44 protein-coding genes (1 of these 44 running past the window's edge) are annotated in these 57,671 nt (G+C 43.9%); 31 read left to right on the plus strand and 13 right to left on the minus strand.

Annotated features, from left to right (window positions below; translation table 11 throughout):
• The first annotated feature begins 76 nt into the window (after positions 1 to 76).
• The gene (locus tag AB4405_RS15705; RefSeq protein WP_372061736.1) at positions 77 to 1,111 is read left to right on the plus strand and encodes a porin; all 1,035 of its coding nucleotides are present in this window, start codon (positions 77 to 79) and stop codon (positions 1,109 to 1,111) included.
• A gap of 206 nt (positions 1,112 to 1,317) precedes the next feature.
• Here the strand turns inward: AB4405_RS15705 and AB4405_RS15710 are convergent, their stop codons facing one another.
• From AB4405_RS15710 to AB4405_RS15730, 5 genes are all read right to left on the minus strand, one after another.
• Positions 1,318 to 2,277 carry a LacI family DNA-binding transcriptional regulator gene (locus tag AB4405_RS15710; protein ID WP_372061737.1) on the minus strand — a complete coding sequence of 320 codons (960 nt, stop codon included), beginning with the start codon at positions 2,275 to 2,277 and terminating at the stop codon, positions 1,318 to 1,320.
• A gap of 300 nt (positions 2,278 to 2,577) precedes the next feature.
• Positions 2,578 to 2,916 (minus strand): PTS N,N'-diacetylchitobiose transporter subunit IIA, encoded by a 339-nt coding sequence (gene chbA, locus AB4405_RS15715; protein ID WP_347231007.1) that lies wholly within the window; start codon positions 2,914 to 2,916, stop codon positions 2,578 to 2,580.
• 65 nt (positions 2,917 to 2,981) lie between these two features.
• The gene (locus AB4405_RS15720) at positions 2,982 to 4,361 is read right to left on the minus strand and encodes a glycoside hydrolase family 1 protein (RefSeq protein ID WP_372061738.1); all 1,380 of its coding nucleotides are present in this window, start codon (positions 4,359 to 4,361) and stop codon (positions 2,982 to 2,984) included.
• Positions 4,362 to 4,432: 71 nt separating this feature from the next.
• A complete protein-coding gene (locus AB4405_RS15725) occupies positions 4,433 to 5,758 on the minus strand; it encodes a PTS sugar transporter subunit IIC (protein WP_102469345.1) in 1,326 nt (441 codons plus the stop codon).
• Positions 5,759 to 5,906: 148 nt separating this feature from the next.
• On the minus strand, positions 5,907 to 6,212 hold the full coding sequence (locus AB4405_RS15730) for a PTS sugar transporter subunit IIB (RefSeq protein WP_372061740.1): 306 nt from the start codon (positions 6,210 to 6,212) through the stop codon (positions 5,907 to 5,909).
• Positions 6,213 to 6,577: 365 nt separating this feature from the next.
• On the opposite strand from AB4405_RS15730, the gene AB4405_RS15735 reads away from it, so the two are divergent.
• The gene (locus AB4405_RS15735) at positions 6,578 to 7,906 is read left to right on the plus strand and encodes a PTS sugar transporter subunit IIC (RefSeq protein WP_372061742.1); all 1,329 of its coding nucleotides are present in this window, start codon (positions 6,578 to 6,580) and stop codon (positions 7,904 to 7,906) included.
• 215 nt (positions 7,907 to 8,121) lie between these two features.
• Here the strand turns inward: AB4405_RS15735 and manA are convergent, their stop codons facing one another.
• Together manA and AB4405_RS15745 are read right to left on the minus strand one after the other, a co-directional pair.
• A complete protein-coding gene (manA, locus tag AB4405_RS15740) occupies positions 8,122 to 9,309 on the minus strand; it encodes a mannose-6-phosphate isomerase, class I (protein WP_372061744.1) in 1,188 nt (395 codons plus the stop codon).
• 186 nt (positions 9,310 to 9,495) lie between these two features.
• On the minus strand, positions 9,496 to 10,395 hold the full coding sequence (locus tag AB4405_RS15745; RefSeq protein ID WP_372061746.1) for a GntR family transcriptional regulator: 900 nt from the start codon (positions 10,393 to 10,395) through the stop codon (positions 9,496 to 9,498).
• 235 nt (positions 10,396 to 10,630) lie between these two features.
• On the opposite strand from AB4405_RS15745, the gene AB4405_RS15750 reads away from it, so the two are divergent.
• The 11 genes from AB4405_RS15750 (at position 10,631) to AB4405_RS15800 (ending at position 26,150) form a co-directional block, all read left to right on the plus strand.
• Positions 10,631 to 11,614 carry an ROK family protein gene (locus AB4405_RS15750; protein WP_372061748.1) on the plus strand — a complete coding sequence of 328 codons (984 nt, stop codon included), beginning with the start codon at positions 10,631 to 10,633 and terminating at the stop codon, positions 11,612 to 11,614.
• A 237-nt stretch (positions 11,615 to 11,851) separates the two neighbouring features.
• A complete protein-coding gene (locus tag AB4405_RS15755; RefSeq protein WP_372061750.1) occupies positions 11,852 to 12,745 on the plus strand; it encodes an ROK family protein in 894 nt (297 codons plus the stop codon).
• Between the two features lie 4 nt (positions 12,746 to 12,749).
• Positions 12,750 to 14,147, plus strand: coding sequence for a glycoside hydrolase family 1 protein (locus AB4405_RS15760; protein ID WP_372061751.1), 1,398 nt, complete (start codon positions 12,750 to 12,752; stop codon positions 14,145 to 14,147).
• A gap of 207 nt (positions 14,148 to 14,354) precedes the next feature.
• Positions 14,355 to 15,281, plus strand: a complete 927-nt coding sequence (locus AB4405_RS15765) for a LysR family transcriptional regulator (RefSeq protein ID WP_372061752.1) — start codon at positions 14,355 to 14,357, stop codon at positions 15,279 to 15,281.
• Between the two features lie 314 nt (positions 15,282 to 15,595).
• The gene (locus AB4405_RS15770; RefSeq protein ID WP_372061754.1) at positions 15,596 to 16,765 is read left to right on the plus strand and encodes a glyceraldehyde-3-phosphate dehydrogenase; all 1,170 of its coding nucleotides are present in this window, start codon (positions 15,596 to 15,598) and stop codon (positions 16,763 to 16,765) included.
• A gap of 199 nt (positions 16,766 to 16,964) precedes the next feature.
• On the plus strand, positions 16,965 to 17,399 hold the full coding sequence (locus AB4405_RS15775; protein WP_372061755.1) for a hypothetical protein: 435 nt from the start codon (positions 16,965 to 16,967) through the stop codon (positions 17,397 to 17,399).
• A 209-nt stretch (positions 17,400 to 17,608) separates the two neighbouring features.
• Positions 17,609 to 19,153 carry an arylsulfatase gene (locus AB4405_RS15780; RefSeq protein WP_102469338.1) on the plus strand — a complete coding sequence of 515 codons (1,545 nt, stop codon included), beginning with the start codon at positions 17,609 to 17,611 and terminating at the stop codon, positions 19,151 to 19,153.
• Between the two features lie 217 nt (positions 19,154 to 19,370).
• Positions 19,371 to 21,632: a multiheme c-type cytochrome gene (locus AB4405_RS15785; protein ID WP_372061756.1), complete on the plus strand. Its 2,262-nt coding sequence runs from the start codon at positions 19,371 to 19,373 to the stop codon at positions 21,630 to 21,632.
• A gap of 426 nt (positions 21,633 to 22,058) precedes the next feature.
• The gene (locus AB4405_RS15790; protein WP_372061757.1) at positions 22,059 to 23,432 is read left to right on the plus strand and encodes a glutamate decarboxylase; all 1,374 of its coding nucleotides are present in this window, start codon (positions 22,059 to 22,061) and stop codon (positions 23,430 to 23,432) included.
• 229 nt (positions 23,433 to 23,661) lie between these two features.
• Positions 23,662 to 25,386, plus strand: coding sequence for an aspartate:alanine exchanger family transporter (locus AB4405_RS15795; RefSeq protein ID WP_347231008.1), 1,725 nt, complete (start codon positions 23,662 to 23,664; stop codon positions 25,384 to 25,386).
• A 113-nt stretch (positions 25,387 to 25,499) separates the two neighbouring features.
• Positions 25,500 to 26,150 carry a hypothetical protein gene (locus AB4405_RS15800; RefSeq protein ID WP_372061759.1) on the plus strand — a complete coding sequence of 217 codons (651 nt, stop codon included), beginning with the start codon at positions 25,500 to 25,502 and terminating at the stop codon, positions 26,148 to 26,150.
• A gap of 395 nt (positions 26,151 to 26,545) precedes the next feature.
• On the opposite strand, the gene AB4405_RS15805 is transcribed toward AB4405_RS15800, so the two are convergent.
• Complete coding sequence (locus AB4405_RS15805; RefSeq protein WP_372061760.1) at positions 26,546 to 26,716, minus strand: hypothetical protein; 171 nt, start codon at positions 26,714 to 26,716, stop codon at positions 26,546 to 26,548.
• Positions 26,717 to 27,195: 479 nt separating this feature from the next.
• Between AB4405_RS15805 and AB4405_RS15810 the strand changes: the two genes are divergently transcribed.
• From AB4405_RS15810 to AB4405_RS15825, 4 genes are all read left to right on the plus strand, one after another.
• Positions 27,196 to 27,666: a hypothetical protein gene (locus tag AB4405_RS15810; RefSeq protein ID WP_372061761.1), complete on the plus strand. Its 471-nt coding sequence runs from the start codon at positions 27,196 to 27,198 to the stop codon at positions 27,664 to 27,666.
• Between the two features lie 19 nt (positions 27,667 to 27,685).
• On the plus strand, positions 27,686 to 28,612 hold the full coding sequence (locus AB4405_RS15815; RefSeq protein WP_372061762.1) for a tripartite tricarboxylate transporter substrate binding protein: 927 nt from the start codon (positions 27,686 to 27,688) through the stop codon (positions 28,610 to 28,612).
• Positions 28,613 to 28,686: 74 nt separating this feature from the next.
• Positions 28,687 to 29,133 (plus strand): tripartite tricarboxylate transporter TctB family protein, encoded by a 447-nt coding sequence (locus AB4405_RS15820; RefSeq protein WP_372061763.1) that lies wholly within the window; start codon positions 28,687 to 28,689, stop codon positions 29,131 to 29,133.
• A gap of 9 nt (positions 29,134 to 29,142) precedes the next feature.
• Entirely contained in the window at positions 29,143 to 30,630 is a 1,488-nt protein-coding gene (locus AB4405_RS15825; protein ID WP_102469330.1) for a tripartite tricarboxylate transporter permease, read from the plus strand.
• Positions 30,631 to 31,071: 441 nt separating this feature from the next.
• On the opposite strand, the gene AB4405_RS15830 is transcribed toward AB4405_RS15825, so the two are convergent.
• The 4 genes from AB4405_RS15830 to AB4405_RS15845 all read right to left on the minus strand — a co-directional run bounded on the left by AB4405_RS15830 (position 31,072) and on the right by AB4405_RS15845 (position 35,781).
• Positions 31,072 to 32,046 carry an ABC transporter permease subunit gene (locus AB4405_RS15830; RefSeq protein WP_372061764.1) on the minus strand — a complete coding sequence of 325 codons (975 nt, stop codon included), beginning with the start codon at positions 32,044 to 32,046 and terminating at the stop codon, positions 31,072 to 31,074.
• The gene (locus tag AB4405_RS15835) at positions 32,046 to 32,897 is read right to left on the minus strand and encodes a taurine ABC transporter ATP-binding protein (protein ID WP_102469329.1); all 852 of its coding nucleotides are present in this window, start codon (positions 32,895 to 32,897) and stop codon (positions 32,046 to 32,048) included. The genes AB4405_RS15830 and AB4405_RS15835 overlap by 1 nt, the downstream gene beginning before the upstream one ends.
• 50 nt (positions 32,898 to 32,947) lie before the next feature.
• Positions 32,948 to 33,967 carry a taurine ABC transporter substrate-binding protein gene (tauA, locus tag AB4405_RS15840; RefSeq protein ID WP_372061766.1) on the minus strand — a complete coding sequence of 340 codons (1,020 nt, stop codon included), beginning with the start codon at positions 33,965 to 33,967 and terminating at the stop codon, positions 32,948 to 32,950.
• Between the two features lie 413 nt (positions 33,968 to 34,380).
• Positions 34,381 to 35,781: an aspartate aminotransferase family protein gene (locus AB4405_RS15845; RefSeq protein ID WP_372061767.1), complete on the minus strand. Its 1,401-nt coding sequence runs from the start codon at positions 35,779 to 35,781 to the stop codon at positions 34,381 to 34,383.
• Between the two features lie 302 nt (positions 35,782 to 36,083).
• On the opposite strand from AB4405_RS15845, the gene AB4405_RS15850 reads away from it, so the two are divergent.
• The 13 genes from AB4405_RS15850 to AB4405_RS15910 all read left to right on the plus strand — a co-directional run bounded on the left by AB4405_RS15850 (position 36,084) and on the right by AB4405_RS15910 (position 50,269).
• Positions 36,084 to 37,580 (plus strand): PLP-dependent aminotransferase family protein, encoded by a 1,497-nt coding sequence (locus AB4405_RS15850; protein ID WP_372061768.1) that lies wholly within the window; start codon positions 36,084 to 36,086, stop codon positions 37,578 to 37,580.
• A 305-nt stretch (positions 37,581 to 37,885) separates the two neighbouring features.
• Positions 37,886 to 38,620 (plus strand): TSUP family transporter, encoded by a 735-nt coding sequence (locus AB4405_RS15855; RefSeq protein ID WP_372061769.1) that lies wholly within the window; start codon positions 37,886 to 37,888, stop codon positions 38,618 to 38,620.
• Positions 38,621 to 38,659: 39 nt separating this feature from the next.
• On the plus strand, positions 38,660 to 39,430 hold the full coding sequence (locus AB4405_RS15860) for an SDR family NAD(P)-dependent oxidoreductase (RefSeq protein WP_241903128.1): 771 nt from the start codon (positions 38,660 to 38,662) through the stop codon (positions 39,428 to 39,430).
• 76 nt (positions 39,431 to 39,506) lie between these two features.
• Positions 39,507 to 40,628 carry an alanine dehydrogenase gene (gene ald, locus AB4405_RS15865; protein ID WP_372061772.1) on the plus strand — a complete coding sequence of 374 codons (1,122 nt, stop codon included), beginning with the start codon at positions 39,507 to 39,509 and terminating at the stop codon, positions 40,626 to 40,628.
• A 952-nt stretch (positions 40,629 to 41,580) separates the two neighbouring features.
• Positions 41,581 to 42,273 carry an ETEC_3214 domain-containing protein gene (locus AB4405_RS15870; RefSeq protein WP_372061773.1) on the plus strand — a complete coding sequence of 231 codons (693 nt, stop codon included), beginning with the start codon at positions 41,581 to 41,583 and terminating at the stop codon, positions 42,271 to 42,273.
• A gap of 11 nt (positions 42,274 to 42,284) precedes the next feature.
• The gene (locus tag AB4405_RS15875; protein WP_372061774.1) at positions 42,285 to 43,589 is read left to right on the plus strand and encodes a transglycosylase SLT domain-containing protein; all 1,305 of its coding nucleotides are present in this window, start codon (positions 42,285 to 42,287) and stop codon (positions 43,587 to 43,589) included.
• 2 nt (positions 43,590 to 43,591) lie between these two features.
• Positions 43,592 to 44,530, plus strand: coding sequence for a hypothetical protein (locus tag AB4405_RS15880; protein ID WP_372061775.1), 939 nt, complete (start codon positions 43,592 to 43,594; stop codon positions 44,528 to 44,530).
• Between the two features lie 3 nt (positions 44,531 to 44,533).
• A complete protein-coding gene (locus AB4405_RS15885) occupies positions 44,534 to 45,202 on the plus strand; it encodes a hypothetical protein (RefSeq protein ID WP_372061776.1) in 669 nt (222 codons plus the stop codon).
• Positions 45,189 to 46,343, plus strand: coding sequence for a hypothetical protein (locus tag AB4405_RS15890; RefSeq protein WP_372061777.1), 1,155 nt, complete (start codon positions 45,189 to 45,191; stop codon positions 46,341 to 46,343). Before AB4405_RS15885 ends, AB4405_RS15890 begins: the two co-directional genes overlap by 14 nt.
• The gene (locus AB4405_RS15895) at positions 46,343 to 47,653 is read left to right on the plus strand and encodes a hypothetical protein (protein WP_372061778.1); all 1,311 of its coding nucleotides are present in this window, start codon (positions 46,343 to 46,345) and stop codon (positions 47,651 to 47,653) included. The genes AB4405_RS15890 and AB4405_RS15895 overlap by 1 nt, the downstream gene beginning before the upstream one ends.
• 9 nt (positions 47,654 to 47,662) lie before the next feature.
• Positions 47,663 to 48,244: a hypothetical protein gene (locus AB4405_RS15900; protein ID WP_102469317.1), complete on the plus strand. Its 582-nt coding sequence runs from the start codon at positions 47,663 to 47,665 to the stop codon at positions 48,242 to 48,244.
• Positions 48,245 to 48,409: 165 nt separating this feature from the next.
• The gene (locus AB4405_RS15905) at positions 48,410 to 49,606 is read left to right on the plus strand and encodes a mechanosensitive ion channel family protein (RefSeq protein ID WP_372061779.1); all 1,197 of its coding nucleotides are present in this window, start codon (positions 48,410 to 48,412) and stop codon (positions 49,604 to 49,606) included.
• A 264-nt stretch (positions 49,607 to 49,870) separates the two neighbouring features.
• Positions 49,871 to 50,269 carry a thioesterase family protein gene (locus tag AB4405_RS15910; protein WP_372061780.1) on the plus strand — a complete coding sequence of 133 codons (399 nt, stop codon included), beginning with the start codon at positions 49,871 to 49,873 and terminating at the stop codon, positions 50,267 to 50,269.
• 144 nt (positions 50,270 to 50,413) lie between these two features.
• Here the strand turns inward: AB4405_RS15910 and AB4405_RS15915 are convergent, their stop codons facing one another.
• Positions 50,414 to 51,376, minus strand: a complete 963-nt coding sequence (locus tag AB4405_RS15915; RefSeq protein ID WP_372061781.1) for a 4'-phosphopantetheinyl transferase superfamily protein — start codon at positions 51,374 to 51,376, stop codon at positions 50,414 to 50,416.
• Between the two features lie 696 nt (positions 51,377 to 52,072).
• On the opposite strand from AB4405_RS15915, the gene AB4405_RS15920 reads away from it, so the two are divergent.
• A protein-coding gene (locus AB4405_RS15920; RefSeq protein WP_372061783.1) for a phosphopantetheine-binding protein crosses the window boundary here: on the plus strand, positions 52,073 to 57,671 show its 5' portion. It continues 2,189 nt past the right edge of the window; the window shows 5,599 of its 7,788 coding nt (coding positions 1-5,599); the start codon lies at positions 52,073 to 52,075; its stop codon lies off the right edge, out of view.

Consider the following 57,671-nt stretch of genomic DNA (forward strand, 5'->3'; position numbering starts at 1 on the left):
GTTAACATATTTTAATAGTGAATATATTGTTTTAGTTCCAAGGTGGTAATTTCTCATACAATAAATTGGAATTATAATGAAAAAATTAACTATATTATCGACAGCAATACTACTAGCTTCTAGCGCTAATGCAGCAGAGGTATACCAAAGCAAAGATTTAACTCTTTCTGTTGGAGGTCGAGCTGAAGCTCGTGCTGACGTTTATAACTCGGAAGCTAAAAAAGCGGGTAAAACTGATCAAACCGTTAATGACCAATCACGGGCTCGTCTTAATTTTGATGCAAAAACACAAATAAACGATAGTGTCTTCGCGCACGGTTTTACCGAGGGGGAATACACAAAAGATGGTGGTTTTGAAACTCGATATTTATATGTTGGTATCGGCAACGAAAATATTGAAGCGCAGTATGGTAAAACGGATGGCTCGCTAGGTCAGGTTACGGATATTGTCGATTTTTTTGATACTTACTCCGGACAAGCACAAGCTAAATTAAAAACGGCAGACCGTACTGAAAACCAACTATTAGTTATCGGTCATGCGGGCACATTCACGCTAAAAGCGAATGCAAATGGTGGGGGGCAAGATTATTCAAGCTCTAACGCAAGCACTGATACATTTAAGGCAGTCGTTAACTATGGTTTGGGTGCGTCAGCAGTCGGAGATTTAGGTGCTGGCTTTACTCTTGGTGGGGGGATCGCCTACGAAGACCTAAAAGACACGTCTTTGAATGGATCCTCTGCAAAAGATTCAGGTGGTGATAATGCGCTTGAAGCTGCCGCGGGTCTAGGTTACACCTACCAAGATTTGTATCTATCGGTTGGCGTGAACCAAACGAATGCGACCATTCAAGACTCAGATCTACAAACGCTAGGGTATGCAGTAGCAGGTGCATACAATATCACTGACAAACTGACATACCGTTTGGGTTATGCGTCGCAAAGCCATGATAACGATGGCGCAGTGAACCCTGATGACGACAGTTTCGTCTCAACAGAATTGTCTTATGTATTCACACCTAACTTTAAACTCTATACCGGTTTAGAGTACGGCCTTTCTGGCACAAAAGATGACAGTATTGCCGGCCGTGTTGGTGCAAATATGACGTTCTAATTCTCACGGTCGTTTCCATATTTCGACTCTGAGATAATAAGCCCCAACGCACAGGTTGGGGCTTTTCTTATTAAAGCGTTAGTCGTTTATTGGGATTATTCCGTTAGTGCTTATTTTGATCAATAAATGCCAAATGTTGGCAGGATACATTGAAAACTCGGTGTTAAATATACGGCTAAATGATGATCCGCGGGATCTAACGGGACTTATCCTCGGTTAGCAACCGACTCACGAGTGACTAAACGGCCAGTTACGAGCGGTTTAGAATTGATTATGCGGTCGTTTAAGCACGCTTCTAACCTTTCCATCGCATTATCAACAATCTGCTGGGAAGGGTAGCTAATGCACGTTAATGGTGGGTTGAGTTGGCTGGCTAATTGAGAGTCTTCGAGTGAGATTATGGAGACTTCGTTAGGTGTAGCGAGATTAAAGTTACGTAACAAGTTCATTGCCACTGCGGCTTGGCTGTCTTTCATAACAACAATCGCGGTAAACGGGTGATAACTGTTTAGCAAAGACATAATCGCTTGTTCATTGTTGCCATTGGCGCTAACGATGAGTTGACGGTTAACGGGCATCGATGAATTCTGCAAAGAAGTTTTATAGCCTTCTAAGACTTGTTTCGAAGCAGCGCCTTCGTCTTCAACAATTATGGCTATACTCGTGTGACCTTTACTCGATAAATAACGGCATGCGCTCTCTGCTGCAAAACGATAGTCGTAACCAATCGCTGACTGAGCATCAGTGATGGCACCGTCGATAGCAATAATGTTTTTATCATTTAGGGTCGTCAGGTCACCACCTAACGTGATAATCGCATCGCAATGGCGTTGGTTTAATTCTTCGACACAGCGCAGTTGCTCTTCAGGTGATTCTGAGAATTGCACCAACATATGTTTGCCTTTGGCCTTCAACGATTTGGCCAGTAAGGGTAAGTACGTTGACACTTGTCCTGCATCGCTAGAGGATAGAATCACACCAATATAGTCAGAGCGTTGATTGGCGAGTGTTTGCGCGGCAGCGTTAGGGCGGTAATTAAGTTCTTCTGCAGCGCGTAGCACAGCTTCTCTGCTTTCTGCTTTCACACCGCGAGTACCGCTCATGACACGAGACACGGTCGCTTTGGAAACATTTGCAAGGAGAGAAACATCAGTGATTGTCGCCATTCAGAAAGCCTTTTCTATCGTTTTATTTCAAAAATGGGAAATCGGTTCCCAATAATTTCTTCATTGTACTATTTATCGCCATTAAACCTCAAGTGTGGTGATGTAATTAACGAACTTAGAAAAGGACGCTTACTAATAATGAACGAATATTTTAGTTAATAGGTTATATCGCTGTAATCATTAGTAGTAAGCGTTAAGCATAAACTTAAGAAGCGTTGACGTTGCTCGAGAATGCCGTCGAGCGGCAGTTGTATTGACTACGCGGTCATACAACTACGGCTAGGGGGGGAGGCGCTTCTGCTATGACTTGGCTTCAATCTTTTTATGTAGGTCAATCATCTCGGTGACGAGCTCTTTAGCCAGCATCGATGTCATTAAATGATCTTGAGCATGAACCATGATCAGTGTCATTTTAGTCTTACCAGTACCTTCATCAGCTTCAATTAATTTGGTTTGAACCAGGTGAGCTTGATTGGCAAATTCTTGCGCTTCTTTCAATAGACCATCTGCTTCCGAAAATTCGCCTTTTTTAGCGTGGCGTAGGGCTTCATAACACAAGCTACGTGATTGACCAGCATTGATGATAATGCCCATTACTTGTTCTTCAAGATCCATATTTTCCATGTTGTTACCTTTAATTTGTAATAATCGTTGATATCGCGGCCGACTCAATCGACCGCGTTAGTGTTAGTGTGATTCAGTGTCTAGAAGCCGTTGTTCTGAGATACCTGTGCATACCACTCGCCACTCTTTTTCACTGAACGCTTTTGAGTGTTAAGGTCGAGTTGGTAGAAGCCATAACGGTTTTTGTAGGCGTTAGCCCAAGACCAGTTATCAATAAAGGTCCAAAGGTGATACCCGAAGCAGGCCGAACCTTCTTCAATACCTTTGTGTAACCACTCCAAGTGACCTTGGATAAAGTCGATGCGGTAGTCATCTTGAATTTGTCCATCGACTAAAAACTTCTCTTCACCTTCCACACCCATACCATTTTCTGAAATGTAGCAAGGTAGGTTACCGTAGTTCTCGCGAAGGTTAGTTAGGATGTCGTAGACTCCTTTTTCGTAGATCTCCCAGCCGCGATGAGGATTCATTTTACGGCCAGGCATTTCGTAATAATCGAAGAAATGTTCTGGCATGAATGGCGCTTCTGGGTGAATGGCGTTGTCGCGAGCTTTAACGCGGCGTGGCTGGTAGTAGTTCACGCCAAGTACATCGACTTTGCCTTTCGCAATCAGCTCACAATCACCCGCTTCAACAGTAGGCATTTGACCTTGCTCAGTGAGAAGCTCGACCAGTTCTTGTGGGTACTCTCCTTTAACTGATGGGTCTAAGAAGCTGCGATTAAACATCAAGTCACAGATGTTAGCGGCTTTTAGATCCGCTGGATTTTGTGAACGAGGGTAAGACGGCGTCAGGTTGAGAATGATGCCAATACGACCATCGGTGTCTAATGCACGGTATTTTTCAACCGCTTTTGCGTGCGCTAAAATGGTATGGTAAGCCACCGTTGCCGCACGTTTGAAGTCGACGACATTAGGGTAGTGGAAGTCGTAAAGGTAGCCACCTTCAACGGGAACAATCGGCTCGTTGAATGTAAACCAGCTTTTAACACGGTCGCCAAAGAGTTTGAAACAAACCTCAGCAAAGTTAGCGTATGCATCCAACACTTCGCGGTTTTCAAACCCACCAATATTTTGCATCGCTAGCGGCATATCAAAATGATACAAGCAGATGAAGGGTTCGATGTCTTGAGCCACCAGTTCGTTGATGACGTTATTGTAAAACTCAACCGCTTCTTGGTTTATTTCGCCCGTGCCATTTGGAATGAGACGTGACCAAGAAATGGAAGTACGGAAGCTGTTGTGACCGATGTCTTTCATTAATTGAATATCGGCTTTGTAGTTTTGGTAGAACGTTGACGCAGTCGTTGATGATACATTGTTATGGAAACGATTCGGCTGTTCTTTGTACCAATGGTCCCAAATGCTCTCGCCTTTACCGCCGTCAAACGCGGCACCTTCAGTTTGAGCTGATGAAGCGGCGCTGCCCCAACGAAAGTTCTCAGGAAATTGATAGTTCATGATAATGGTCCTTTAAGAGGGCAGCGCTGACTGCCCTAGAATTGAAAAGAGTTAAAAACGTGTGGGTTGAATTAAGCGGTTACAGGTTGCGCGCTTGGTTGTGCCTCTTCTTTCTCACTGGCTTCTTGGTCTAGCAATGTCTTTTCGTACGCTTTTAGGAACGGTAGGTACATAAGGGCAGACATAATCATACACATGAAGCACAAGATGACAGGACTGAAGGCCCAGTTAGCTGCCCATGAGGCGCCAATCGGTCCAGGTGTTGTCCAAGGTGTGAGTGAGACAACACGTTCAACCAAACCAAAGTCCAAAGCAAACCATGCAAGTGTTGCATTAATCATTGGCACTAAAATAAAGGGTAGGAAGAACACTGGGTTCATAATGATTGGCGCACCGAACAAAATAGGTTCGTTGATATTAAACAGTGACGGTACGCTGCCTAATTTACCAATCGTTCTTAAGTGAATAGCCTTGCTGCGCATTAGTAAGAAGGCTAAAGGAAGCGTTGAACCTACACCACCAATTAATAGATAGTGATCCCAGAAGCCTTGCACAAAGATATGTGGAATGGCTTCGCCAGCAGCCATAGCCGCTTGGTTCACAGAAAGGTTCGCCATCCAGAATGGATTCATGATGCCAGTCACGATAAGCGCGCCATGGATGCCAGCAAACCAAAGAATTTGACAGACAAGAACAGCGAGTAACAGAGCCGGTAATGAGTCAGAGGCGGCAACCAAAGGCTGAATCAGTGACATAATAGCTTCAGGGATGATCATGCCTGTTTGCGATTCAATGAAAAGGTTTAAAGGGTGCAGCGTTAAGATGATCACCAGCACTGGAATTAGGATTTCAAACGAACGCGCTACGCCCGTTGGTACTTCTGGTGGCAGTTTGATCGTGATGTTGTTACGTTTGAGGAATGCATACACTTCTGTCGCATAAAGTGCGGTAATAATTGAAGTGAAAATACCTTGGCCTGAGAAGTACTGCATGGAGATGTTGCCATCTTGAACTGGCGCTGCCACCAATAAGAACGCCATCAAAGCCAGTAGGCCAGTCGTGACAGGATCAAGGTTATGGTGCCTTGCGAGGCTCGAACCTATCCCGACGGATATGAATATGGTCATTATCCCCATACTGAGGTTAAATGGCAGTATCAGTTGTTCACGGTATGTATCTGAAAAGCTAAGCCATGACTGTGCAAACCCGAGGGTCGTGTCTGGCGAAAAAGGAGGAAAGATAAATACCAACATGAATGAACCAACAATCATGAAAGGTAGGGCGGCAATAAAGCCATCGCGTATTGACGTCACGTATTTTTGTTGGCCAATTTTTCCCGCTATTGGGGTGACCTTTTGTTCGATTACGTTGACCATTTTATCGTATAAAGCGCTCATTATAGTGTCTCTTTCTTGTTAGAACGTTAAGGATGTTTGGATTCAGATATTCACTGCTGTTCGTTTGATTTTGGTGACCGGTTTCAATTGAACGGATTGCATTTGGCGCCCGTTTAAGTGCTACGATACGGGCGCAATTCCTACTGGATTAACCGATAAGCTCTAAGGCAAAATCTAAAACTTTGTCACCTTTTTGCATGCCGTAATCCATCATGTTGATAGGCTCGACTTTAATACCGAATTGGTCGGCAACTTTTTGCAGGTCGCCCTGCATGTACTTGACTTGAGGGCCGAGAAGTACCACTTCGTATTGCCCAACATTGGCACTGAATTCACTCGCCCCAAACGCTTTAATATCCGCTTCGATCCCACGCTCTTGAGCTGAGGCTTCCATTTTTTTCACTAGCATTGAAGTAGACATACCAGCAGAGCAGCAAAGCATAATTTTTTTCATTTTTTGTTTTCCTAATTCTTGAGTTCCTTTTTACTATGCTCTTTTGGAAATCATTTGGAAACCGGTTTCCAAATGATTTCCAAGTGAGTGTGAAAACGATCACTTGAAAGTGAAGAAATGATGAAATTTTCGTGATGAGGTTAACGAAAGAAAATCGATAATAAGCATGAAAATGAGGCATTGTTTACGACTGTGTACGCATTCTGGCGATCGATGTATTTTGTGTAGACATTGAATTGACTGATGGTGGATAGGGCGAAAATCGTAGAGAAAATGTGTTCAATGCATCAAATTTGGATAAGCGGTTTCCAAGAGTCTTTAAAGTTGCGGTATTCTGCGTCCATTCCGAAAGTTGGTAGCAAACAATGAATTATTCGATCATGAGAGTCTTTGCATCTCAAGTAGAGCAAGTGATGAACCCCGTCGCTAAGCTACTAACACGTAGCCAGCATTTAATGGCGCTGCGTGATGGGTTTCAATTGGCGATGCCGTTTATTTTTGTTGGCTGTTTTTTCGTCCCTATTATTTTTCCGCCGTTCGCTAACCCCCAATCGATGTTGTCGATTTGGTGGCTCGACCTTGCGAATACACTTCGGCCAGTTTTACTCCCTACGTATCAACTTACGATCGGTGTCGTGGGGTTGATTGTTGCGTTTGGTGTATCCGCAAGCCTTGCCAAACACTATCAACTCCCGGAAAGGCTAAGTGGTTTGACGGGCTGTATGGCCTTTCTGATGCTGGTGGGTTTTTATGATTTAGGTACTGCTGATATCCGCTATTTAGGCGGAGGGGGGATTTTTACTGCTTTGATTGCCAGTGTGTATGCGGTTGAGGTGATTCGCTTTTTTATTCGGTATGGTTTGTATATTAAGATGCCTGAAGACGTCCCCATTCTTACGGTACAAAGCTTTAAATTGATGATCCCTATCTTTGTCGTGGTCACAACACTGTCGATGTTCAATGTTTGGATTGAGAGCCAATTTGGGGTGCATTTTCCTGCATTGATAGAAGCGCTGTTTCGTCCATTAGTCCTTGCTTCTGACAGCCTAGCCGCCGTGTTGATTTCTATTCTAGTATGCCAGTTACTTTGGTTTATGGGCATACATGGAGCGCTGATCATTACCGGTATAATGAATCCTTTCTGGATGTCTAATCTACTTGAAAATCAAGAGGCTATTGCCTCAGGTTTGGAGACAGTCCCGCATATTTATTTGCCAGCATTCTGGGACTTTTTTGTCCTGATTGGGGGAGTGGGCTCAACGCTTCCATTAGTTTATTTGGCGCTGAAAAGCCGCTCAAATCAATTAAAGTCGGTCGGGAAAGTGGGGGTTATTCCTTCGCTGTTTAATATCAATGAACCGATATTATTTGGCTTTCCTATCATCATGAATCCGCTGTTCTTGCTCCCTTTCGTGCTCGTTCCAATGTTCAACGCAACGATCGCGTGGTTTTTGACTTCAGCCGGTATACTGGACCGCATCGTCATTATGCTTCCTTGGTCTGTTCCTGCGCCGATTGGTGCGGCTTGGGCAGCCAATGGCAGCATCATTAATGCCTGTATGGTGGGCTTTGCGATGATCAATGCTTATTTCCTTTATCTGCCTTTCTTTAGGGCCCATGAAAAGATATTAATTGAGCAAGAAGCAGAGCGAGCGGATAAGCTTCGCCAACAGCAGCAGCCCTCGGTGGTGTAACAAAATGATAGGGAAGCGTGTGGATCTAACGCCATACGTTGGCGAAGATTAACTTGGTTGGAAAATCGGGTGGGACAGTAAATTTTGCGAATGGGTTTACGGTTTTCGACACGGACGTATGACCTTGCCGTGTGGCTTGTCAGATGACAAAACTAAGACGAAATAATTAATTAAAAAATGGGCACATCTGAGTGCCCATTTTTTATGCCTTGATGTTAATGCGCCCTTGCAACCGTTCCTAAGCTGGTCACCGTAAATGTTTGAGTCGAGATTGGAATGAACACGGATTGACCTTTCTTGATTGTGATGGTTTCGTCATTTGTGCTTTCAAATGTTGCGTCTTCGTCGATCGCAAACCAAATCTCGGCGCGTTTCATCGCCACTTCTTGGTGGTTAGATTGCGGATAGACTGAGAAAGCAAAGTCGCTGACCGGTACCACAAAATCTAATCTACCTGCCTCTTGTGTTGGTGTGGTTAAGATGCGCTCTGCTACCAAAGGCTCAAAACGACAAGAAGCAAGTAGCTCTGGTACGTCGATGTATTTCGGCGTTAAACCAGCTCGTAGCACATTATCTGAATTGGCCATGAGCTCTAACGCCGTGCCTCTGACATAAGCATGCGGCGTGCCTGCATCCAGGTACATGGCTTCACCAGGCTGCAAGACGACAACGTTCAACATCAAAGGTGACAGTAAGCCGACATCCTTAGGGTAGTACTCGTTGAGTTCGAGGATGAAGGTTGCCAACTCCCCACCATCGGCGTGAGCCCAATTTAATAAATCGTCGGTGGCGTCGACTCTTTGTGTATCGCTTAGCGTTAACACCGCTTCAAAAAGCGTGCGTAATCCCTGTGCGTTTTGTTGGCCAGCGTACTGTTCAACAATCGTTGATAAGACGCGGCTATCCACGGCTTTAAAATGCTCAAGGATTGACGAATAGCTTCGAAAGCCGTTCATCGCGTAATACGTGGTCAGCGCATACACTAATTCGGGTTTATGGTTCGGATCTTTGTAATTGCGGTTGTAGGCATCGATAACAATACCATTTGCGTTTTCTTTGGCAAATCCTATTTCTGCTTCTTGTTTGGTTGGGTGTACCTGTATGGATAATGCCTGCGCTGCTGCAAGCACTTTAAATAGGTATGGGAGCTCACCAAATTGCTGTTGTGTTTGTTCACCAAGAACATTGGCGCCGTGTTGTTTGATGTAGTCGCATAATTGGACGGGCTCACCATCAACATTAATAGTGGAGCTTGCTTTTGGATGGGCGCCCATCCAGATTTCCGCCATTGGTTTTTTGTCGGTATTTTCTACATTGAAGAGCTCTGGAATAGAGGTGGTACTCCCCCAAGGGTAGTGCTGAATAGTATTGTCTAGTAGAAAAAAAGAGGAAGCTGTAGTCATAAAATACTCTCACTAAAATCAGGAATTATAAAGGAACCGCTAATTATCTTAAGCCGTTCAAAGGAATCTATATGTCAGCCACGTATGTCGAAGCTAGATGATCTCTAGCCGTTTATGTCGACGTAATTCGTGGCTAAGGGTTCTTCTTGTATGCTTCGTCATTTCTGTTGAACATACCGTAATTCGTTACATTTTTACGAAATTAGTTGAAAACTTAAAGTTCTCGCACAGGTGCTTAACGTTGGAATACTCGAAGGTATCTCCGTTATCCAGGTAGACAACTTGTTCAACATTGACGACGGAATCACCCACCGATAGATTCATGTGTTCAGCTTCTAGTTCTGAGGCAGGAATCACGGTAATTTCTAACGTAGAGCTGTGAATTTTAAGACCAAGTTCGTTGCCGATGTAGTCGTAGATTGAATTCTCAATATGTTGTTTCGATAAACCTGTGATGACATTAATCGGCATGTAGGTGTCTTCGATGACATTTGGATTGTTATCCAAGATTCGAACGCGAGTGATGTGATAAAGCATATCGCCTTCTTGGCAGTTGAGGCGTTGCGCTAAAAATTCACTGGCAGGTTCGACAGAATAATTGAGCACCTGGGTCTTTACGGTTTGACCAATGGCCTCGGCGTTGGCTTTTGTGCCGTATAAGTGTTTAGGCGTTTGCGTATTGAGCGGCGGCTGTTTGACATAAGAGCCAGAGCCTCGCTTACGAACCACTAAGCCATCATTGACTAAAATATCCAACGCTTTTTTGATGGTGAGTTCACTGCAACTGAACTCGTTTGCCAATGAGGTGCCATCAGGAAGCTTTGCGTTTGATTTGTAGTGGCCCGCAAAGATACGTTCCTTCACTGTTGCGTAGATATCTAGATATTTGACCATTACGTTTTCCATTGTTGGATGTGCGATAACAACACGCATTCTGTCGTTCGCTGTTGGTTCCATGTACTTTACGAAGTTTGGTAGCGCTCGCCTTACATTAGGCTCCCCATATAGACCTTGTATAGTTGCCACACCTTTAAGTGACTCGCCATACCCGAATAATAAATCGAGGACATGCGGTACGCGCGACATAATAAAGGTACTCGGTAGATAATAAGGTACTCGGTACATAATAAAGTATTGTACCAAGCTAAAGCTATATGTTTTGCATATCAATAACCATATGGTTATTTTTTTAAAAGAGTATTCCTTTGTGTGACGTGGCTAGTGTTTTTAAATGCGTGCGCTGTCCTAACGGGGTGATATCTGGTCTATTAGTTTCACAAGTTCATCAAACGTCAGGGTTATGCACTGAATATGGCGTTAGATGAGTCATCTAACTATTTGGACGATATGGCAACACATTGAGGCAGTATCGTTCACCGTGAAGTTGAGAAAAACTATGATTGTAGGTTTAGATATTGGCGGAACTAAAATTGAAGGGGTTGGGTTAATCCAACAAGCCAACAGTCCCACATACCAAACGTTAGTGACGTATCGAGAGCCGACCAACACATCGAGCTATGCCGCATTCTTACAATCCGTATTGAGCGTGATCGAACACGTGGCAACTCATGGTGACGTAGAGTCAATTGGTATTGGGTGCTGTGGTTCGATTGGCAATGACGGGCTAATGCAAGGCGCTAATGTCACTGTACTTAATGGTGCCGACTTTATTGGTGATTTACGTCGTCACATTGATGTCCCTGTTGCGATTGCGAACGATGCCGATTGCTTAGCGTTGTCAGAGTTTAAAGATGGGGCGGCTATTGATGCCCTTCATTCGTGTGTTGCCGTAATTATCGGTACGGGTTGTGGCTCCGGCGTCATCATTAATAACGGCTTAGTGACAGGCTTGAACAAGCTTGGCGGTGAGTTGGGGCATAACCCACTGCCTAACTTTAATCAGTCTGTCGATGGTCAGCCTGCTGAATGTTACTGCGGTTCAATGAATTGTACTGAGAGCTTTGTATCGGGTTCAGGGTTTGGCCGTACTTTTAGCGAGAAATATTTCTCAGCGGATTCTAAACAGATTATGGCACTTGTCGAGCAAGGGAATGCGGATGCTATTGCACATCTTGACCTCTATTGTGATCAATTAGCTCGCACCTTAGCAACGGTTATTAACTTTATCGACCCAGAGGTGATTGTTCTCGGTGGGGGCATGTCAAATGTTGACGCGATTTATCCTAGGGTTCAGAAAAAAATCAATAATTACACATTTAACAAAGCCGCGACAACCAAAGTAGTGAAGAATCACCATGGTGACTCCTCGGGTGTGCGTGGCGCGGCCTTTTTACCTTTATTGTAATGTTTAGAATTACAATGTTTAGAATGGTGATGTTCAGATCGTTGTAGTGATTCTCAGAGCCAAACCTTATACCTAAATCGGGACTTTATATTTGGTGTTAGGTTGGAACGTACCACTTTGATTGTGGCGGCTTGGTGTACGAGCCCTGCTTGCGTTGTCGTAGGCAGGAAAAAATTTTGGCTAGATTGCATAAATACATAATGTTTTATAACTATAACTATATGGTTTAAGGGTTGTATGAATTATTTAGTACTAGATTTTGGTGGTAGTGCGGTCAAAGGCGCTGTGATGACAAAACATGCGGAAATTGTCGAGCGATTCACGCTGGCAAGCCATGCAAAGACTTACGAGGCGTGGCTTGATGAATTCACGCCGGTATTTGAACAATATCGAGTCAAATATAACATTTTGGGTATAGCCGTGAGCACGTGTGGTGCGGTGGATGTCGACACCGGGATTATCCATGGTGGTAGCGCTTTGCCTTATATCCATGGCTTTGATGTTAAATCGCTGTATGAAGACCGTTTTGGTTTGCCGACAGAACTGGAGAATGATGCCTGTTGTGCCGCCTTGGCTGAGTCTTGGCTGGGAGCGGGTAGCGATTCCAATCATTTTGCATTGGTCGTTATTGGTACAGGGGTCGGTGGCGCGATTGTCACTCATCAGCAGATCATGAAAGGGCACCACTTACACGGTGGCGAATTCGGATTTAGCATCATGGAGTACCGAGATGGGAAGCCTATTACGTTAGGGTATCTGGCATCGACGTTAGCGCTTGTTGAACTTGCTGCAAGTGCATTGAGCGTATCGGTTGAAACACTGAATGGCCTCAAAGTATTCGAGATGTATGAGCAACAACATCCTGAGATCGTTCAGGTTGTGGATCAGTGGATCGGGTATTTAGCGACTGGGCTCTATAACATTCAATACAGTATCGACCCAGAAGTCATCATCATTGGCGGCGCAATCAGTCGCCGGCAAGATCTCTTAACACTCATCAATCACAAGTTAGATTGTATTTTGGCCGACATACCGATTGCTAGGGTTCGACCTGCTCTCAAGGTCACGAAATTTGGTAACGACGCTAATTTGATTGGCGCGTTGAAACATTATATGAATAAGCGAGGTTAATAAGATGACGAAATTAACGTTTCCACATGATTTTAAATGGGGCGCTGCCGCGTCTGGAATCCAAACCGAAGGGGTAGCGAATAAAGCCAATGATTCGATATGGGATGTATGGCACCAGCAATCACCCGAACGGTTTTTCCGCGGTATCGGTTCACAACTTGTGACGGACACTTACCACCGCTATGAAGAAGATGTTCAGCTAATGAAAAATATTGGCTTCAACTCTTTTCGGACATCAATTCAATGGTCTCGCCTAATTAAAAACTACGAAACAGGCGAGGTTTGTCCTGATGCTGTGCGTTTCTATCATCGGTACCTAGACGAGATGATCGCTAATGGTATTGAACCAATGATGAATCTTTATCATTTTGATATGCCAGCGGAACTTCAAGAAAAGTTTGGTGGTTTTGAATCAAAAAAAGTAGTCGATTTATATGTCGATTATGCAAAAACAGCATTCCAGTTATTTGGGAATAAGGTCAAATATTGGATTACATTCAATGAACCGATCGTCCCTGTGGAAGGGGGGTATCTATACGATTTTCATTATCCATGCAAAAAAGACGGCAAACTAGCGGTTCAAGTGGGTTACAACATTATCCTTGCCCATGCGAGAGCCGTACATGAATTTCATCGCCTTGGACTGGAAGACACAAAAATCGGGGTGGTCTTAAATCTTACCCCTTCTTATACTCGCGATGATCGCGAAGACGACCAGAAAGCGGCTTGGTATGCTGATCTGCTGTTTAATCGCAGTTTTCTTGATCCAATGGTGAAAAACGAAATACCAAAAGAACTGTGTGATATTTTTTCTGAGCACGGTGTCATGCCAGAAACATCTAAAGATGAACTTGCAACCATCACGTCGGCAAACATCGAATTTCTAGGGGTGAATTATTATGTCCCGCGTCGTGTTCAAGCCCGTGAAAGCGAGTACGAGTTAGATTATTTCACACCGGAGGTCTATTTCGAAAACTACGTGAATCCTGAGGGGCGCTTTAATCCATACCGTGATAACAACGAGATCCTACCGACGGCGATTTATGATATTGCCATGAATATCAAACAAAATTACGACAATATACCTTGGTTCCTTGCAGAAATTGGTATCGCAATGGATGAGGCATCGGAAGGTAAACCTGATGACAATGGCATTATTGATGACAGTTTCCGAACCAATCTCATGAAAGAACATCTTGTTCAGCTTCATCGTTCGCTTGAAGATGGAGCAAGTTGTTTCGGTGTACATCAGTGGACGTTTATTGACAATTGGTCTTGGACAAATTCCTTTAAGCGCCGCTATGGGTTTTATCGCTTGGATCTTGAAACGGGCAACAGAATCTTGAAGCAGCATGGATTGTGGTTTAAAGAGCTTGCGACCACAGGGATATTGCGCGATTAACGAATCATAAGAAGTCTACCCCGTAGTATGCAATTTACGGGGTATTAGTGGTGGTTAGGGTTTATTTTAGGTTTCCTATTGGCTTAACGTCAACGTTCTCAAAAAGTGATGCACACATAAAAAGCCCATCAGAATCAATCTATGATAACGACCGATTTAATCTAGTATTAACTCTGTGCCTATTACAAATCATTAATGAGAGCGGTTATGGACTTAAATCTTTTAAAAGCATTTGATGCAGTGATGAAAACGCAAAGTGTAAATGCGGCTGCGGACGTACTGAACATAACGGCGCCAGCGATCAGTCATTCACTTAATCGACTTCGTGACCAATACCAGGACCCGCTTTTTGTGAGGCAAGGAAGAGGAATAGTACCCACTAATTTTGCCATAGAGCTGCATGCCGAAATACAAGAACCGTTGTCTTTTCTTCTTAATGGGGCTAAATCAAGGAAGGCATTCGACCCAAATGTCAGCCAGCGAACCTTTAGAATCTCGAGCCATAAAGACATTGATCTGTTGATTGTGCCACCACTTACGAATTACAAGAAACAACATGCACCGAACATTAACATCAAAGCAGATGTTGAACATCTTGATGAACAAGACCGACAAAATGACTTAATTCGCCGTAAAGTGGATGTGATTTTGGCAACCGTTCCATTGCAAGACCACGGCTATCATAATCAGCTTTTGTTTGAGCAGGAGTTATTAGTTGCCGTTAGGAAACAGCATCCACGAGTGCAAACAGAGCTAACATTAGATAGTTTTGTTAATGAAGCTCATATAATTTGGCGAACGGAAAGGTTGAATACGCTCTTGCTTGAGTCCTTAGCGACAATGACGCTACCAGAAAGAAAAATTGCGTATGCAACTGGATCGAATATTACGGCGCTAGCGCTCACCGCGGAAACCGATTGGCTATGCGTTACCAGTCAATGGCATGGAAAAAAATACGCCGATGCGCTGGGTCTCAATACTTTCCCTGTCCCTTTTGAAACAAAGAAAGTGCCGGTCTATATGACATGGCATCACTCTCAAAATAAAGATACGGGTCATGAGTGGTTCCGACAGGCAATTGTTGCGGCTGTTGAGGAAATCTCATTGTTGCTAGAGCCTGAAAAGGACTTATGATGTAGGTGGTGTTTTCTTCCATTCTGGCCGTCTAGTGTCACGATATAGATAAGGCGAAGTCTATGTATTAAGCGACATGGGTCTGCAATTTGGGTCATGCGCTTATTTATTTTTGATTCGCTAACTTTAACGGAATATGGGACTTTGATTTTTACTATAAAAATATAACGTAAAAGATAAGTTTCATTTCAATAAGCATTTAAACCTTTGAAACCAATACATCGATAAACAGCACTTAATTGGCTTTTTAGCCTCATTCTATCGCTCAATATTCCCCCTAAATGTAGCATGTAGCCATCTATTCTTTGAGAACCATGCAAATGCGCTACACACGATTCATCACATTGGCTCTTTTCAGCTTGTTTAGCTTCCATTGTCTTGCGGTTAGTTTTACCGATCCCGTTGATAATAAATTAGACATGGGAGAATACCTTGCGGAAAACGCTTACGGTTTTTTGCCGGTACCGATCGTTATAACAGAACCCGCTTTAGGATATGGCGGCGGAATGATGGGCGTATTTTTGCATGAATCAGATAGCCAAAAAGCCAAGCGCAAAAAAGAAGCACAAAAATCACTTAATGGTGGTGCAAAATTAATGACCCCGGGAATTAGCGTTGTAGGTGCATTCGGAACACAGAATGGCACATGGGGCGGTTTTGTCGGTCACCGTCAAACCTGGAAAAAAGACAATATTCGTTATATGGGCGGCGCATTTTACGGCGATATTCATATGAATTTTTACACGCCTTTGGCAGGAGCCGATGCTGATGGGTTTGAGATGAGCATGAATGGTGGTGGTGTCATGCAAAAACTACAATTTAGGATTGCCGATACGCCACTTTTTCTGGGATTCACCCAGCAATTTGTGAAGCCAAAATTGAGTATTGTCGATGCAGACAAGATTAATCACATCGCCACAACTTGGTTAAATACTGACCCGAATGTTTCTGGGTTGGGCCTGATTGCGGAATACGATACGAGAAATAGCTTCTTATATCCAACCGCTGGTGGAGATTATATCGCGAAATACCAAGTCTACGACGACAGTATCGGTAGTGACTATGACTATCAAACCTTCAAAGTACAAGGTGTTCAATACTTTCCATTAGCAAAGCAGTGGGATGGGGCGATAAAGGCTCAATACAATACATTATCTACTGATGAACGGCTATTACCTCCCGCAGCTTATCCCGATATTGAACTTCGAGGTATTGGTCGAAATCGCTATCAAGGTACATCAACTGCGTCAGTGGAAACTCAAGTGACTTACAAGATAACGAACCGTTGGTCGACATCACTATTTGGTGGCGTTGGATCGGCAACGGATGCGACGGACGAGCTTTTTAAGGATGACCGTCATTACAGCTACGGGACGGGGGTGAGGTACCTTATTGCCCGTCGATATGGCTTGCGAGTGGGCATCGATATTGCAAAAAGCGAAGAAGATCGAGCTGTGTATTTTCAGGTAGGAACAGGGATTTAAATGGCAATGCTGAGCTTTAGGTAGCGCGGCTGAGAATATGTATTGTTGTACGTAGTTAAATTTATGAATATTGGTTAAAAGGTGAGATATGAGAGTCGATGAAGTATACCTATATGACACGCTAGAATGTCGTGTTTGTAAACAAAGGGCCACAATAACTAATCGAAGTGTGGGTACCATGAGTTGTTGTGGAGAAGCGATGGCAAATGTGACGTATGAACGTGTCAGAGGTTTTGCGAATAAAACGCTATGTGACAAATTGAAGTTGATCGCTACGCTTCGATTTCTAGATAGTCAATTAACGCATCATCGCCGTTGGGTCCATTACCATTCTGCAATCGACTCGATTATTGAAAGAGAAATAGGAATAACGAACCAGCTGCTCATAGAGGGCATCGAGAGTAGTCAGTCAGAATCTAATGTAACGAAACAAATGATGGAAATAATTGATGACCTCTATTTGTCCTCGTTGAACTTATACCCTTGGTATGCAAGTGTGGCGAGTGAAGAGTCAAATAACTTAGCCCAAAAATTGTTTTTAGCAGCGGGAGATTCTGATAAAGAAAATATTAAGGTGTTAGAGTCCATTCTGTATAGCGTCGAAGATATTGAAGTAGAAGAGCAAAGTGATTAATTATCATGCTTGTAAGGCAGCATCATTAAGTTTTCAATGAGTTTTATCGTTAGTTCTTTAAATTAAAGATATTTAAAGTGCCATTCATGCCCTCTATGTGGCACCGTTCTGATAATAAACTTAATAGGTTGGAACGTTCGCGATTGTATGAAATGTAAGCTATACGTTGTTATGCAGGATGCAAATAACGATAACGTGTAGAGGTCTCTATGACAGCGAAGTATGGTGTTAAACGCCAATTAGCAGTACTAACCGTCGCCATTATGGGTGCGACAAGCAGCATGGCAGCAGAAAAGCCAAATATTCTTGTAATCTGGGGTGATGATATCGGTCAAACGAACGTCAGTGCCTACTCATTCGGCTTAATGGGGTATAAAACACCGAACATCGATAGTATTGCAAAAGAAGGCATGATGTTTACCGATTATTACGCCGAGCAGTCTTGTACCGCAGGTCGTTCTACTTTTATTACCGGCCAAAGTGTATTGAGAACCGGTTTAAGTAAAGTGGGTTTACCCGGGGCTGATATTGGCCTCCAGGCAGAAGATGCGACCATTGCTGAATTACTGAAGCCTATGGGGTACATGACAGGCCAGTTTGGTAAAAACCATTTAGGTGACAAGGATGAATTCCTACCGACAGCACATGGGTTTGATGAGTTTTTTGGCAATCTTTATCACTTAAATGCAGAAGAAGAGCCTGAGAATATTGATTATCCTAAAGATCCCGAGTTTCGGAAGAAGTTTGGTCCGCGTGGTGTAATTAAGTCGTATGCGGATGGCAAGATTGAGGATACGGGACCACTCACGCGTAAGCGTATGGAAACCGTCGATGAAGAAACGTTGGAGGTCGCTCTGGATTTCATGGAACGAGCGGTTAAAGCAGAGAAGCCATTTTTTGTTTGGTGGAATGCGACTCGGATGCATTTTCGAACCCACGTTAAAGATGAGAATCTAGGTAAAACGGGTATCAGTTACTACGCAGATGCGATGGTTGAGCACGATAGCCACGTCGGTGAGTTATTAAAACAAGTGGATGACTTGGGCATCAAAGACAACACCATTGTGTTCTACTCTACTGATAATGGCCCGCATATGAATTCATGGCCAGATGCGGGGACAACGCCATTCCGAGGTGAGAAAAATACCAACTGGGAAGGCGCATATCGAGTACCAGCAATGGTTCGCTGGCCGGGTAAGATTGAAGCCGGCACCGTCTCTAACGAGATTATGCATCATATGGACTGGATGCCTACGTTTGTCGCCGCAGCAGGCGATGATCAGATAAAAGAAAAATTGCTGAAAGGCCATCAAGCGGGTAATAAGACCTTCAAGGTACACCTTGATGGTTATAACTTCTTACCTTATTTAACCGGTGAAGAAGAGAAGGGACGTCGCTCGGAAATTTTCTATTTCACAGATGATGGTGACCTGGCTGCGTTGCGTTACAATCAATGGAAAGCGGTATTTATGGAGCAAAGAGCAACAGGGACGATGCAAATTTGGTCGGAACCATTTGTGACATTACGTCTTCCTAAATTGTTTAACTTACGTATGGACCCGTACGAAAACGCAGACATTACCTCGAACACTTATTACGATTGGCTTCTTGATCATGCTTATATGTTTGTTCCGGCGCAAGCGTATGTGGGAGAATTCTTGCAAACATTTAAAGAGTTTCCACCACGCCAAAAAGCGGCGAGCTTTAGTTTAGACCAGGTAATGGAGAAGCTTCAGGAATCGCCTAATAAATAGCAAGACAATGTAAATTCAACGTATAAAAAGAGCTCGTGAGAGCTCTTTTTTGATTCCCATAACAATTTATATCGACCAAGCCGCTAATTATTTGTCTAACAAAGAAAAATTACTCTATCTTTCATTATGTGAACAATATAATCACGCAGCAACCGGTGCTTAAAAACGCGCATGAACAAGGATAGTTATGAATTCGTTTAGTTGTAGAATATGGTTAATGTTAGGGTTTTTTAGCGCTTTAGCGTTACCGCTCCCAAGTGTCGCCTTATCTGTGCCGCAAGCCGAGTTTGTTGGTAGTGACATGTGTATTGATTGCCATCAAGAGGAGTCACAGGCTTGGCAGGGGTCTGACCATGATATGGCGATGAAACATGCGTCAGATGACAGCGTGCTAGGTGACTTCAATGACCAAACTATTCTACATAACGGTAAGCCTAATCGGTTCTTTCGAAAGGGCGATGAGTTTTGGGTCAATATTGAAGGACCTGACGGCTTGTTTCATGATTATCAAATTACCTATACCTTCGCTTTTGATCCTCTGCAGCAGTATATGGTCGAATTTGATGATGGCAGAGTACAGCTGATTCCTTTTGCTTGGGATTCGAGAGATAAAAACGAAGGTGGTCAGCGCTGGTTTAATCTCTACCCAGATACGACGGTTAACGACGAATTTTATTGGACGAACACCGGGCAAAACTGGAACTTTATGTGCGCCGATTGTCATTCAACCAATCTCGAAAAAAACTACGACAGTGCAGCCAATACCTATAATACCACCTGGTCTGAAATCAACGTTGGATGTGAAGCTTGTCACGGGCCCGCAAGTGAACATATTAAGCTTGCGAAAGAAATCGACGCTCAGCCCAACTCACCAATCCCTGCGCATTTTGGGTTTAATCGAGACCTATCGCAGTCGGTGAAAGAATGGGTATACCAAGAAGGCAATACAACGTTACAACCGAAGGAAATTTTCGATACTCACCAAGTGAAAACGTGCGCTCAGTGCCATAGTCGTCGCACTCAGCTAAATGAAACCGGTGATCATGTTCAAGATTCTTTTTTTGATCGATACCGCTTGAGTCTTATTGCACCAGAGCTTTATCACAATGATGGGCAGATTTACGACGAAGATTATGTCTATGGATCATTCCTGCAATCGAAGATGGCTGAGAGCGGGGTGACATGTTCCAATTGTCACGATCCACACAGTACTAAGCTAAAGATACCGGAAGAAGCGGTGTGCAGTCAGTGCCACATTGCCTCTGAATATACACCAGAAAAACATACCTTCCATTTACCTAACACCGAAGCCTCTAAATGCACAACCTGCCACATGCCGGAAACGACTTATATGCAAGTTGATCCACGACGCGATCATAGCTGGCACGTGCCACGAGCGGATCTGAGCCAACATATTAATACCCCAAACGTATGCACGAGTTGTCATGAAGGTGAAACTAACCAATGGGCGGATAAACACATTGGTGAATGGTTCCCCAACTCTAGTTATAGGAATCAACAGCACTTCTCTGTTGCATTCTACGCTGACGCCATTGGGCATCAATCAGCACCTGACGCGTTGGCCTATTCCTCACAAGATTCGAGTTTGGCGAATATCATTCGCGCCTCAGCGCTTGAGCGGATGGCAGGTAATACCGGACAGAACACACTCATATCATTGGGGCGAGCGGTCAAACATGAGAATGAAATGATTCGTCTAGGCGCCGTTGCGGGGTCGTCAGGATATTCGTTTGCTGATCGTTGGCAAATACTTGAACCATTGCTTAATGACTCTGTATTGTCGGTACGAGCAGAAGCTGCTGGTGCATTGGTTCCAGGTTGGAGCGAAATGAACCCAGCACAAAAGGATGCGTTAAAAGCCCCACTTGACGATTACATCGCCATTCAAACATTTAATTCCGATAGGGGATTTGGACGAACCAATTTGGGTAACGTTTACCGCAGTCTAGGTGACGTTCAACAGGCGATCGACTTCTATTTAGGCGCAATCGCAATAGAACCTTATTTTGAGAACAGCTATGTCAACTTAGCGGATTTGTATCGTTCGCAGCGAAACGAAAAAGCGGCAATCGATATTTTAAGGCAAGGTATGGCTGCGCAGCCTGAATCAAGTGTTCTACCTTATAGTGCTGGCTTAGCCTCACTACGAGCGAAAGATTACACACAAGCGAACCAGTATTTGAAGCTGGCCGCACAAAATGCTCAGAACAATCCACAATATTGGTATGTTTACGGACTGTCGTTGGAACGCAGTGATGTACTCGCAGCGGCCAAGGCCTTGGAAACCGCCTATAAATTGAGTAAAAACCCGCAGCATGTGTATGCGCAATGCGAAGTATTGGCGAGGAACTACACGGCAGGTTCGGTCGCTGAGTCTTTCGAGCGCTGTATTAAAGTATTAAGTACGATTGCGCCTCCCAACGTTGTAGAGCAATTAAAATCGCGTGTTAAGTACTAGGACAGTAGATATCATAAATAACCTTGTGATTTTATTATAAACGGAGACTACTCTGTTTATAATAAAATAGTGCTCATCGTTTACTTGGCCTAAACGATGAGCACTATTTGCTACGGCGGAATATGGTCGTATTGCAATATTTACTATGATGATAACTTTTTTTGTATATGTTGCAATAATCTTAACCTGTTGATTTTGTAAGTTTTTTAATATTTCGATTTGCTATTTTAGTGTGTATTTGCATTTTTGATGGATCGAGTCATTCAAAATGTAGTTAACGATTTATTCTTATTTTATTACTATCGTTCGCAGTTGGTTTAGGTACTTAGAATAATTTTATTCACAGAGTAAATTAACAAAGAATGTATAAGAAATATTGTTATTTAAATAACGTTAATAATTTATGTAATCGAATAGGTAAATACAATGTCACAAGAAAAACACTCTAATTTGAATTCATTTGAACAATTTAATATCGAACTACCTGAAACATTTCCTCAAGAAGGCATGGCAGCAAGAGCAGCTGCGGCGTTAGTAAGAAGTGAGTGTTGGACCGATGCCAACCCGAATTTAAATCTTTCGTCGTTTGTGACAACCTTTATGGAACCAGAAGCGGCTGAGATCTTCAAGGATGGTTCATTTAGAAACTTTGCTGACCCAGATATGTACCCACACACCAAAGCAACTGAAGCAAAATGTGTGAAGTGGCTTCATGAGCTTTGGAATGGTCCAAGCGATGTTGAAGCTTACGGTGCTGCGACGATTGGTTCTTCGGAAGCTTGTATGCTGGCTGGTCTTGCGCACAAATGGAACTGGCGTCAAGCGCGTGAAAAAGCGGGTAAAGATACAACAAGACCCAATATGGTAACAGGTGGTAATGTTCAAATCGTTTGGAAAAAATTCCTTAAATATTTTGATGTTGAGCCACGAATTGTACCATTGAAGCCAGGCCAATACAGACTAACCGCGGAACAACTTGATGAATACGTTGATGAGAATACGATCTGTGTTGTTGGTATTGCTGGTCAAACATTTACGGGTGAAGACGATGACTTCCAAGCGATCCATGACTGGCTAGATGACTATGAAGCGAAAACAGGTGTTTCGATCCCAATGCACATTGATGCGGCGTCAGGTGGCTTTGTAAACCCGTTCTTATATCCTGATTATGAGTGGGATTTTCGTCTCCCGCGTGTTCAATCGATCAACGCTTCTGGACACAAATTTGGTTTAGTTCCTCCTGGTCTTGGGTGGATTATCTTCCGTGAACGAGCGGTTTTCAATGAAGACCTTGTATTTTACGTTAACTACCTCGGTGGTGAAGCGGCGACGGCAACCCTGAACTTCAGTAAGAGCTCAGCAACGGTACTTGCCCAGTATTACAACTTCGTACGACTTGGTAGAGAAGGTTACACAAGTATTATGAAGAAGACGTTAGAAAACTCTGAATATATTCGTGACCGTTTATTAGCAACAGGTAAGTTTACTGTAATGAATACGACTCAACGTATTCCGGTGGTTGCATTGACGCTTGATAAGTCTGTCACAAACTACAACGAATTTGATATTTCAAATAAGGTTCGTGAGCGCGGTTGGATCCTGTCAGCTTATTCAATGCCGGCAAATGCAGAGGAAGTTAATAGCCTGAGAATCGTGGTAAGGCCACACCTAAATAAAGATGCTGCAGACATCCTTATCAAAGACATTGAAATGGCTTGTGATTACCTTGAAGAGCACGGCGGTAATGCGACGCCTCCGAAACTGCATGACCTTCACAAGGTTTCATCAGGTAAGTGTTAATTCATAACGGCTAACACATTAATGGTTAAGAAGGAGTAATTCGTTTACTTCTTCTTTTAATTATCTCTACAGGCAGCATGGTACTATGACCACACCTACAAAAATTGCAGGGTACTTGTCTCACCCTCCAAAACATATCATCAGTTTAATATTAGGACTCTTCACCCTTGCGTCACTATTTTTTGGAAGTGCATATGCGTCTTCCGTTGAACCTGAGTCATATAGTGGAATCGCATGGGCGTTAAATTATTTAGCACAAAATCCGTTTGCATATCTATTTCTTACCCTTGCGATTGGCTACCCTCTAGGGCGTATTACCGTCGGTGGTATTTGCCTGGGCGCTACAGCAGGCACCCTAGTTACTGGGATATTGATTGCTCTAGCGTCTAGTGCACTTTACGGAATTGTTTACGACATTCCAGGGTTGGTAGAAGACATTTTTCTAATGCTCTTTATGTATGCGCTGGGTATGCGAGTTGGTCCACAATTCTTCTCTGGCCTTGCTAGAGGTGGCGTTGATTTCCTAGTCATTGGTTTAATTGTTGTTTTCTCCAATTTTCTTATCGTCTTTTTGGGCGCAAAAGTGTTGGATCTTGGGCCGGGATATGCCGCTGGTATCATTTCTGGTAGTTACACTGTAACTGCGGTAATGGGTGTGGCACAGTCAGCCATCACTAGCGGTGCGTTCAAATTGCCAGAAGGCGTTACCGCCGATATGGTGGGTGCAAATATGGCAGCGGGCTACGCAATTAGTTACGTTCTGTCTTCGGTCTTTATTATTCTACTGATCAAGTATTTACCGAAAATGTTTGGCCATGATCCTGTTGTTGAAGCAGCAAAAGCAGAAAAAGAGTTTGCTGGTGGTGAAGACGGTGGAGCTCTACCGGGTACGGAGGGAGCGTCAATACTTGGTTTCACCGATAAACAAATCCGCTCGTACGTAGTAGAACACGAAGAGTTAGTGGGTAAATCCATCAGCCAATTGTTTGCCATGAACCCACACGCCACCATCTTAAAAGTGGTTCGCGGTGATGCCGTGATTGATGCACATGATAATCCTCAGCTACAAATGGGCGATATTGTCGGCGTAATGGGTGACTATAGTCTGTTGTTGAAAGGAACAGGTACAGTTGGCCGAGAAATATCAGAGCCAAAAGCAAGAATGGTTGATATCGAAGTTGCTGATGTGCACGTAGGTAAAAGTGAATACGCAGGAAAAACACTCGAAGAATTAGGTTTAGAGATCGGTTTTGGTATCCACTTGAAATCGATGTTCAGAGCTGGTGTTGCGATCCCTCACTTACCGAAAACCATCGTCGAAAAGGGTGATGTGCTGCGTCTAGCGGGTCCCAAGTGGTGCGTTGATCAAGCCGCTAAGTCACTAAAGGCTGTGCCAATTGTAGAAAGTACTTACACAGAAGTTTCTTTCATGTCTATTGCGCTATTTTTTGGCTTTGTGATTGGTCATGCGAGTGTAGAGATAAGTGGTATACCTTTTGCGCTGGGCACTTCAGCAGGTTGTATGCTAATGGGTATTTTGATTTCTTGGTTGCGAACACGAAACCCTGATTTCGGCGGCCCAACCAGTGAAGGTGCAAGAGCATTCTTGAATGATATTGGCCTGAGTTTATTTGTTGCGGTACTTGCAGCTGGCGTGGGTCCTAAAATCATGTCTTCGTTCCAAGGTAGTATCGTGATTTGGATTGTAGTGCTTGGATTGCTTGGTGCGCTCGTTCCTCCTTTCTTAGCGTGGATATACGGTTACTACTTCAGAAAAATGAACCCAGTGGTTCTGGCTGGTGCTTGTGCCGGAGGAAGAAACAGTACACCAGCATTGAATGGTATTCAGGAACTATCACAAAGCGGTATTGCGGCTGTGGCTTATCCTGTGCCTTACGCGCTCACCTCCGCGATAGTTCTAATCCTTGGGTATATTGCGATGGTGTTCTCATAATTAGGCGCTTAATGGCGTAAGCCAAACCTTGTCTATATTCATCATTTATCTACCGTAGCAGCGCACAATATTGTGCTGCTACGCTTCTTTGTTTACGGATTTGGATACAAACTATGACTGACACGTTGCGTATCGGCATTGCTATCAACGTAATGAGAGCTCGTTTAACGGTTGTTGGCTTTAATATCGCGATCGTATCTTTTCAAATCTCAGAATTACTCAACATGAAAGGCGGTATTTCTGTACCAGGTTTAACTCATACGGTGCACTTTAGAGCCGACATGGCGCTGTTTTTATCGCTAGCTTGCTCCTTACTGGCCATTGTGGCATTTTTAAATTCTTGCGCGATCGACGACACGGGAACGTGTGATCACTGGTCTTTTATTGTCGGCGATTTATTGATGTATTTTGGTTTGGCGAATGCGGTAACCGGCTTTTTTGCACCACTGAACGAACAATTCCTGCTGGCTATTCAGCTCGCGCCTTCCCAAGAAATCCAAATAACAATATTCAGAAAAGCCATTTATTACCTAGGCGCAACCGCATGGTTTGTTACCCTTTATATTGGACCATTGGTTACTCTCATCCGTTCGCCATTCCCTAAAACAATTAACCGTTACTTAGGCTTAAGCTACATTCTAATGCTTGCTGCAATAACTTGGCTCAACTATCAAGCTTTTGTCTTTGAGGCCTTTAATACTCAAACGAAAGGCTTGGCAATTCCGCATTATTTGAACGAATTGTTTCAACCCATTGTGTGGTGAGAATTGACATAACATGTAATGTATCCTTGCCAATCGCCTTTTCATTATAGGTAAGGCAACGATGTAATGATCGGTAACGCTGAAACTAGCGTATGACCAAGCCAGTTGCAATTGGCGAAAGGATTTGCGGTCAAGGTACTTTTACTCACCCCTTAACTATGCATATCGTCAGCCCGAAAAATGACTAGTGGCACGAGTCCACTAGCACCCTAATTAGGGCTCGGGATGTAAATACTGGAGCGTAGAGCTATGGTTCGGGGCCGAGGTCATTCTCGACTTCATACACGTTACGCAAACATGTTGATTGAGTAAGAGCTAAGCAAGGTACAAAGCGTTAATAAATGAAATCAAGGCACTTGTTCACAGGGCTATTATCCACCTAGTTTGAAGCCAATCTAGCGTGATTCATGTTCATCTACTTTCATTGCATGTTGCGATGAGGAAGCATTTCTAAACTTACGAAACTCAAACCAGAGTGCCATAAATACGCAGCCGGTAATAAAAGCCAATATGAAATTTCGGTCATCCATGACGCACATCTGTAACAGATCAATTGCGTCGTTCATGTGTTGCCTTGTTGATTTAATAATTGAGAAAACGAACTTTAGCTTAGGCGGGAGTGAGAAACGAATTACGTACTATCAAATATGTAGATAGATGGCTGAGTACAAACTTGTTTGCAGCTTGATATTGGACGTAGACCTTTACCTTTTATGAGTTTACCCAATAGTTACAATGGCAAGAGAGCATATCTCGTTCGTCAGTTGTTTATCAAAAACAATAAGTTATTGAACAAATACTCTGAATTGATAGTTTAGTTAGCATCAATATCCGTCATATGTACTATTAGAATATAAAATTCTGCGTGGTGATTATTTGTTATAAATCAGTTATAGGTCACCTTTCTTATCCATAGCATCCTTTAATTCATGATCGAAAACGCAATTCTCCTCAGTCGTATGTGACCAAATTATCATTTAGTCGAACCCCGAGTAATAATTTAATTTGTCTTACAATATAGTAAATGCAGATAAGGAGATTATGTATGAGAAACGCGAAAGCAATAGCTTTAGATGCAATCGAACTCACCAAACCGTCGATTGAGCGACTCTTTGAACGAACGAATCGCAAAGAGCTCCACATTGTTGTTATGGATCCAACTATCAAACCGTGGGAAGCCTCATTCGAGGAAGCCATTTTAGTGGAAGTATCATTAGGTAACCCTACCGGATGGACAATTCCATTCGATGAACTTGCAAAGAAAAAAGCCCACCAAGCGTGGCGAAATTCATGCCCTAACATGCAACTTCAAACCCAACACCCTTCATCACTTAGAGAGGGCGATGTGCTGTTCTACGGCTCATTCGTCTATGGCGATATAGTGGTGGCATGCAGTGGAGTAGAGCAATGGTACGACATGCTAGTGAGCAGTTGGATTGCTTTAGCCATTGAACAGATAACAATCAGTGAATACCAAACAATAAAAACCAATACCCCTACACAACAAACACGATAATAGGTCAAAAGGTCATATTATGAATAACTTACTAAAAAAACTCTTTATCACTGCCGGTATTATTCTTTCTACATCTGCTATTGCAGCGGATTACCCAAGTAAAAACATACGCCTTGTTGTCCCGTTTGGCGCAGGCGGTGGTACAGATGCGGTTGGCCGTACTCTGGCAAACTCAGCGAAAGATGTTCTGGGCCAAAACATCGCGGTCATGAATCGCACAGGTGGTGCCGGAGCGGTGGGAATGAGCTTCGGTGCACAGCAACGACCTGATGGTTATACGCTGACTGTAGTGACTCGTGAAATTGCATCGCTACCACAAATGGGCTTAATGCAGCATGACGCTGATGACTTCCGTTTGATTCGTATGGTTAACCTAGACCCAGCGGTCGTATTAGTCTCCGCTGATAGCCCTTATAACACGATTAATGATCTGATTGCTGAAGCGAAAAAAGGAGAAGGGAAAGTTAAGTTTGCTTCAACAGCTGCGCCTAATTTCTACTTAATGGCTCTGGAAAAAGACCAAAATATCAAGCTTAATGCGATCCCTTACAACGGTGCGTCAGAGGCGATCCCGGCAGTACTGGGTAAACACACCGATGTAACAATGGTGACACCTGGGGAAGCCATTGCTCAACTGCGTTCAGGTCAACTTAAAGCACTCGGCGTAATGTCAGAAGAACGTATTGCTTTCATCCCAGAAGTTCCAACTCTTAAAGAGCAAGGCGTTGATGTAATCACAGGTACATGGCGTGGTATTGGCGCTCCTAAAGGCACGCCAGATGAGGTGATTGAAACGTTAGGCAAAGCGTTTGACCAAGCGATGGCTTCTCCAGAGTTCATTGATTTCATGGAGAAAGGTGCAATGACAATTCATAATATGGACGCACAAGCGTTCACAGAATTTGTCGACCAAGATTCAAAGTCGCTGGGTAAACTAATCCAATAACATGTCATCAAGCAGGAACGGTTATTGTTCCTGCTTTTCGTTTCTCATTCTTACGTATTTATTGAGGCGGATATATGAAAGATCGTAATATCGTATTCCCTTCTCTTATGATCATATTCAGTGTATTAGCGCTTGTTGTCATAAGTCAGTTTAATGAACCACGCTTTCAAGACGCGAGTGTTGACGCCAAGTTCTTTCCTATGGTGGTGAGCATCGCCATCATCATTATTTCCATTGCTTTGGTGATTCAAAGTAAATTAAAAAATAGCGTTCCACAAAATCTATCCCCCGTTTTCACTAAGTTATCTATTTTTGGGTTTTGTTTCCTTATCGGTTATGCCGTATTGATTAGTTTCATCGGTTACCTATACGCAACGCTTTTCGCGTTCACGTTTTATCTCGTTGCATTTAAGATCACTAAGCCACTTTATTATTTAATCGCTTGGGCATTTGTCTTTGGCATTTATTATTTATTTGGTGAAGTGTTTGTAATTTCTTTACCCGAAGGTTCGTTGTTTTAGGTGACCGCTATGTTAGAGCATTTAATCGGTGGCCTGTCGGCCACATTTAGCCTTGCTGTTTTCCCCGTCCTAGTCTTCGGTGTACTTGGCGGTATTATCTTGGGTGCGTTGCCTGGACTCACGGCCACGATGGGGGTGGCTATTTTACTGCCATTCACGTTTGGTATGGAGCCGACCGCTGCACTTGTCATGCTTATTGGTGTTTACATCGGCGGTATTTATGGCGGATCGATTGCCGCAATCCTATTAAAAACACCCGGAACCCCTGCATCGGCAGCGACGGTGCTGGATGGACATACACTAGCAGCTAAAGGGCAAGCGGCGAGGGCACTCAGTATTTCCGCCGTTGCTTCCTTTGTTGGTGGCTTGATCAGTACGATAATTTTAATCGCTATCGCCCCATTACTTGCTGATTTTGCATTACGATTTAACGCACCTGAGTATTTTGCTTTGGCGGTGTTCGGTCTGACCATTATTGCTAGTGTCTCCGGTAAAAATATCCTTAAAGGATTGTTAGCCGGTGCCATTGGTTTACTTATTTCAACGGTCGGTTTGGACCCAATAAGCAGTGTTCCTCGGTTTACATTTGGTGTTATGGATTTGTATAGCGGGATTAATGTTATTCCTGTGCTAATTGGTTTATTTGCACTATCAGAAGCGCTAAACCAGCTTGAAAAAATACTGTCTGAGAAAAAGGTTGAGCGACCTAAGTTTGACCGTAGCTTGATGAGTAAGAAAGACCTCAAAGATATGATGCCAACCGCAATAAAAAGTGGTTTATTGGGTACATCGATTGGGTCTGTACCAGGCGCAGGTGCGGATATTTCAGCGTTTGTTTGCTACAACGAAGCGAAACGTTCTTCTAAAAATCCAGAAGAGTTTGGTAAAGGTTCAGTGCGTGGCTTAGCGGCGGCTGAAGCCGGAAATAATGGCGTAACAGGTGGTTCATTAGTGCCTTTACTTACGCTTGGTGTCCCTGGTGATGCGGTTGCCGCTGTGCTGTTAGGTGCATTGATTGTTCAGGGTTTAACGCCAGGCCCATTATTGTTTGCTCAAAACCCCGAAGTGGTTTACGGCGTCTTCAGCTCTATGCTGGTAGCGAATGTCGTTATGCTATTGATCGGGTTGCTCGGTATACGCTTCTTCTGCCGTATTATTGAAGTGCCAAAAATGCTGATGATTCCAGTGATTATCTTCCTTTCAATTGTCGGTGCCTACGCAATAAATAACGCAATGTTTGATATTGGTATTGCGATTGCGTTTGGGTTCTTAGGGTTTGTGTTGGGTAAGTTGGAAATCCCGTCTTCACCAATACTCTTGGCTATTATCCTTGGACCTATGGCGGAAACTAACTTGCGGAAATCTCTACTAATGTACGACAATAGTTGGTCGTTCCTCTACGAGCGGCCAATTGCACTTGCCTTCATTGTTTTGGCTGTGTTCTCTGTGTACTCAACCTTAAAAATGAAAAAAAAGCAGGAACTTCACTCCACGTGATATAGGTATAGTCGGATGAATGGGGGAGGTTAATTAAAAAGTTCGGTTGCTTTTTGTTACCCATGCTTGCGGTGATGGTACCAACAGGTTGTAAAGGAGAAACCGAGTATATTTTGATAACCTAACATCGCCAATGTACTTACCAGACATTTTTAACGATTGGTTACTAGATGACTCTTATCAATTGGAATATGTGGGAGCCGATAGTGCTTGAAGGGGGGGAATGGTCAAAAATGTTCAACACGAAGGACTATCGACAGGGTATGAACTTTTGCCGATGAAAGCACCTGTTTTGATACGTCAGTAATAGCACTATTTCATTAAAATGTTAACGCCAAGGGGTTCCCCTTGGCGTTTAGGCACATATTGATCGCGTCAAAATGGAAAAAGCAATATCTCTATTTGGAGATGAACGTCGTCATATTTATTGTGTAGGAGGGTTTAATAGCCCTTCCATGGTACTAGACGTTTTTCTAAGTAACGCATGAACAAGTCAAAGCTGTAGGCGATGATACCTATCATGACAATCCCAGCTATTACCACGTCTGTAACCAGAAATTCCGCCGCGTTAAGTACCATAAACCCGATCCCAGCCTCTGCTGCGACCATTTCACTCGCGACCAACGTCGTCCATCCAAAGCCAATCCCAATACGCAGGCCAGTTAAGATCTCGGGCATCGCGCTTTTAATAATAACGTGATACAAGACTTGTGTTTTAGACGCCCCCATAGAGTAGGCGGCTTGAATTTGTTCGCTGCGAGCAGAGTTGACGCCAGCGCGAGCACTAAGAGCGATCGGTGCGAACATAGCAAGATAGATGAGAGTGATCTTACTTGTTTCATCGATACCCAGCCAGATAATAACCAATGGCAAATATGCCAATGGTGGTAATGGTCGGTAAAATTCGATAAGTGGATCAAAAATACCGCGAACCCAAACGTTTGAACCGATCAAAATTCCGACAGGTACTGCAGTTATAACCGCGAGAATAAAAGCGCCAAACACGCGGCTGAGACTTGCCGTGAGGTGCTCACCGAGAGATACACCAGAGAAGCCGTGGATGGTTAAATCAATAAATCGATCGAATACTGCAAAAGGAGAGGGCAAAAACAGTGGCTTGACCATCCCAAATTCAGTCACGAAAGCCCAAAGACCAATAAAGAACAAGCTTGAAGCTACTGAAATAAGCTTGGAGTTACCTTGTCCTGGTTCGCCGTAATAATTACCTGGTGTCAACGTACGTGTTTTGATCCACTGAATCAATAGATAAAATGGAGGAGTATTGTGAATCTTACTTGCCTCTTGCTTAGGACCCGTCGTCTTTGATGATTGAGATTGTGATGAACTTTCGTTTAGCACGTTATTTTGATTAGGCGCCATTATGTCGTGGCTTGGCTTTAATATTGCTTCATTCATTACGCGACCTCCGCGGTTTCATCTTGGTGAATAATTGATAAGATCCGTTCGCGCATCTCAATGAAATCGGGTTGAGATTTGACTGCGCGAGCATCTCTACATTCTAAAAAACGGCGATTGAAATCTAATTCGAAGCTGTGCGTGATACGACCCGGCCTTGGCGACATAACGATAAGACGAGAGGCCATAAACAAGGCTTCTTCAACGCTGTGAGTAATGAAGAACATCATTTTGTTAGTGGTTTGCCATGCATCGAGGAGTAATTCTTGAAGGGTTTCACGTGTGAGCGCATCTAACGCGCCAAGTGGTTCATCAAGAAGTAAGATGCTAGGGTCATTAGTAAGCGCTCTTGCAATACCAACTCGTTGCTGCATACCGCCTGAGAGTTGATAGATCTTACTGTGGTGGAAGTCTTCGAGCCCGACTAGTTCTAGGTATTTTTTGGCTCGCGTAATTCGCTCTTCTTTATCAACACCTTGCAACTTAAGCCCAAAAGCAGTGTTTTCTAGTACGGTTAACCAAGGAAACAGTGCATGCTTTTGGAACACAACCCCCCGGTCAGCGCTTGGACCAAGGATCTGGTCGCCGATATCTTGCCCTAACGTAACTCTTGGTAATCCTTCAACCTCGGAGTTACCGAGAGTTAGGTATCCATCTGTTGGGGAAATGAACCCAGCCATTAGATTTAACAAGGTTGTTTTTCCGCAACCCGATGCGCCAAGTGCAACGACGAGTTCTCCTTGTTCAATCTGAAGGTTAACCCCTGATAATGCAGTAACAGGGTCTCCTCCCTGGCGATCTTGATACACGACTGAGACATCTTTAATCTTCAGTGTTTTTGCTAGAGACATGGGTTAATTCCTTATAAGACAAATAGTTTATTGAGCGTTGGGGGGATTATTTATTGTTTTTCTTTTGTCTTCTCGACAAATGATGGATTCACGAAGACGCTGTAGTCAGGTTGCAATGCAGAGATTTTTTTCTCTTTAAGTAGGAATTCAGAGGTTGCTTTGAGTGCTTTTGTTGCGCCCCCTTCTAAGCCACAACCTAGCCATTGACATGATAGTTGCGTATCAACATCTAAAAATTCGTACAAACTCATCGCTTCAACGACGCCATCTGGATCGCCGCCTACTATTTTTGCCACCGAGATTGCAATTGGGTTATCAGCATTGAAGGTTTCTTTCTCCGAACGGTATTGCTCATCAACAGATGCCAATACGGTTAGAAATTTCGTTAAGAACTCTTCGTTCTTCGCCATAAATTCTTTGCTAGCAATCATTCCATCAAATGTCGGTGTGCCCCATGCACTTAGCTGTTTTGAAGTAATGAGTACATGTCCATCTTGTTTGATTTTTCCTAATGCGGGATCCCAAATAAAGGCACCATCAATATCGTCACGCAACCAAGCTGCCATAATCGCGTTGGGTTGCATGTTGATAAGTTTTACGTCTTTTTCTGATAGGCCAAATTGTTCAAGGGCAAACAGCATATGAAAGTGAGTCGTGGATACAAAAGGAACGGCAATACGCTTGCCGCGAAGATCGGCGGGAGAAGCAATACCGCTGCTATTTTTTACTACTAGAGCTTCCGCGTCAGCGATGTTTTCCATCACCCAAATTAGCTCCATTTCAACGCCATTGCTGGCAGCACTCGCAATAGGGCTCGAGCCTGCTACGGTCATGTCTACTGCGCCCGCCGCCATAGCTGTGATGGCTTTGGCACCGGAATCAAACTTACGCCATTTGATCTCATAACCTGTTTCTTTCTCGACCAATTTTTGATCAATCGCATACTTCATCGGATTGAACATGCTTTGGTAGCCAATGGTGACCTCTTTAGCAGCAAAGGTACTCATTGAACACACTAATGTACCGAGTAATGTAGTGATTTTTATCCAGTTTAATGTTGAGATTTTCATGGTCACTTCCTTATGTATTTGATGACAGCACCACAATAAGAGGAAGTGTGGCAGGGATGTAGTACCAGAATGCTTTCTTATTAGTCCAAGGCTGCACCAAAGCCAAGCACCAAGGTAGTGCTTGGCTTTGGATATAAAATAGCTCAGAAGTCTAATGATGAAATGCATCTCAATCGCCAATTTATGTAGAAGAAATTGAGTTCCTTTCAAAATATGGAATGAAGTCAGCCGAGAAAAAGAGATAGAAAGTGAGCACATAAAAAAGCCCTCGACTAGAAAGACAAGGGCCATTTTTTGTTCGGATTATTCGTCGGTAGCGTTTGACTATTAATTAATCTGGAAACACATACCGACCTCAAGGCAGCTTGTGTATTCGAAGGTAATTAACCTCTGTTTATTGGATGAGCTGGTGATTACAATTCACTAAACGCTTCATCTAAAATGGTAATAATATCATCGGCCTCTTTACTTGATATGGTTAACGGAGGACTGAGGCAAAGGGTGTTGTTAAAAGTTTCGAATGAACGATTTGTTCGCCCAATAATTAAGCCTTTTGACATGCATAACGCTGCGAACTTAACTAAAGTAGATTCATGGACAGGCTGCTTAGTTTGTTGGTCTTTGACAAGTTCCATACCTAAGAACAAGCCTTGTCCACGAACGTCACCAATGATGGGATATTTTCTTTTTAATTGCTTGAGTTGTGCAAATAAGTATTCACCGATGTGCGCGGCGTTCTGCACCAAGTTCTCTTCTTCAATGATTTTAATATTTTCTAGCGCAGCGGCAGGACCAATGGTGCACCCACCAAAGGTACTAATGTCTCGAAACGCATTATATTTGTCGTCAGGTGCTTGTTTGAAACAGTCAAATATTGCTTCTGTTGTGACGGTACATGAGATAGCGGCATAAGCCGAGGCAACCCCCTTGGCCATGGTAACGATGTCTGGCTTAAGACCGTAGTGTTGATAGCCAAACCATTTACCGGTTCTGCCAAGTCCACATACTACTTCATCGACATGAATGAGGATGTCGTATTGACGGCAAATGCGTTGAACCTCGTCATAGTAACCTGCAGGTGGTGTAATGACGCCTCCTCCAGCGGTAATTGGCTCGATAACAATCGCCCCAACGGTATCGGGACCTTCTTGAAGAATTACTGACTCTAATTGTTGCGCCGCTTTGACGCCATAGTCATCGATGTCACCAAATTGACTGCGGTATTCACAGCAGTGTGGAAACTCAACAAAACCAGGAGTGAATGGGCCGTATTGCTTGCGGCGTTCTTCTTGGCCTGTAGAGCTCAAACACGTGATGGTCGTACCATGGTAGTCTCTTTCACGATAGAGAATCTTATGCTTTTTCCCGCCGTATTTTTGGTGCGCGATTTGACGAACGATTTTATATGCCTTTTCGTTGGCCTCTGAGCCGGAATTTGAGAGATACACCCGACTCATGCCAGGCATTTTTTCTATAAGTTTGTTGGCGAAGGCTGCCAATACCGGTGTGCCAGCAGTGCCTGCAAAGAAGTTAAGCTTAAGTGCTTGATCGCGAATAACATTTGCAATTCTTTCTCTGCCATAGCCAACGTTGACACACCATACGCCACCCGATGAGGCATCTAAGTATTGTTTGCCGTTAATGTCCCATACATGGATCCCTTCGCCATGAGACATGACAAGCGGGTCATGTTTTTCCAACGTCGCATGCTGAGTGAGATGATGCCATACGTGTCGTCGGTCCCAATCGACTATTTGTTGTTTTTCATTGGTATCCGCATTGATGAAATTAGGGGTAGACAATCCATTTTCCATAATCGTTCTCCTTACTAGTGTTAGAACACGATAGACAAGGTCAGTACTAATCCAGTAGCGCCAGTTGCATCTATTTATGGGGACAGATAGTTATTGATGTTAGGGGGGCTGATACTAATTGATGGAATGTGGCATGGTTCATGGCTAGAGCTAACCGTTTAAATAGCCAGACGATCTGATATCGAAACTATGATCTCCGCCGTAAAAAAATGGGGGATAAAATAAGCTATGAAACCGTGTGATTATGTATGGCATGGATAATGCTAATCTCTGATCATTCGACTTACTTTCACAGGTATAAGATGAAAAGTGATCATTTAGTTCATATCCAGTTTTCGCCAGAACGAAGCTTACAAGAACAAATTCGTGAGCACCTACTGGACGCGATTCGCAATGGTATCTTTGCTAATAATGCACTGCCGTCGTGTCGTAAGATGGCGTCGATGCTTAGGGTATCACGCAATACCGTTGTTTTGGTTTACGATAAGTTAGTCGATGAGGGGATGTTGGTTTCTAAAGAAAGAAGCGGCTACTATGCTTGTCCTGAGATACTCAGGGACGAGCTGAGCACTTCCCCTGCGCAACATGAGCTCGGTAACGATTACTACACTGGTGCAAAATCTGCGCGATTTTGGAACAGCCGTCTGAAGCATGACCTCAGTACGCAGCGCAACATATCTAAACCAAAGAACTGGCAAGATTTCCCTTATCCATTTGTCTTTGGTCAACCCGATCACTCTCTATTTCCTCTAAACCATTGGCGTGAATGCTGCCGTCTGTCGCAACGCTACCAAGTGGTTAAAGATTGGATCTCAGACTCAATAGATTGTGATGACCCGGCTTTAGTCAAGCAACTGAAGAGTAATGTATTGACCAAGCGGGGGATTCAAGCCAAAGAAGAACAGATCTTGGTGACGATCGGCACTCAAAACTCATTGTATATGCTGGCTAAGTTATTAGCCGACGAGCAGGTGAACTTTGGTGTTGAAGAGCCTGGTTATCCCGATGCGCGTAATATATTTGCGTCTCACGGCGCTAATGTCATACCGCTGACACTCGATGTTCAAGGGATCGAAATTAACGAATCGCTGATACGGTGTGATTATGTGTATGTCACACCTAGCCATCAAGTACCCACAAATGTCACTATGCCGATGCAAAGGCGCAAGGCATTACTCGCCGCTGCAGAAAAATACGACTTCATTATTATTGAGGATGATTATGAAAGTGAGGTCAACGTTTTAAGCAAGGCGAGCCCATCACTAAAAAGTCTCGATACTAATAGCCGAGTGATCTACATCGGAAGCCTGTCTAAATCCTTGTCTCCGGGACTGAGGCTTGGTTACATGGTCGCAGAAGCGCCGCTGATTTCGGCGACTCGCGCCTTAAGACGTTTGATGTATCGTCACCCACCCGCTAACAATCAAAGAACCTGCGCGCTGTTTATTTCGTTGGGGTATTACGATACTTACTTAAGAAAGCTTCGTTATAGTTATCAGCAACGTTGGACAATTATGAGGGATGCCATCAATCAACACCTACCGCAATGCGTGACCACTGATACGGTCGGTGGCAGTGCCTTTTGGCTCAAGTTACCGCTTTCTGTCGATTGTGAGAAATTCGTGCAAAGCGCCAACGCTGTGGGTGTGATTGTCGAATCAGGGACTGTGCACTTCGCTCGGTTTCATCGAGACAGTAGGCGATATATACGTTTGGGGTATTCAGCTATCGATGATGACAAGATTGAGTTGGGTATCAAAAAATTGGCATCGTTACTTCCTCCTTTAAACATAACGTAAATAAAAGTCGAATGTTAAAGCAAAGCCACCTTGTTACTCTTTATCTTGCCAAGCCCTCCCCATCAAACAAACTAAAATAAGGCCATGGTCCTCGTGGTCTTGTTCCTACATCGAAACGCCGCATTATAAGCTGTTAGTGACCTCCCGCACCTATATATCGCCCAATCTTTACTTTCTTCAACCCTCTCGTCTGCTATCGAAATTCGCTGACCCCATAATTACCCTTAACTGGTACTAACTGGAGCTGACTAAGCCGATTAATCTGATGACAAGCGTTAAGGATTGAAGAAGCACTAGAGGAAACAATGTTAATACACCTGGTTATTATTCTTACGTTAGTTATCGCGGGTCTCGTACGCGGTTATACAGGGTTTGGTTTTTCTGCATTGGTTATTTTGGTGTTATCGATGTTTTACTCCGTTGCAGATATGGTACCGGCGGTTTTAATGGTTGATTTAATTGTTTCGCTTCCCTTGGTCGTTGATAGCTGGAACAAAACTAACTTTTCAGCATTAACTCCGGTGTTAGTAACAACGGGAATAGGAATTCCAGTCGGGTTTTGGTTGTTATTTAATCTGCCCGATAGTGTATTGCGCATACTTGTGCCAACAACAGTATTGCTGCTTGCCATCATGAGTAAAAGCAGAGGTCGTTTGATAAAAAAACTATCCGGTTCGGCGCTGCTTTGTGGGTTTATGTCAGGATGGACGACAAGTGCTGTGTCAGCGGGTGGTGCACCAGTTGTGATTTATATGCGTAACAGTGCCTTAAGTGTTGAGCATCAACGTAACAGCCTAATCAGCTACTTTTTTTTGACGACCTGCTTTGCCGTTGGCAGCAGTTATGCAGTGACAAAACAGTGGCAGGTGCTACCGGACTTCCCAGTACTCTACACCGGAATTGCATTTGTTTCGGTTCTGATCGGCAAGGCGATTTATCACTATAAGAACGTGGCCAGGGTTCATAGCCTTGCTTATTACTTACTGCTGATTGTATCTGCGCTCACATTATTTAGAGCGGCATGGATGCTCCTTATATAAGCGATAGCGTCGTCAATTAATTAATAAAAGGAATTAGATATGAACGATTTAATGCTCCCCACCGTTTTCATTACTGGAGCAACATCAGGCTTCGGTAAGGCGGCAGCTCGTCTATTTGGCCAACAAGGATATTCCTTGGTACTGACAGGGCGGCGACTTGAACGCCTAGCAAGCCTTGCTGATGAATTGGGTGAATATTGCTCGGTTCATGTTGCGACATTGGATGTAAGAGACGCTGAAGCGGTCAAAGCGCTTGTCGCATCGCTGCCGGTAGAGTTCTCGAATGTTGAAGTACTTATCAATAATGCAGGCTTGGCACTTGGCGCGAGCCCGGCTCAAAACGCCCAACTTGCTGATTGGCATACCATGATTAACACCAACGTCACTGGTTTAGTGAACGTCACGCATGCATTGCTACCACTGATGCTTGACCAACCTAAAGGCAGCATTATTAATTTAGCAAGCATTGCGTCCAATTGGTGTTATCCAGGTGCACATGTCTATGGTGCCAGCAAGGCGTTTGTCGCCCAGTTTTCTCGAAATCTTCGTTGTGATGTTGCAGGAAGTGGTTTGCGAATCACAAGCCTAGAGCCAGGTTTATCAGAGAGCGAATTTAGTTTAGTGCGTTTTAATGGCGACCAAGCGAAATACAACCAAATCTACGATGGGACTAATCCACTGCAACCCGAAGATATCGCAGACATCATGCTATGGATAGCTGAGCAACCTAGCCATATCAATATCAATAGCATTGAGGTGATGCCCACGAGTCAAGCATGGGACAATTTTAAAGTGGTCAAACAGAACTGACGTTGTCTCAAGCAAATCCAATTCATTCTACGTAACGAATAATCAGAAATTTAATTCTATAGGAAGGAAATCTATTATGAAGATCGGTGTACCAAAAGAAATTAAAATCCATGAGTACCGCGTAGGTATGACACCCGCGAGTGTGTTAGAAGTCACTAGGCAAGGCCACACGGTTTATATAGAAAAAGGTGCAGGATTAGGGATCCTTTGCGGTGATGACGAGTACGTAAGTGCTGGCGCAACCATTTTAGATACTGCAGAAGAAGTGTTTGCTCAAGCAGATATGATCGTTAAAGTAAAAGAACCGTTAGCTGAAGAGCGCGCCAGACTGCGTCCTGATCAGTTGTTATTCACCTATCTTCACCTAGCTCCAGATATGGCGCAAACAAAAGACCTGATATCAAGTGAATCGGTGTGTATTGCGTATGAAACTATTACTAGCGCAAATGGCGGTCTGCCTTTGCTCGCGCCAATGTCTGAAGTGGCTGGACGTATGTCAATTCAAGCTGGCGCGGCGTGCTTAGAAAAATCCCAAGGCGGTATTGGCTTATTACTTGGTGGCGTAGCCGGTGTTGCCCCGGCTAAGGTGACAATTATTGGTGGTGGTGTTGTGGGCGTAAATGCGGCGCAGATGGCCGTTGGAATGGGGGCAGATACCACAATCTTAGACAATAATGTCGATACCCTGAGACGTGTCGGTGCACAATTTGGCAATGCGGTTAAGACCGTCTATTCCAATCAACACAACCTAGAAGAGTCGGTCCTTAACTCTGATTTAGTTATTGGTGGGGTTTTGATTCCAGGTGCAGCAGCGCCTAAGCTCGTCACTAAAGATATGATCAGCGCTATGAAATCCGGTAGCGCGGTTGTCGATGTGGCGATTGACCAAGGAGGGTGCTTTGAAACGTCAAAGGCTACCACGCATGCAGAGCCAACTTATATCGTTGATGGGGTCGTGCATTACTGTGTGGCAAATATGCCTGGAGCGGTGGCTCGAACTTCGACCTTTGCACTCAACAACGCCACGTTACCTTATATCTTAAAACTAGCTAATCAAGGCTATAAAAAGGCATTATTAACTGACAACCACCTGCTTAATGGATTGAACGTCATTCATGGCAAAGTAACCAACCAAAGCGTTGCGACTAGCCTAGACCTATCGTTTATTCAATATGATAGTGCACTCGCTGTCGCTTAGATGCCTTTTGCTCGTTTGTTTTTGTATAAACGTCTCAACGTAGTTTGAACTTGCCTTTGAATCGCTAGTCTTTGTCGTTTTGGTCGCCGCTTTGAGCATCGCGAGGCAACCAGCGGTCAAATTATGTCGAGGTTCATCAAACGACCCAAAGCGCAACGCTTCTTTTTAAGACAGCGTTGCGCATCTCGTTAAAATGTCGCTGTAGAGTGACCCTTAACTCGTATAGGCTTTTAGGAAGGTGCTTAGTTTGGCTATGCGCCTTGATTTTGTGTATCCATTAGCTTGTATGTGTACATTAGTCTGTTTGTGTATATTCGTTCGTCCAACCACTACTCAATGCTGGAGGTGCCGTTCTCTTGATAAGTTGGCCATACATCTACTTCTATCAATAAATATTATTCTTGCTTATCTATTCTGTTTTGTTGTTTTAAAGCAGGCTGATGAGCAATGATCAGATTATTTTAAAAATGACTATTAGAGGAAAGGGAATCGAATATATAAGCGTAGAACAGTATGCTATTTATGTTCTTATTTGATCAACTTAACAATCAAGCAGTGATGAGTTTAATATATCCAGTGTGATCGTCGTCACATTGGTGTTATGAAAACTATTATTTTTTTGCGATAAAAAAAAGAAAAACATGATCTTGATTCAAATTATAAATTTGACCATTTTTAGTTGATAAATATTTTCCCTATAAGTTTTAATATTTATCTCATTAAAATCAACGACTTGACTGCTCCATGACATTGTTTGTTAAATGTCATGAAAATGAAAGAAATATTAATTATGTTACTTTGAATATTATCATAAATACTATTTCCTTATATGACATAATTTGAATAGCAGTATTTGTCATGGTATAAAATCATCAACCAAGTAGTGTGTTCATTTAAATAAGTTAGTTCTGATAGTATGGTTGTTACAGGGATTCTTAAAAAGTTCAAGGCGATGATTATTTCAATCGCTGCGGTCATTATTTCAATAGGAAGTTGGAATGATACTGAGACTGTTTTGGTCAATACTTACCAAAAAATCAAGGCAACATGGACGAATGAAAATGAGTATTTATTGATTTCAAAGATTACTGTTGGCCATTCATTTGACTACGTGAAGTTACAATCTGGCTTACCTCAAGCGGTTAAATCATCGTCAATTGATAGTCAGGTTCAGTTTAATTACTTTAATTATGGTAAGTTCATGTTGAGTGTGGCTGTAAAAGAGAGTCGAGTTGCAGCTTATTCTATCCAAGCACTAAATACTGATTTTAGTCCGAGCATTCCATATGTGGGTTATAAACTATTTGATGAGTCATTGAAAGATATTATATCGTCACCTGATGATAGCCATTTTGAAAGTGGTAGTTCAAATTACTATATCGATGTCATGGAATTAGGCCGAGATGCTATGTTTCATCAATTAATGGTCGGAATGTACAATTACAATACGGCGCAATCAATAAGTAATGAAACCATACAATTACTGGATCAAGCTTATGTTCTTGGAGATGATGCATCATTTAACCAATATAAAGATAAGCTAAGAGAAAACCAAATTAACACGTTTACAGTATCAGAGCTTCCACGTGATGTGATGTTGGAAATGATGCTAACTAAATTTGAATTCAATACGTATTTCTCTTAATAGGTCATATAATGAAATATCATTTAATTACAGTTGCATTGTTCTCAACATTTGTTTCCTTTGCAAGCGATAACCCATTCTCTAATTTGGATAGAGAAGTCCAGAGTGCGTATCTGTCTAAAGAGGCAGAACAAAAGCAGTTTCAAGAATGGTATAAAGAGCACATGCTGGAATATGCTTCATGGCGTGAAGAGTATATCAAGCGCTGGGATGGCGAGCGGTCACAATCGATAGAAACCTGGGGTGATGCGCAAATTTCAGATAGCCACAGTAAGGTTGTTTATGACGCGAGCAATGCCTCTCGGACAGTGGTCGATTACGAACAAGAAACAGTAACTATTGAAGTGATTGTCGATGACAATGTCGATATGGACGAAATGAAAATCGCGCTGCAACAACAATTAACTGAGTCGCTAAAAACGGACACGGGAATGGACATAAAGTCACTGGCGACTTTGGATGTTAGTGAGGCCTCTGAGCGCTCATTAACCTATGATCCAGATTTTGAGAAGCAAGCGCTGCAAGATATCGTAAGTCAGACGAATTCACAGTTACAACAGATAGATAAAGAGGCAGAGTTACTTGCTGAACAAGCTGGGAGAGAGCTTGACCCCACTATCATTGATGCGCAAAAAACACAGTTGGTTAGCCAGGCAAAAACGCGTATGACGAGCGTCAGTGAGAGCTTTGAAAGCCAGCGGGATCAAGTCGACCCTGTACGAGAGACCACGCCCAAGAAGAAGGTAGTAAGCCTAAAAATTAGGATGCCGAGTGATAGCTTAAAGAAGCGGATTGATCCTTATTTGTCTGATATATATCACCAAAGTGAAGTGTTTAATATTAAACCAGAGCTTGTGTTGGCGATTATGCATTCCGAGTCTAGCTTCAACCCTACTGCTCGCTCGCCCATCCCTGCATTTGGTTTAATGCAGGTGGTAACAACCAGTGCTGGCCATGATGTAAATCGTATTGTGCATAAGGTGGATAAGCCAATGAATGAGGCGGACTTATATAAGCCTAGCTACAACATTCAAGCCGGAACCGGTTATCTAGACATATTAAACACGCGTTACTTGCGTGAGATAGAAGACCCTAAAAGTAGAGAGTACTGTGTGATTGCGGCCTATAATACCGGTGCCGGTAATGTAGCAAAAGCGTTTGGCGAAAGAAGAATAAAAAGTGCAGCAATGAAAATAAATACAATGACGCCAGATCAGGTTTACGACACCTTAATTAATAATTTACCGTATGAAGAGACAATCAACTATTTGAAAAAAGTAACCAAGAGACAAAAAGACTACGCTGCTGAGAGTTAATAATGAAACAGTTAATAATAATATTGTCTGTGATGATATCTTGTCATACCACAGCAGGAATTGTTACGCCCAAAGATAATAGTGAAAGCATTTATAGTCTAGGTATTGGTTCGGATCAAATTAGGGCTGAAAAAAGTGCATTAGCGGCGCTCGCCCAAAGAATGTCGTCACAAATACAAGTGACGACAGAATCATTGTCAGAGTTTAACAATGGCGAGATAAATGAAATTTTTATAGAGACGTCGTTACTTAAGACCGACTCAGTACCATTTCCCCCGTACAATATTAAAGACAACACATATGTTGATGGTCAATCAAGCGTTACGATCAGTATTAATCGAACAGTGATGTCTGCATTTTACATAAATAAAATTATTGCAGGTTTGTCAGAAGCAAAAATTGAGCTTGAAGCGATTCGGAACCAAACACCACTAGACTCGATTCGAACTCTATTATCGCTAGAAAAGAAGCTCGATACGGTTCAGGTTATGCACAGTATTCTTATTGGACTAGAGCAGAAAAAGGAACTCAACGCCCAATCTAAACAATGGATGAATGACTACATCCAAATAAATAGAGAGGTCAAGGTATTAATATCTTTAGGTGGTTGGACGGTTGTTAATAATATGAGTGGCCAGCGAATTGCGTCAATATTGTCTGACTCATTACGTCAAAAGGGTTTGGCAACTGAAGGCGAAGTCGATTATCAGTTTTTTGTATCAGTAAAGCGTCAGAATGCAAAGAGAAATAACAAATTCTTAATTAAAGAAGATGTAAAGATTGAGTTGCGACAAAAGGGTCAACACCAATCAATTTTTACGAAACACTATAACTATATAAGTCCACCATCTGATTCACTTCAATCGGCAGAGGATGCTACGCATCAGTTGTTATTGAATGATGTCGGTGAGGACATTTTGATTGATATACTCGGAGTATAAATTGTGAAAATTAAACTGTTATCGTTAGTGATGGGTTCGGTCATGCTTACTGGCTGTATGTCAACTCAGGTAGGTGTTTGGGACGACCGTGAAGAGTTGCTCACTAATATTGATTCACAATGTCAGGAACATACTCAAGACTTTACGAAGTATTCGCCTTCTTTTGATACTGCTTCAATGGCAATACTGACGGTGGCGCAGCGTCAATGTGAGGTGACAGGGAAGTACCAAGAAATACGTAAAAATCATAAAGATGTAGAGCAGTTTTTCGCTATCCATGCAGATAAGTCTAAGGAGGAGATTATTGTTCTTCTGGACCAAGATCCAAAGCTAAAGAAAAAATATGACGAATATACCAAAGCCCAGGGTGACATTTTTAGTGCTAACTTAGACCTCGCGGTGAATTTAGGTGTTCAATCGGTAACCGTCGCTCAGGTCTATGCCGAAAATGCGGTACCAATTGCTCAAGCAGAAGCGATCAAAATGGTGACAGGGGCTATTGACCCAGAAGAGCATCCAATTGGGTTCGTTTATGATGAGATGAAAACGCGTGTTTCCTTGATTAGCGAAAGCAACGGCCTAATCAGTGCCGAGCAAGCCTTTATTAAAGAGATGGAGGAAGCCGATAAAGCCATTCAAGCCCGTGTGGAGCGAAACAATGATGCGTCGTAGTGTTTTGACTCTCAGTGTATTGTCTGCCTTGACTCTTGTAGGTTGCCAATCGACAGAAAGGGCAGAAAGTCGCTTACAAACCGCGACACAAAATGGGGCATCTGGCTATGAATATGGCAAGGCGCCAGAAGCATTTAAAGACAACGATATCGAGTTACCAGCGTATTACAGTACCCGTGGTTTGGATAAATGTACTTTTGAAGTCAACAGTGAGCATCCTGACTGTCCATTGAGTAAGAAAGTACTGCGTTTGTATATGAGCGATCCTATTACAGCTGATACTGAAAATCCGAATGACTGGTTGTCGTCGGTTCGAGCTTATGATGGGCGTAAGTTATTAAATCAATTTGAAAACCAATTGGTTGGATTAAATCGATTTCGTATTGTGACCGGTGATGACCGTTCGGTTTCATTCCTTGGCGATTCTATCCAAGGAATGTCTGACAGTGAGCTGGCAAGCCGCATGAAAAATGGCGTGCTTCACCCGGATTACGCCATGACTATCGATTCGGTGAAAACCGGCGAGCTCGTGACTGGTGGTTCAACCAACCTTGTCGACCTTAGTCTCGATTTTACTGTCGGGTTTGTTGACCCTTATACCAAAGAAAAAATCAGCTATCCAAATGTCGGTAAGATAAAGGTTCGTACTGGTGATGTTAAGTCGCTAGACGAAATGAAATTCTGGATGCAATCTGGGAAAATAGAAGGCGGGTTTGATATCTATGACGCTAATGCGGTATCTGCGGTACTAAACGATATGTCGACACGTGGCTTTGGCATTGCCTTGAGCCGTATGTTGTCTGAGATGCCCGCGACGGCGCAAGTGATCGGTATTCGTGGCGACAGGATCTCGTTAGATCGTGGGCAAAACGCAGGTATTTTGCCAGATGAAACCATGGTCGTGTTTGAATATAGCCTTGGCTTTGCTGAGCCGGTTGGCGTTGCACGGGTTAACCCTAGTGATATCGAGTCGCAAGGACGAATCGTACGTTGGAAGGATTCAAAAGATGCCAAGCGTATCAAACAGGAAGCAGATGGTAATATCTATCGCCCAGCGCGAGATGCGAAGCTTTTTGCAGTGAGTGTGGGCACACCACAAGGGTTCCTCGAACATAGAATCTCAGCGAGTGGGACATTGTAATGATGATATTAAGATTGGCGCTATCTAGCGCCATCTTTTTGTCTATGAACGCCACTGCCAGTGAATTCATATTTCAAAAAGACCACGCCGAATTGGTTTATTCATCTTGCGTCTATGGGCGGGGTGCATCCGTTATTGAGCGCGCACAGGTACAGGCAAACACCCAAGCTGTCGAGGCATATCGAACGGCGTATGCAGCATTAACCAGCAGGCAAGTAAAAGAATACGAGGCACAACTGTGGGACGTCGCTGGGTTTGAGCAAGCCCATGGTAATGGCGAGTTCACCGTAACGCTGGGTGAAAGTTTCTTGCAAGGCAGTGAAAGCTGCGTTTCAGCAGTGCTACCACTTAACAATACGTCAGACCATGGCGAGAATTGGATCTGGCATGACGAAGCGCTTGAGGCCAGCTTCAGAATAGAAGCAGTTGGGCATGCCTCAAGCTCTATGACCGCTATTCACACTGCACAAAATAATGCCTTTGAGCTGGCGGTGATGCAGGCAATCAGTCAACTTGTCGTTGATGCTCAGCCTTATCAAAGTCTTGCACGAGCCCATCAAGCGTTCATTAAAGATTGGACATTGCTCGATCAAATTAATCATACCGGCAAAACCGATAATGCCGACCAAATTACGGTTTTGATGAATGTCGATATTGACGTGGTTGCTTTAAAACAGTTCATCGATGACGACTATTATCTTGCTGGTAAACCAAGATTCTTTATTTACGCAGAGAGTGACCAAGTCACTTCATCACTGGCTACGATGATAAGTGAGCTTGGCTATATTACCAGTTTAAGAGCAGACAACGCTGACATCATAATAAAAGCAAGCTCTAAGCTTATTCCCCTAGAAGATACCGCCCAGTTATCACTCAACATGCAGCTGCTTGATAGGTTGTCTCAGCAACTCTCGCATTGGGCCAATGTGCCGCAAATGATTACCTTACCAAACAGTGATGTGGTGGAGTCTAGGCTTGTTGCGGTAAACCTTGAATTAGCACAAGACGAGATTGCGGTAAGTGTCGAGCAAGCGTTGCAACACATCACGACGCTAGGCGGCAAGGTGGTCACAATTGACATGCCAGCTTTAACACCTGCTAAGTTGGCAGGCTTGACCGAATGGCTGCGCTCAGAGTCGTTATTTAGTGAAGCAACGGTTATGAACCAGCAAGACAAGGTTCAAGTTGAATTTAGAACCTTATTAGATACTCAGTTATTGGCCCAAACCTATGTTCCACGAATTGAGCAAGCGATAGACCGTGGTCTATCGATGTCTTCCATCTCAAACAATAAATTGATTTTGAAATAAGGGTACACCATGCAACGTCGATCTAAGTCATTTTCCCAAACACTGCTCACCTTGGTTATGACGTCTTTAACGGTAACCGTAACGGTTGCCCATGCCAATGAGCAAAAGCAATTAGGAGATTGGGTACATTCGCCTTCCGTTGATGATGGATTAGCAGCGGTAGGTTGTGCCTCGTCATCAGGAAACTTTAGTCTGGATAAAAAAAGAGCGGAGAGCCAAGCAAGAACCAGCCTGATTCAATCAATTAATATGAAGGCAACCAATATGGATCGCCATGCCACGGTATTGGTTAGCAATACCGATGGAACCTCGGTTGGCGAGACGTTTGAATCGGTAAGTAAACAAATATCACAAGTGAGGTTAAGACATTCTCAGATCGTTAAACTCGACGTTGGCGAGATCTTTGGCCAGCGTCAAGTCTGTGCGATGGCGGTTCTTGATAGCGCGACGTTAGCCACTTATTTTGATGACCTTGTGGCGAGCACTGGTGCACAGATAGATCCTAATGACCAAGAAGCCATGTACGAAGAGTTTAAAACGCAAAAGGCAATGAATGACTTAGAAAGTGAGTTGAAACGCCTCACTCAATAGCCTTGAGCATTTTGATGATTACCCAGACACAGGTGCTCCTTCCTTCGCTATATCTCGAGGTGATTGGATTACGTGTTACGACTCGGCATGACAGTATCGCCAAGTACGACAGTAGAAAGCGACTTCCAGCACCTATCTCCATTCCTCCTAAAATAAGATTTCACTATGGATTATCTTGAATATCTAAAAAGCCTTTACCAAACATTCTCTGAGACGGAGAAGCATTTCTTTCAGATTGCAGCAACCATCATCTCGTTTTGTCTCATCCCATGGTTGGTACGCGCCACGTTAACTCGCGGTCTTGATTTTAAATTGAATCGAGTTAAAAAAACCTATGAAGTGAGATTTATTCATCGTTCTCAGTACTTCGTTGGCTTTGTCTTTTCCATTTTTTGGTTCCGTTATTTTGGTGTGCAAGGGTGGTATAGCAAGCTAGCTGAAGTCGGGGTTATCTTATTCGCAGTGCTCATGATGCACTCAGTACTTGATTTTTTAGAGGCCAAGATTACCGACAAGGATGAGCTGACTAATATACCCATTAAGCCGTTTGCGGAACTGATTAAGCTCACAAGCTCAGCGTTGATGATTATTATGATGCTGGCTATTTTACTGGAAATCCCGCCGATGGCTTTTGTGAGTAGTATTGGTGCGATGTCTGCGGTGTTGTTACTTGTTTTTAAAGACAGCATCTTAGGGATGGTCACAGCGGTTAAAATCAACATACATCGTTTAGTTCGTAAAGGGGATTGGATCGAAGTAGAACGGTACGACGCTGATGGCGTTATTAAAGACATCACCTTAAGTGTTATTACCGTTGAAAACTGGGACAAAACTACCTCTATAATACCCACTTATGAGATCTTGAATGTTGGGTTAAAAAACTGGCGAAGCATGACCACACAGGGGCGTCGCATAAAAAGGTCAATCTCATTAGACATCAGCAGCATTAAGTTCTTGACGATGGATAAGGTTAATCAGTTGGCTCACGTACCACTGATTAGCACTCAGATCCAACAACTTTGTGAAAGCCATAGACTCAAAGAAATGGGTGATAATATTGACAAACGGTGCATAACAAACGCAGGGTTGTTCCGCTTGTACGTCGAGGCCTACCTTAAGTCTCGCACTGACATTAATGATCAACACACCATGATTGTTCGTCAGCAAAGTGCAACCGCGAAAGGGGTGCCCATTGAGATTTATTGTTTTACGCGAAATACTGATTGGAATCACTTTGAAGAGGTCCAGTCGGAGATATTTGAGCATCTCTATTCAATTTTATACTTGTTTGATCTAAGAGCGTTCCAAGACGTGATGTATCTTGAACCCTCACTAAGCCACATGTCGCAAAAGGCTTCCTAGTGAAACTACAACGGCTCAGGTCGCGACTACTCAAGAAGTTACCGCTCATAGCGACTAACAATTAACAGTTCAAACAGATCAGCCCATCCGCTGTCCCCTCTGAGGTCTGACTAGTCATTAACTTTGCCCGCGCTCATTGAAGTGACAGAAAGAGATAGGGTAGAGTGCAACGCTGTGCAGTACAATTATGCTGGTGGTTGCTATTTAAGCAACTCATCAGCGAAACGAATATCAATCTTAAGCCAATCACGAGATCATCGACTAATGAGCAAGACCTTTCACCATCCCGTACAAATTTATTATGAAGATACGGATCACTCCGGGGTGGTTTATCATCCTAATTTTCTAAAGTACTTTGAGCGTGCCCGCGAGCATGTGCTTGGCAGTGATAAGCTGGCAGAGCTTTGGAATAACCATGGTTTAGGTTTTGCGGTTTATAAAGCGAATATGACCTTTCAAGATGGCGTAGAGTTTGCGGAAATATGTGACATTCGCACCTCGTTTGAGTTGGATGGAAAGTACAAAACCTTATGGCGGCAGGAAGTTTGGCGTAAGGGCGCGACTAAGCCTGCTGTCATCGGCGATATTGAAATGGTGTGCCTTGATAAAGAAAAACGCCTGCAACCGGTACCGGATGATATTTTGACGGCAATGTTTCAGTAGTGCGGTAACCTTATTTCATGGGTATACCGTCGAAGCATATAGCCGTGAAACTCCAATCCTTACATCTCCCTGAAACGATGCGTCTGGCTAGGCGCTAGGTAGCGCTCTATAGTGAGCGCTTTACCTGTTTTAGCTTCGCATATTTTATGCTTGATTTAAGTTTTCTTGCTCCAGGTTGGTTAGGGTAAAGGTATTCATCTCTAGTAAAATTTCACCTTTGCTCCCTCCCACCGTCAGAGCAAAGCGATAATCACTATCCAGACGTCCAAGAATACTTTGCCAATGTGATGTAGATGAAAGCAAAGTTACTGTATCTACTGTATCTACTGTATCTACTGTATCGGGATCTTTTGTTGTTCTTCTCTCGGTGGTCACCCAACTGTTGGTTGATGACTGCTCTGCTTGTGAACCCTCTGTTTGAGAATGGTCATCGCCAATAAATATAATTGGAAGCTGGCGGTATATTTCGAAATGACGTTCTTTTTTTTGAGGGCCTTGAGTCTCATTAAGCGTTAAGTGTTGTCGTTGTTGGTTTGAAAAATCAAAATAGAAACGCTTTAATGAAGTAGCGAGTCCTTTCCCCGTTGCCTTGATGTACGATTCTTTTAGTGCCCACACATCAAAAAAACGCTCGCGTTGTGCGTTTTCTTCCAGTCTCATCAGTTCCTGAACTTCACTATTTGCAAAGTAGTGACTCATGATTGAATAAATGTCGGTTCCTTGTCTTGCGTGCTCTATATCCACACCTAACGTATGTTCTCTATGATGACTTTGTAAAACGCCGATCAATAAGTGGTCTTTGCTATGGCTTAGGTTGAAGTCCAGGCCGGTTTGTTGCTTTTGCTTCGAGCATAACCGCGGCTTGCCTTTATCTCCGTATTCAAAACGCCATTGTGCCGGCTTAATATCAGAATATTGAGACAATATGACACGTAAAAAACCTCGCACAAAGAGCGCTTGAACTTGAGAGTCTTGCTTTCGGTAGCGGTTGACCTTGTGCAATTCTTCATCGCTTAACCACGACGTTATTACACTGGTAAGCTCAGCTTCTGTTGGCAAGTCGCGAAGAGGGCAGAGCCATAATATGACCTTTAAACGACCATCCAAATAATTACTCCTCATTGTATAGTTATGTATTTAAAACCCTCGAATCATACCCGCTATATAGCAATGAATCTATCGACATTTTTGAGCTGATTAATGTCATAAAACTAGCGTAGTATAGCATTTTGGCTTGCAAGGATTATTTTGACATATCTTGCTGTTTGCCCTTATTTATCAGGGTTGAAATTACAAAACTTATGAAAATGATAGCTAGATCGCATTTTGTCACAATCTTGCATAAAATTATTGAGTAATTACTCTAATCTCTTTTTAATCAGTGCTTTAGTGTGAGTATTTGTGCATTAATCGTGTTTTTGTCTTTCTTCAACTGGTCTGAAGAGATGGTCATGAACGGTATGAGCATTGTATCAAAAAGCCGTGTCCGGTAGCCTGCTCAACCATGACAGATACTTAATCATTTTTATCGCGACGTCACGAGCCAAGCTTGGTCGTATTTTAAGCAGGATTTAATGAGCATCGCCCCAGTTAGCCAGCGCAGACGTTGCGCATGAACCATCACCTCACTAAGTGCAATAAATTGCATTTTATAGGTCGAATTTCACCCTGGTTGCCAATAGCTAGCAACCTAAATTTTCGGCTGCGCTTTTTAAAATCTACAACAGATTTTTCTTCCCTATACCCAAAAGCCCAGCATCAAAACATGACATCACCCTCTGTGATTTCCAGTGGAGACTCATAATGAGCCAACCCGATACAAATACACCCGAATCAGTAGACGATACTCGACTGAATAAACGCCTCAAAGATATGCCAATTGCGATTGTTGGTATGGCAAGCATGTTTGCCAACTCTCGCTACTTGAACAAATTTTGGGATTTGATCAGCGAAAAAATTGATGCGATTACTGAAGTTCCGGACACACACTGGCGTCCAGAGGATTACTACGATTCAGATAGAACAACACCCGACAAATCGTATTGTAAGCGTGGTGGTTTTATTCCAGAGGTTGATTTCAACCCAATGGAGTTTGGTTTACCGCCAAATATCCTAGAGCTGACTGATACATCACAACTGCTATCGCTGATTGTTGCGAAAGAAGTGCTCGAAGACGCGAAACTGCCTGAAGGCTATGACCGCGACAAGATCGGTATTACGCTTGGCGTGGGTGGTGGTCAAAAGATCGCTCAAAGCCTAAACGCTCGTTTGCAATACCCAGTGCTGAAGAAAGTCTTCAAGAGCAGTGGTATTAGCGACGAAGACAGCGAAATGATGATTAAGAAATTCCAAGACCAATACATTCACTGGGAAGAAAACTCATTCCCAGGCTCGTTGGGCAATGTGATTTCTGGTCGTATCGCTAACCGTTTCGATCTTGGCGGCATTAACTGCGTCGTGGACGCGGCGTGTGCGGGTTCACTAGCAGCAATGCGCATGGCATTGAGTGAGCTGGTGGAAGGGCGTAGTGAAATGATGATTACTGGTGGTGTGTGTACTGATAACTCACCAACTATGTACATGAGCTTCTCTAAGACACCAGCGTTTACCACCAATGAAACCATTCAACCTTTTGATATCGATTCGAAAGGGATGATGATTGGCGAAGGTATTGGTATGGTTGCGCTAAAGCGTCTTGAAGATGCTGAGCGTGATGGTGATAGAATCTACTCTGTGATTAAAGGGGTAGGTTCATCTTCTGATGGTAAGTTTAAGAGTATTTATGCGCCTCGCCCTGAAGGTCAAGCCAAAGCCCTGAAACGTGCCTACGATGATGCTGGTTTTGCTCCGCATACACTTGGGTTACTAGAAGCGCACGGTACGGGTACTGCTGCGGGCGACGTGGCTGAATTTGGTGGTTTAAATTCAGTATTCAGTGAAGACAACGAGCAAAAGCAGCACATTGCATTGGGGTCGGTGAAATCTCAGATCGGTCATACTAAATCAACCGCGGGTACCGCTGGATTGATTAAAGCGGCATTGGCGCTACACCATAAGGTATTGCCTGCCACTATCAATGTCTCTAGCCCGAATCCTAAGCTCGATATCGAAAACTCACCGTTTTATCTCAATACTCAAACGCGTCCTTGGATGCGTCGAGTGGACGGTACACCGCGTCGTGCGGGTATCAGCTCATTCGGCTTTGGTGGAACGAACTTCCACGTGGTATTAGAAGAATATACCCAAGAGCATGCACGTGGCGATCAGTACCGTCAGCGTCAAGTACCACAAACCTTATTGTTCAGTGCAGCGACTCGCGCCGCGCTCATCGCTGACCTTAAGCAAATTGCTAGCAATGTTAGCGACAATAAGATTGAGTTGACTGCGCTGGCCGAGCAACATGGACTGCGCGAATTAGACGCATCCCATGCTCGTTTGGGCTTAGTGGTGACAGACCACGCTGACTTGCAAGCTCAGTTAGCAAAAGTTATCGCAATGATGGACAGCCAAGACAAGCCATATTGGCAGCTCCCTAACGGTACAAGCTACCGTGAGTCAGCGCTGATTGCGAAGAAGGGCACGGCTAAGGTTGCTGCGCTGTTTGCTGGCCAAGGTTCACAGTACCTCAACATGGGGCGCGAACTGGCTTGCCACTACCCAGAAATGCGCCAACAATTAGCGAAAGCCGATCAAGTATTTGGTCAGCATAAAAAAACCGCGCTATCCCAGGTTCTTTTCCCTATTCCAACGTTCACTGCAGACGCAGAGAAAGCACAGCAATCGGTATTAACCAATACCGCCAACGCGCAAAGTGCTATTGGCACCTTGTCTATGGGTCAGTTCGACATTATGACTCAAGCTGGATTTAAAGCGGACATGGTTGCAGGTCACAGCTTTGGTGAATTGAGTGCCTTGTGTGCATCTGGTGTGATTTCGCAAGATGATTACTACCAACTTGCGTTTGCTCGTGGCGATGCCATGGCAGCAACGCCAGAGCAAGGCGACAGCGGCACCATGTACGCGGTTATTCTGGATGCTGACAAGCTTGCTGTCGTTGAAGCGTGCATTGGTGCGTTCGAGGGGGTAAGCATTGCGAACTACAATGCGCCAACTCAATTGGTTATTGCTGGCCCAACCGATGCCGCACAACAAGCTGCAGCAGCGCTGACAGAACAAGGTTTTAAAGCCATTGCATTGCCAGTATCGGGTGCATTCCATACGCCATTAGTGGCCCACGCGCAAAAACCGTTCGCTACCGCTATTGATAAAGCCACGTTCAGCGCACCAACCGTGCCGTTGTACGCGAATGCAACGGGCAAACTTCACGGCAAAGATGGCAAAGCCATTAAGAAAGCCTTCAAACAGCATATGCTGCAGTCGGTTCGCTTTAGTGAGCAGCTTGAAGCAATGTATGAAGCAGGCGCACGCGTCTTTGTTGAGTTTGGACCTAAAAATATCCTTCAGAAGTTGGTAGAGAAAACACTGGCAGATAAGAGCGAAGCGCTTTGCACTATCAGTATCAACCCAAGCCCTAAAGGTGACAGCGACCAACAGTTACGTTTGGCTGCCGTCCAGCTTTGTGTTGCGGGTGTCTCTCTTAACAATATTGATCCGTACCAAGCGCCAATTGCCGCGCCTGCCAAGCCATCGCCGATGAACATCAAGCTTAATGCAACGAATTACATCAGCCCGTCCACTCGTAACAAGATGGACAAGTCTTTAGCGACGGGTAGCGTAACGGCAAAAACGGAAATCGTTGAAGTAAAAGTCGAAGTTGAAGTTGAAAAGATTGTGGAAAAAGAAGTGATTAAAACAGAATACGTGGAAGTGCCTGTCACCGTTGCGGCTGAGCAAGCTTCCGCACAGAGCGCAACGATAGCTCGGCCTGTCGCAGCCCAAGTTAAGCAAGCGGTCTCGGTCGATGAGTCTTCGCTACAATCTTTCTTCAACGCTCAGCAGCAAGCGGCCGAAGTACATCAACAGTTCTTGGCGATTCCTCAGCAATACGGGGATACGTTCAATACCTTAATGTCAGAGCAAGCAAAAATGGCCACGGCTGGTGTTGCTATCCCAGACAGCTTGCAGCGTTCGATGGAAATGTTCCATCAACATCAAGCGCAAACACTTCAAGCGCACGCACAATACTTACAGCAGCAATCCAACAGCAACACGTCTGCATTGACGATGCTAACAGGACAAGCCGCGACGCAAGTAGCACCAGTTGTGGCTCCTGTTATCGTGACTCAGCAAGCACCAGCGCCTGTCGCTCAGGCTTCTGTAACCCAAGTTCCTGTAACCCAAGCGGCTGCATCTCATGAACCTGTTTCTCATGAACCAGTCGCAGCGCCCGTCACTCAAGCCGTGGCACCGACTCAAGTTACGCCACAACGTCAAGCACCGGTCGCGCAAGCACACGCTGCGAAACCAGCACCAGTAGTAGTGGCGCCAATTGCACCTGCTCCAGTGGTCTCTGTACCTGTCACTTCTGCACCAGTCGCGACAGCGGACGCAGAAAAAGTAATGTTAGACGTGGTAGCGGAGAAAACCGGTTACCCAACTGAGATGCTTGATCTAGACATGGATATGGAAGCGGACCTTGGTATTGATTCTATCAAGCGCGTGGAAATTCTAGGGACCGTGCAAGATGAAATGCCAAACCTTCCAGAGCTAAACCCAGAAGATTTAGCAGAGTGTCGCACACTCGGTGAGATTGTTGTTTACATGAACAGCAAGATGCCAGCGGTGGTTAACGCGCCAGTATCAGCACCTAACACAGCTCCTAACACCGCAACGAATGGTCTTGATGCTAAGGTCGTTCAGCAAACCATGTTAGAAGTGGTCGCCGAGAAGACAGGCTACCCAACTGAGATGCTCGATCTAGAAATGGATATGGAAGCGGACCTTGGTATCGACTCTATCAAGCGCGTAGAAATTCTAGGTACCGTGCAGGACGAATTACCAACGTTACCAGAGCTAAACCCAGAAGATTTGGCAGAGTGTCGTACTCTGGGTGAAATCGTCGATTACATGAACAGCAAATTACCAGCCGATTCTGCGCCAGCTGCTGCTCAACCTTCTGTGAACGTCGCGCCAGTATCCAATGGCTTAGACGCGACGGTTGTTCAGCAAACCATGCTCAATGTGGTGGCAGAAAAAACAGGCTACCCAACAGAAATGCTCGACCTTGCCATGGATATGGAAGCGGATCTAGGCATTGATTCAATTAAGCGTGTAGAGATCCTTGGTACGGTTCAAGATGAACTGCCAACGTTGCCAGAGCTAAATCCTGAAGATCTTGCAGAGTGTCGTACGCTAGGTGAAATTGTTGATTACATGAATAGCAAACTGAGTGTGAGCCCAGCTCAAGCGGTTGAAGCGGCCCCTGTAGCGGGTGGTCTCAATGCGACTCAAGTTCAAGCAACGATGCTGAGTGTGGTGGCAGAAAAAACCGGCTACCCAACAGAAATGTTAGATCTCGCGATGGATATGGAAGCCGACCTTGGTATCGACTCTATTAAACGAGTTGAAATCTTGGGGACGGTTCAAGACGAGCTACCAACGTTGCCAGAACTTAACCCTGAAGATTTAGCCGAGTGTCGTACTCTGGGTGAAATCGTCGATTACATGAACAGCAAGCTGAGCTCGGATACGGCCCAAGCTACGGAAGCTGCGCCAGTTGCTGCTGGAAACAGTCTTAACGCGGAACATGTTCAAGCGACAATGCTTGAAGTGGTGGCGGACAAGACGGGTTACCCAGCAGAGATGCTAGATTTAGCCATGGATATGGAAGCCGACCTAGGTATTGATTCGATTAAACGCGTCGAGATCTTAGGAACCGTTCAAGATCAATTGCCAAATCTACCTGAGCTTAACCCTGAAGATTTAGCCGAGTGCCGTACACTGGGTGAAATCGTGACTTACATGCAAAGCAAGCTTTCGGCAACGAATGAAGTGACCGCTACGGTGACTGAAACGGCGACGCCAATCGTTGCAGCTGTTGCAACAGAATTGCCTCCACACAGCGAGGTGGCGCTAAAAAAGTTACCAGCGGCCGATAAACTGGTCGATTGCTTCTCTAAAGACGCGTGTGTTGTGATTACAGATGATGGTCACAATGCGGGTGTGTTGGCGGAAAAACTGACGGCGAATGGTATTGAAGTCGCGGTAGTACGCAGCCCAATGTCGGCGGCATCACCACTTAATTCAGAAGTCGCGAGCTATACACTTGCCAGTGTCGATGATTCTGGTGTGAGCGCGGTGATCAGCGATATCGAAGCTGAGCTTAAAAAATCAAACAAGGTGATTGCGGGTTTCGTTCACTTGCAAGTGGCAGCGAGCACAGAAAGTGACGCATCAGCCATTAACCTTAACTCGGATGCGAAAGCGTCACTGACTGTCGCGT

This window comes from Vibrio sp. 10N.261.51.F12, from assembly GCF_041471725.1.
In the GTDB taxonomy this organism is placed as follows: domain Bacteria; phylum Pseudomonadota; class Gammaproteobacteria; order Enterobacterales; family Vibrionaceae; genus Vibrio.

Coding starts and splice junctions, on each gene's coding strand:
- AB4405_RS15845 (WP_372061767.1), bottom strand. CDS start 35,781: ATGGAAAATGGATTGTCTACCCCTAATTTCATCAATGCGGATACCAAT.
- AB4405_RS15800 (WP_372061759.1), top strand. CDS start 25,500: ATGACTGACACGTTGCGTATCGGCATTGCTATCAACGTAATGAGAGCT.
- ald (WP_372061772.1), top strand. CDS start 39,507: ATGAAGATCGGTGTACCAAAAGAAATTAAAATCCATGAGTACCGCGTA.
- manA (WP_372061744.1), bottom strand. CDS start 9,309: ATGACTACAGCTTCCTCTTTTTTTCTACTAGACAATACTATTCAGCAC.
- AB4405_RS15870 (WP_372061773.1), top strand. CDS start 41,581: ATGATTATTTCAATCGCTGCGGTCATTATTTCAATAGGAAGTTGGAAT.
- AB4405_RS15895 (WP_372061778.1), top strand. CDS start 46,343: ATGATGATATTAAGATTGGCGCTATCTAGCGCCATCTTTTTGTCTATG.
- AB4405_RS15720 (WP_372061738.1), bottom strand. CDS start 4,361: ATGAACTATCAATTTCCTGAGAACTTTCGTTGGGGCAGCGCCGCTTCA.
- AB4405_RS15730 (WP_372061740.1), bottom strand. CDS start 6,212: ATGAAAAAAATTATGCTTTGCTGCTCTGCTGGTATGTCTACTTCAATG.
- AB4405_RS15850 (WP_372061768.1), top strand. CDS start 36,084: ATGAAAAGTGATCATTTAGTTCATATCCAGTTTTCGCCAGAACGAAGC.
- AB4405_RS15710 (WP_372061737.1), bottom strand. CDS start 2,277: ATGGCGACAATCACTGATGTTTCTCTCCTTGCAAATGTTTCCAAAGCG.
- AB4405_RS15905 (WP_372061779.1), top strand. CDS start 48,410: ATGGATTATCTTGAATATCTAAAAAGCCTTTACCAAACATTCTCTGAG.
- AB4405_RS15725 (WP_102469345.1), bottom strand. CDS start 5,758: ATGAGCGCTTTATACGATAAAATGGTCAACGTAATCGAACAAAAGGTC.
- AB4405_RS15760 (WP_372061751.1), top strand. CDS start 12,750: ATGACGAAATTAACGTTTCCACATGATTTTAAATGGGGCGCTGCCGCG.
- AB4405_RS15835 (WP_102469329.1), bottom strand. CDS start 32,897: ATGTCTCTAGCAAAAACACTGAAGATTAAAGATGTCTCAGTCGTGTAT.
- AB4405_RS15880 (WP_372061775.1), top strand. CDS start 43,592: ATGAAACAGTTAATAATAATATTGTCTGTGATGATATCTTGTCATACC.
- AB4405_RS15830 (WP_372061764.1), bottom strand. CDS start 32,046: ATGAATGAAGCAATATTAAAGCCAAGCCACGACATAATGGCGCCTAAT.
- AB4405_RS15705 (WP_372061736.1), top strand. CDS start 77: ATGAAAAAATTAACTATATTATCGACAGCAATACTACTAGCTTCTAGC.
- AB4405_RS15910 (WP_372061780.1), top strand. CDS start 49,871: ATGAGCAAGACCTTTCACCATCCCGTACAAATTTATTATGAAGATACG.
- AB4405_RS15890 (WP_372061777.1), top strand. CDS start 45,189: ATGATGCGTCGTAGTGTTTTGACTCTCAGTGTATTGTCTGCCTTGACT.
- AB4405_RS15875 (WP_372061774.1), top strand. CDS start 42,285: ATGAAATATCATTTAATTACAGTTGCATTGTTCTCAACATTTGTTTCC.
- AB4405_RS15805 (WP_372061760.1), bottom strand. CDS start 26,716: ATGAACGACGCAATTGATCTGTTACAGATGTGCGTCATGGATGACCGA.
- AB4405_RS15790 (WP_372061757.1), top strand. CDS start 22,059: ATGTCACAAGAAAAACACTCTAATTTGAATTCATTTGAACAATTTAAT.
- AB4405_RS15775 (WP_372061755.1), top strand. CDS start 16,965: ATGGCAAATGTGACGTATGAACGTGTCAGAGGTTTTGCGAATAAAACG.
- AB4405_RS15810 (WP_372061761.1), top strand. CDS start 27,196: ATGAGAAACGCGAAAGCAATAGCTTTAGATGCAATCGAACTCACCAAA.
- AB4405_RS15785 (WP_372061756.1), top strand. CDS start 19,371: ATGTTAGGGTTTTTTAGCGCTTTAGCGTTACCGCTCCCAAGTGTCGCC.
- AB4405_RS15765 (WP_372061752.1), top strand. CDS start 14,355: ATGGACTTAAATCTTTTAAAAGCATTTGATGCAGTGATGAAAACGCAA.
- AB4405_RS15815 (WP_372061762.1), top strand. CDS start 27,686: ATGAATAACTTACTAAAAAAACTCTTTATCACTGCCGGTATTATTCTT.
- AB4405_RS15825 (WP_102469330.1), top strand. CDS start 29,143: ATGTTAGAGCATTTAATCGGTGGCCTGTCGGCCACATTTAGCCTTGCT.
- AB4405_RS15855 (WP_372061769.1), top strand. CDS start 37,886: ATGTTAATACACCTGGTTATTATTCTTACGTTAGTTATCGCGGGTCTC.
- AB4405_RS15735 (WP_372061742.1), top strand. CDS start 6,578: ATGAATTATTCGATCATGAGAGTCTTTGCATCTCAAGTAGAGCAAGTG.
- AB4405_RS15820 (WP_372061763.1), top strand. CDS start 28,687: ATGAAAGATCGTAATATCGTATTCCCTTCTCTTATGATCATATTCAGT.
- AB4405_RS15745 (WP_372061746.1), bottom strand. CDS start 10,395: ATGTCGCGCGTACCGCATGTCCTCGATTTATTATTCGGGTATGGCGAG.
- AB4405_RS15780 (WP_102469338.1), top strand. CDS start 17,609: ATGACAGCGAAGTATGGTGTTAAACGCCAATTAGCAGTACTAACCGTC.
- AB4405_RS15860 (WP_241903128.1), top strand. CDS start 38,660: ATGAACGATTTAATGCTCCCCACCGTTTTCATTACTGGAGCAACATCA.
- AB4405_RS15755 (WP_372061750.1), top strand. CDS start 11,852: ATGAATTATTTAGTACTAGATTTTGGTGGTAGTGCGGTCAAAGGCGCT.
- AB4405_RS15770 (WP_372061754.1), top strand. CDS start 15,596: ATGCAAATGCGCTACACACGATTCATCACATTGGCTCTTTTCAGCTTG.
- AB4405_RS15900 (WP_102469317.1), top strand. CDS start 47,663: ATGCAACGTCGATCTAAGTCATTTTCCCAAACACTGCTCACCTTGGTT.
- AB4405_RS15750 (WP_372061748.1), top strand. CDS start 10,631: ATGAGTCATCTAACTATTTGGACGATATGGCAACACATTGAGGCAGTA.
- tauA (WP_372061766.1), bottom strand. CDS start 33,967: ATGAAAATCTCAACATTAAACTGGATAAAAATCACTACATTACTCGGT.